Source organism: Pseudomonas sp. GM60, assembly GCF_000282415.1.
Classification (GTDB): Bacteria; Pseudomonadota; Gammaproteobacteria; order Pseudomonadales; family Pseudomonadaceae; genus Aquipseudomonas; species Aquipseudomonas migulae.
The window spans coordinates 1-57671 of record NZ_AKJI01000070.1 but is presented as its reverse complement, the minus strand read 5'-3'; the positions used below and the strand labels follow the sequence as shown (position 1 = coordinate 57671).

The following is a 57671-nucleotide window of genomic DNA, read 5'->3' as shown; positions in this document are numbered from 1 at the left end:
GTCATCGGCCTCGAAGCGCAGCACCAGCACCGGTGTGGTGTTGGAGGCGCGCACCAGGCCCCAGCCTTTGGCATAGTCGACTCGCACGCCGTCGATGGTGGTCAGGTCAGCGCCTTCGCCCCACTTCGCGTCGTGCAATGCATCAATGATGCTGAATTTGCTCTCTTCGGTCACATGGATATTGATTTCCGGCGTAGAAATATCATTCGGGAAGGTCGCAAACAGCTCTTCCGCGGTGGATTTTTCCTTGCTGAGGATTTCCAGCAGCCGTGCGGCGCTGTAAATGCCATCGTCGAAACCGAACCAGCGTTCCTTGAAGAAAATGTGCCCACTCATTTCGCCGGCCAACAGGGCGCCGGTTTGTTTCATTTTCTTTTTGATCAACGAGTGACCGGTCTTCCACATTAGCGGACGACCGCCGTATTCCTTGATCAGCGGCGTCAGGCGGCGGGTGCATTTGACGTCGAAGATGATTTCCGCGTCCGGATTGCGCGCCACAACGTCGCGGGCGAACAGCATCAGCAGGCGGTCCGGGTAGACGATGCTGCCGGTGTTGGTCACCACGCCAACGCGGTCGCCGTCGCCGTCGAAGGCCAGGCCGATGTCGGCGTTGGTTTCCTTGACCTTGGCGATCAGGTCGACAAGGTTTTCAGGCTTGCCCGGGTCCGGGTGGTGGTTCGGGAAGTTGCCGTCCACTTCGCAGAACAGCGGGATGACTTCGCAGTTCAGCGCTTCGATCAGTTGCGGGGCGATCACGCCGGCCGCGCCGTTGCCGCAATCGACCACGACTTTGAGGCGGCGGGACAGTTTGATGTCCTGGACGATTTCGGTGTTGTAGCGATCGAGGATTTCGACCTTGGTGATGCTGCCCTTGCCGCTGCTCAGGTTGTTGGTCTTGAGGCGGTCGTGCAGGGCCTGGATCTGTTCGTTGGCCAAGGTGTCACCAGCGATGACGATCTTGAAGCCGTTGTAGTTCGACGGGTTGTGGCTGCCGGTGAGCATTACGCCGGATTTGCCGGCCAGTACGTTGGCGGCGTAGTACAGCGCCGGAGTTGGCACCAGGCCGACGTCACTGACGTGGCAACCGGCCTCGGCCAGGCCTTTGATCAGTTGCTCGACCAGTTCCGGGCCGGACAGGCGACCGTCGCGCCCCACAGACACGTTCGGTTCGTCCTGGGCCAGGCTTTGGGCGCCAATGGCGCGACCGAGCCAGTAAGCGGTTTCAGCGTTCAGGAATTCCGGGACGGTGCCGCGAATGTCGTACGCGCGGAAAATGCTGTCGGGGAACTTGGGTGCGACTTGGGCTGGGGTGCTCATCTGTGGGAATGCTCCATCTCGAAAGTGGCTGGACCTGCGCGCGAAGAACGCTTCGGCGGGTTCGAACTGAAGGGTATGACGGCGTTTTTCGCAGAGAGTTCGTGGTGCGAAAAGGCCATGCCACCAACGCCAACCAGGATTTGGCCAGCCAATGCCTTGTTTTCCAGTGTTAAACCTTCCAGATGACGGCTATGCAATTTTCATTCTGAAAATGCAGAGCACCCTTCAGGCCGGGCAGGGCGCCCAGCCTGAAAACCAGAAATCAATGCTTGCCGGAATGCCCGAAACCGCCCGCACCGCGCTCGGTTTCAACGAACTCTTCGACCATCTCGAAGTGCGCTTGAACCACCGGCACCAGAACCAGCTGGGCCAAACGCTCGCCGACCACCATGTTGAAATCGGTCTGGCCACGGTTCCAGCACGAAACCATCAACGGACCCTGGTAATCGGAGTCGATCAGGCCGACCAGGTTGCCCAGCACGATGCCGTGTTTATGGCCCAGGCCGGAGCGCGGCAGAATCAGCGCCGCCAGGCCAGGATCGCCAATGTAGACGGACAGGCCGGTCGGAATCAGCACGGTTTCACCCGGTTTGATCACGATGTCTTTTTCCAGCATTGCGCGCAGGTCGAGGCCGGCGGAGCCTGGGGTGGCGTATTGCGGCAGCGGGAATTCGGTACCGATGCGTGGGTCGAGGATCTTGGCTTGCAAAGCGTGCATGTAAATTAAACCTGGTTCAGACGTTCGGCGATAAAAGTGATCAGCTGGCGAGCAATCTTGCTCTTGCTGGTCTGGGCGAAAAGTGTGGCGTGGAGCTCACGGTCGATCACGCTGCAGGCGTTTTCTTCGCTGTTGAAGCCAATGCTCGGGTTGGCGACGTCGTTGGCGACGATCAAATCGAGGTTCTTGTCTTTCAACTTGCGCGCAGCGTAATCGAGCAGGTGTTCGGTTTCAGCGGCGAAACCGACGCTGAATGGGCGGTCGGGGCGCGTGGCAATGGTGGCCAGAATGTCTGGGTTGCGGACCATTTGTAGTAGCAAGCCGTCGCCGTTCGTAGGGTCTTTCTTGAGTTTCTGTGGGGCGACGACTTCCGGGCGGTAGTCCGCGACTGCTGCCGAGGCGATGAACAGGTCGCAAGGGATCGCGGCTTCGCAAGCGGCGAGCATGTCGCGGGCGCTGACCACGTCGATGCGGGTGACTCTATCCGGCGTCGGCAGGTGCACCGGGCCGGTGATTAGGGTCACGCGGGCGCCTGCTTCAACGGCAGCTTCGGCCAGGGCAAAGCCCATTTTTCCGGAGCTGTGGTTGGTGATGTAGCGCACCGGGTCGATGTTTTCCTGGGTCGGGCCGGCGGTGATCAGCACGTGTTTGCCGGTCAGCGCCTGGCGCTGGAAGCAGTCCGCCGCGCATTGGGCGAGTTCGACGGCTTCGAGCATGCGGCCCAGGCCCACATCGCCACAGGCCTGGCTGCCCGAGGCCGGGCCGAAGGCCTTGATGCTGCGGCTTTCGAGGGTTTGCAGGTTGGCCTGGGTCGCCGGGTCGCGCCACATGGCCTGGTTCATCGCCGGGGCGACGGCGACCACAGCGTCGGTGGCCAGCACCAGCGTGGTCAGCAGGTCGTCGGCGATGCCTTGGGCCAGGCGGGCGATCAGGTCCGCGGTCGCCGGAGCGATCAGCACCATGTCGGCCCACTTGGCGAGTTCGATGTGGCCCATCGCCGCTTCGGCCGCCGGGTCCAGCAGGTCCAGGTGGACCGGGTGCCCGGACAGGGCCTGCATGGTCAGCGGAGTGATGAACTCGGCGCCGCCACGGGTCATGACCACGCGCACTTCGGCGCCCTGATCGATCAGGCGGCGAACCAGATCGGCGCTCTTGTAGGCAGCAATACCGCCGCCGACGCCCAGAACGATGCGTTTCCGATACAGCCGCTGCATAGGTCTGCCTTTCATTTCGTTGATGACTGCGTAGCGATACCCCCTCCCCAGGAGTGAAATCGCCCGCAAAAAAGATGGGCTACGATATCACAGCGACCGCTACGGAACAGCGGCGCCCACAGACCAGGGAGGTGCTATGAGTATTCGCGATTGGCCAGCGGCCGAGCGGCCGCGGGAGAGGTTACTGGAGTTGGGTTCGGCGAGCCTTTCGGACGCAGAGCTGTTGGCGATTTTTTTACGGACCGGCGTGTCGGGTAAAAGCGCGGTGGATCTGGCGCGACATTTGTTGAGTCAATTTGGCAGCCTGCGCGCCTTGCTGGAGGCCGATCTAAAGGCATTCAGCGGACAGTTGGGGCTCGGGCCGGCAAAGTTTGCGCAGTTGCAGGCAGTGTTGGAAATGGCCCGTCGGCATCTGGCTGAGCGCTTGCGCCACAGCTCCGTGTTGGAGAATCCGCTGATGGTGCGTGATTACCTCAAGTCGATGCTGCGACATGAGCCTCATGAAGTATTTGGTTGTCTGTTTCTCGATTCGAAACATCGAGTGCTGGCGTTTGAATCACTGTTTCGCGGCTCTATCGACTGCACCAGCGTTTATCCGCGTCAGGTGGTCAAGCGCGCTTTGGCTCACAACGCCGCAGCTTTGATCCTTTGCCACAACCATCCCTCAGGCAATCCCGACCCTAGTCATGCCGACCGAAAGCTGACCAAGCGCCTGCAAGAGGCGCTGGACTTGATCGATGTGCGGATACTCGACCATTTCATCATCGGCGACGGCGATCCGCTGTCGATGGCGGAGTATGGGTGGATGTGATGCAGGGCAAAGCGCGAACCCTGTAGGAGCCAGCTTGCTGGCGATGAGGCCAGTAAATTCAGCTTGGGTGTTGAATGTGCTGACGCCATCGCCAGCAAGCTGGCTCCTACAAGGTTTTGCGTGTGGCTGTTATTTGAGGTTGACCTTGGAGTAATCCTGACGGCCAAACGGGCTCACCGAATAACCCTCGACTTCCTTGCGCATCAGCGCGAAGGCCGTCGGGTGGGCCAGCGGCAGCCACAGCGCCTGCTGCTGGATCTGCGCCTGAGCCTGCTCATAGAGCTTGGTGCGTACACCTTGCTCGGAGGTGGTCTTGCCGGCACTGATCAGCTTGTCCAGGTCCTGGTTGCAGTAACGGGCGAAGTTGGTGCCGGACTTGACCGCCGCGCAGGAGAACTGCGGCGTCAGGAAGTTATCCGGGTCGCCGTTGTCGCCAGCCCAGCCCATGAACAGCAAGTCATGCTCGCCAGCCTTGGCGCGGCGGATCACTTCGCCCCATTCGATCACGCGAATCTCGGCCTGAATGCCGATTTCCGCCAGGTCCGACTGGAGTAACTGCGCGCCGAGGCTTGGGTTGGGGTTCAGCAGGCTTCCGGACGGGCGGGTCCAGATCGTCGTCTGGAAACCGTCTTTCAGGCCGGCCTTGGCCATCAGTGCCTTGGCTTTTTCAGCGTCATGCGCGTAGCCCGGCAAGCCTTTGGCGTAGCTCCAGGTATTCGGTGGATACGGGCCGTTGGCGGCTTCGGCGGTGTCTTCGAACACGGCTTTGACGTAGTTGGCCTTGTCGAACGCGAGGTTGATCGCCTGGCGCACTTCAGGCTTGTCCAGCGGCGGATGCTGGCTGTTGATGGCAACGAACGCGGTCATGAACGCGTCAGTCTTTTCGACTTTCAGTGTCGGCTCTTTCAGCGCGGCTTGTACGTCCAGTGGTTTGGGCGAGAGGGCGATCTGGCACTCGTTACGACGCAGTTTCTGCAACCGCACGTTGGCGTCCGGGGTGATGGCGAAGATCAGCGGGTCCACCGAAGGCTTGCCACGGAAGTAGTCCGGGTTGGCTTTGTAGCGGATCGTGGCGTCCTTCTGAAAACGCGTGAACACGAACGGGCCGCTACCGATCGGCTGGCTGTTGAGCTTCTCCGGGGTGCCGGCTTTCAGCAACTGGTCGGCGTATTCGGCGGAGTAGATCGAGGCGAAGCCCATGCTCAGGGTCGGCAGGAACGTCGATTCCGGATGATCGAGGGTGAAGCGCACGGTCAGCGGATCCAGCGCGTCGATCTTCTTGATCAGCGCCGGCAATTGCATCGATTGCGCGTGCGGGAAGCCGCTCTGCGCCACTTTGTGCCACGGATTTGCAGGGTCGAGCATGCGCTCGAAGCTGAATTTCACGTCTTCGGCGGTCAGTTCGCGGGTCGGACTGAAGTATTCGGTGCGGTGGAATTTCACCTGCGGATGCAGCTTGAACACGTAGGTCAGGCCATCCGGGCTGACTTCCCAGCTGTCCGCGAGGCCTGCGACCACTTTGCCGCTGGCGGTATCGAAGTCCACCAAGCGGTTCATCAGCACGTCGGCCGAGGCGTTGGTGGTGGTCAGCGAGTTGTATTGCACCACGTCGAACCCTTCCGGGCTGGCCTCGGTGCAGACGCTCAGGGCGGCGGCGTGGGCCAGCGGGCTCAGTAGAAGCGGGGCGAGCAACAGCGGTAGGGCAGCGAGGCGCATGGTCGGATTCCTTTACAGATCGAAGGCCCATCTGCAAGTGCAGTCTGGAAAAGGCTTACCCTAGAGGGCTCTTTTGTAAATGACTATCCCCTTTTTCATTTTAAGGGGACTATGTGCGGTCGTTTTCGGTGAATGCCGGCCGAGAAAACCCCTGGATTGGCCGGTTGGCCGATTTTCTGCGACGAGCGGTCTTTATCGACGATAGCCTTTACCCAAGGCGCTCGCAGCCTGAAAAATGGGGTTTTTATCAAGTCGGTGCGCACGGAATGTTGTTGCACCTCAGTCTTTCTGGTATAAAGCAGCGCTCTTTTCTAGGGGCCCGGTTCCTTCACTGTAGGTGTAGCCGGTAAGACCTCTAAAGAAACGCGGCGCCTGGCGCCAAATGACTGAGAGATTAAGCGGCCAACCCATGCCGGGTTGGGCATGTGGTTTTAGAGGGCTGAGGCATGTCGAGAGTATGTCAAGTTACCGGTAAGGGTCCGGTGACTGGGAATAACATTTCCCACGCAAACAACAAAACCCGTCGTCGTTTCCTGCCGAACCTGCAGCATCACCGCTTCTGGGTTGAAGAAGAGAAACGTTTCGTGCGTCTGCGCGTATCTGCCAAAGGCATGCGTATCATCGACAAGCGTGGCATCACTGTCGTGCTGGCCGAAATCCGCGCCGCTGGCAAGATCTAAGGGAGCTAATCATGCGTGAATTGATTCGTTTGATTTCGAGCGCCGGTACTGGTCACTTCTACACTACCGACAAGAACAAGCGCACTACTCCGGACAAAATCGAGATCAAGAAATTTGATCCGGTTGTTCGCAAGCACGTGATCTACAAAGAAGGCAAAATCAAGTAATTGATTTTTCTCTCTTACGAAAAAGGCCCGTATCGCGAGATACGGGCCTTTTTTGTTGCCTGAGGGTTTTGCGTTGGTTGTCAGGGCCTCATCGCGAGCAGGCTCGCTCCCACAGGTTTTGTGATCGACATAGATCCCTGTGGGAGCGAGCCTGCTCGCGATGAGGCCGGCCCGAACAACGCAAGTCGTCAGGCCTTCTGTTCAAACGCCACATAAATCTTGCGGCACGGCTCCAGCACTTCCCAGGTGCCACGAAAGCCTGCCGGGATCACGAAGCGATCACCCACGCGCAGTGTCTTGGCATTGCCGTCGAGGTCTCGCAGCACTGAAACACCCTGAACGATTTCGCAGTATTCATGCTCGGTGAAGTTCACCGTCCACTGACCGACAGCGCCTTCCCACACACCGGCGTTCAACTGGCCGCACGGGCTGTTGTAGTGGTTGTAAACCACTTGCTCGGGGTCGCCCTTCAAGATTTTCGCCGGGTCCGGCCTGTAACGCTCGGGCTCGGTAGTGGCTTGGCTAAAATCGACGATATTCTGGATGCTCATTATTGTTATCCCCCGTGATTGCGGCGCGAGTGGCTGGAAAGATGGCTGGAAAGCCCCAAGTCTATGTTTATTAAAATGAACACCGCAAGGCCGTTTACCGACCTTATGTCAAATATATTGAAACAACCCCGGCCACTGGTTTAGGGTGACGGTTGCCTTCGGCCGAATTGCAGGCTGGCTGGGCAGAATTCCTGGGGACGTCCGCGAAGAACGCGGGGCGCTCGTATTCAATAAGAGGAGGACACTCGAATGACCACCCTGACTCGTGCCGATTGGGAACAACGGGCTCGCGATCTGAAGATCGAAGGCCGCGCCTACATCAATGGCGAATACACCGATGCCGTCTCCAGCGAGACCTTCGAGTGCATCAGTCCGGTCGATGGCCGTCTGCTGGGCAAGATTGCCAGCTGTGACGCCGCCGACGCCCAGCGCGCTGTTGAAAACGCTCGCGCCACGTTCAATTCCGGTGCCTGGTCGCGTTTGGCCCCGACCAAACGCAAAGCCACCATGATCCGTTTTGCCGGCCTGCTGAAACAGCACGCCGAAGAGCTGGCCCTGCTTGAAACCCTCGATATGGGCAAACCAATCAGCGATTCGCTGTACATCGACGTTCCCGGCGCGGCGCAAGCCCTGAGCTGGAGCGGTGAGGCTATCGACAAGATCTACGACGAAGTCGCCGCGACCCCGCACGATCAGTTGGGTCTGGTCACTCGCGAGCCGGTCGGCGTTGTCGGCGCCATCGTGCCGTGGAACTTCCCGCTGATGATGGCCTGCTGGAAACTCGGCCCGGCGCTGTCCACCGGTAACTCGGTGATCCTCAAGCCATCCGAAAAATCACCGCTGACCGCCATCCGCATCGCGGCGCTGGCCGTTGAAGCCGGCATCCCGAAAGGCGTGCTGAACGTGCTGCCGGGCTACGGTCACACTGTCGGCAAGGCCCTGGCCCTGCACAACGATGTCGACACGCTGGTGTTCACCGGTTCGACCAAGATCGCCAAGCAACTGCTGATCTACTCGGGTGAATCGAACATGAAGCGCGTCTGGCTCGAAGCCGGCGGCAAGAGCCCGAACATCGTGTTCGCCGATGCCCCGAACCTGCAGGAAGCTGCGGAAGCGGCTGCGGGCGCCATCGCCTTCAACCAGGGCGAAGTCTGCACCGCCGGTTCGCGTCTGCTGGTCGAGCGTTCGATCAAGGACCAGTTCCTGCCGTTGGTGATCGAGGCCTTGAAGGCCTGGAAGCCGGGCAACCCGCTGGACCCGGCGACCAACGTCGGCGCGCTGGTGGACACCCAGCAGATGAACACCGTGCTGTCCTACATCGAATCCGGCCACACCGACGGCGCCAAACTGGTTGCTGGCGGCAAGCGCACGCTGCAGGAAACCGGTGGCACCTACGTTGAGCCAACGATTTTCGACGGCGTCAGCAACGCGATGAAAATCGCCCAGGAAGAAATCTTTGGCCCGGTGTTGTCGGTCATCGCTTTCGATACCGCCGAAGAAGCCATCGCGATTGCCAACGATACGCCTTACGGCCTGGCTGCTGCGGTGTGGACCAAGGACATCTCGAAGGCTCACCTGACTGCCCGGGCCTTGCGTGCCGGTAGCGTGTGGGTCAACCAGTACGATGGTGGCGACATGACCGCACCGTTTGGTGGCTTCAAGCAGTCGGGCAACGGTCGTGACAAATCGCTGCATGCGTTCGACAAGTACACCGAGCTGAAGGCGACCTGGATCAAGTTGTAAGCCAGTGAAGGAGTCCGATAGCCAATCGGGCTCCTGAGCGACGCAGATCCCTTGTGGGAGCGGGCTTGCTCGCGAAGGCGCCGTAACAGCCAACGATGATGTTGGATGTGATGGCCTCTTCGCGAGCAAGCCCGCTCCCACATTTGTTTTGTGTTGTCTGCGAAAAATAATATCCACAGGAGCGTGGAACATGCGTTGGGCGACTTATTTCGCCGTGTTGGCGTCTGTCTTGAGTGTCGGCCTGGCCCTGGGTGTCAGCATGCCGCTGGTATCGTTTCGCCTGGAAGGCTGGGGTTACGGTTCGTTCGCCATCGGCGTAATGGCCGCGATGCCGGCGATTGGCGTATTGCTGGGGGCGAAGATCTCCAGCCATCTGGCGGCGCGGCTCGGCACGGCCAATCTGATGCGCTTGTGCCTGTGGGCCGGGGCGGCCTCCATCGGTTTGCTGGCGCTGTTGCCGAGTTATCCGGTGTGGCTGGTGCTGCGGCTGATGATCGGGGTGATCCTGACCCTCGTCTTTATCTTGGGTGAAAGCTGGATCAACCAGTTGGTGGTCGAGCAATGGCGCGGTCGGCTGGTGGCGCTGTATGGCAGCAGCTATGCGCTGAGTCAGCTGGCCGGGCCTTTGTTGTTGGGTGTTCTGGGGACTGAGCTCGATTATGGATTCTGGGTCGGGGTCGGTTTGCTGACGGCGGCACCGTTCCTGTTGCTCGGCCGCAGCGGTGCGCCGACCAGCGAAGCCTGCAGCGTGACTTTCAGCGACTTGTGGGGCTTCTGCCGAGGCCTGCCGGCGATTGCCTGGGGCGTGGCGCTGTTCGCGGCGTTCGAGGCGATGATCCTGACCTTGTTGCCGGTCTATTGCCTGCGCCAGGGCTTTACCACGGAAATCGCCTTGGCGATGGTCAGCACTGTGGTGGTGGGCGATGCCTTGCTGCAATTGCCGATTGGCGCACTGGCGGATCGCTTGTCGCGACGTACGTTGTTCACCGGTTGCGCTGTGGTGCTGATGCTCTCGAGCCTGGCGATTCCATTGCTCATCGACACGTTGCTGATCTGGCCATTGTGGGTGTTGTTCGGCGCCAGTGCCGGGGGCTTGTTCACCTTGTCGCTGATCCTGATCGGCGAGCGTTATCGCGACGATGCGCTGGTGCGGGCCAATGCGCATATTGCGCAGCTATGGGGCATTGGTTGCCTGGTCGGACCATTGGCGGCTGGTGCCGGTAGTCAGTGGATTAGCGGTCATGCGTTGCCGCTGTTGATGGCGGCGGGTGCGTTAGGACTGGTGATTTTGTTGTCGCGCCAAGGTGCGTTCGGCACGGTGGCCGAGCCTGCCTGAAACCGAAATGTAGGAGCGAGCCTGCTCGCGATGGTGTGTCAGCCAAACCTGTGTGGCTGACACACCATCGCGAGCAGGCTCGCTCCTACAGGGGTTTTTTATTGTGGGTTAGAGCATTTTCTCCAGTCCCACGGCGGTGCTCATCCATGCATTGAAATGGCGCCACCAGCTTCCCGGTTCATCGGTCAATGTGTGCATTTTGCCGTCGTCTTCAGTCACCCAGACGATCCGCTCGTCTTCCAGTTTCACCTCATAACTCAGAGGCGGCGCCATACCTTCCAGCGCCGCCTTGCGCACATAGACAGCGAGTTCGGGGCTGTCTACCAGCACCCCGACCTCGGTGTTCCACAGTAGCGAGCGCGGGTCGAAGTTGAACGAGCCGATGAAGGATTTCTGCTGGTCGAAGATCATCGCTTTGCTGTGCAGACTCGAATCGGAACCCCGGTATGGCTTGCTGTAGAAAATATGCGGCCCGCTGCCGCCGCCTTCGCCGGGCTGGCGACGCAATTCGTACAACTTCACGCCATGTTCCAGCAATGCCCGGCGATAGGGCGCATAACCGCCGTGCACCGCCGGTACATCGGTGGCTTCCAGCGAGTTGGTCAGCAGGCTGACAGAGACCCCGGCATCGGCGCGGCCAGTCAGGTAAACCAGCCCTGGCTGGCCCGGTACGAAGTAAGCCGAGATCATGATCAGCTCTTTGCTGACCCCGTTCAGCTGAGGCGCCAACTGCGTGGTCAGCAGCAATTGCGGGTCGGGTTCGCCGTCTGCCAAAACCTTGCTCGGTGCGTCCCACAACGCCTGGTTCCAGGCCCAGATCAGCTCCCGGCGCCAGATGTCCATGCGGGGGTTTGTGGTGTAAGTCATCAATTGTTGATACAGCGCGTGATTCTGTTTGCGCGTCTCTTCCAGTGATTCTTCCAGGCGCGTGCGGGTGTTTTGCAGGTCCTTTTGCGTCGGTCGGCTCGACAGGAATTCATCGATCGGCTTGCTCAGCGCACTGTTCCAATACTGATCAAAGCTGTGGCCCAACTGCTCGGCGACCGGCCCGACGCCGAGCATGTCGATGTCGGTGAAATTCAGGTTGGGCTCGGCATCGAAATACTCGTCCCCCAGGTTACGCCCGCCAACGATGGCGGCGCTGTTGTCCGCCAGCCACAGTTTGTTGTGCATGCGCCGGTGTTGCAGCGACAGGTTGAACAGCCGGCCCATGGTCCGCGTTACGCCGGTGCTACGGCCCAGGTGCAGCGGGTTGAACAGGCGGATCTGGATCTGCGGGTGCGCCGCCAGCGTGGCGATGATCCAGTCGAGGCCATCGCTGGTGGTGTCGTCGAGCAGGATTCTCACGCGTACGCCACGGTCGGCAGCCTTGAGCAATTCGTCCACCAGCATCCGTGTGCTAATGCCGTCATGGACGATGTAGTACTGCAAGTCGAGGCTGCTTTGGGCGTTGCGGATCAGCTCGGCACGGGCCATGAACGCTTCGCCGCTATTGGACAGCAGCCGAAAGCCGGACTTGCCCTCGTGGGGCGCGGCCTGGGCCTGGATTGATCGACCGAATGCCGAGTCGCTGGCGGGCAGCGCCTGGCTCGGTTCGCGTTGAACATCGAGACTGGCGCAACCGCCCAGGAGCGAGGCGAGTAGCAGCAGAGCGAGTAGGGGCTGTCTGACTCTCACGTGGGATCGGTCCGATTGGCGGCAGTTGTCGACATATGGACGCTGGATCTCGGCTAAAGGTCAGTCGGTGAAGTTCTCATTTTCCGCCAGCAGTTTGATTGCCGCCGCGCCGACCTTGCGCACTGCGTCTTCGATCTGTGGTGTTGGCTTGGCAGCGTAGTTCATCCGCAGGCAATTGCGGTATTTGCCCGAGGGCGAAAAGATGCTGCCGACGGCAATCTGTACGCCTTGGTCATGCAGGGCGCGGTTCAGTTTCAGGGTGTCGAAGCCATCGGGCAGTTCGACCCAGAGCATGAAACTGCCTTGCGGCCGACTGGCGCGGGTGCCGGCGGGAAAATAGCGGCTGACCCAATCGATCATGATGTCGCGATTGCGCTGGTATTGTGTGCGCACCCGCCGCAAATGAGGCTCGAAGTGACCGGCCTTGAGGAATTCGGCGATGGCGATCTGCGGTTGCGGCGCTGTGCTGCCGGTGCTGATGTATTTCATGTGCAGCACCCGCTCCAGATAGCGGCCCGGTGCAACCCAGCCGATGCGCAGGCCTGGAGCGAGGGTCTTGGAGAAGGAACTGCAGAGCAGGACGCGGCCGTCTTCGTCGAAGGATTTGATCGTGCGCGGTCGCGGGTAGTTGTAGGCCAGTTCGCCATACACATCGTCCTCGATGATCGCCACGTCGAACCGCTGTGCAAGCGTCAACAACGCGCGTTTGCGCGATTCCGGCATGATGTAGCCCAACGGGTTGTTGCAGTTGGGGGTCAACTGTATGGCCTTGATCGGCCATTGCTCCAGGGCCAGTTCCAGTGCATCGAGGCTGATCCCGGTCAGCGGGTCGGTGGGGATTTCCAGGGCTTTCATGTTCAAGCCCTTGAGCGTCTGCATGGCGCCGTGAAAGCTCGGCGAATCCACCGCGACGATGTCGCCCGGTTCACAGATGGAGCGAATGCTGGTGGACAGCGCTTCGTGGCAGCCGGTGGTGATCACCAGGTCGTTGGCCGTCAGTTGGCAGCCGGAGTCGAGCATCAGGCGGGCGATTTGCTCACGCAGTTCGAGGGTGCCATGGATGTTGTCGTAATACAGGCCGGGCATGTCCTGCCGTCGACTGATGCGCGCGAGGTTGCGCAGCAACGGTTTCATGGTTGGCGTGGTGATGTCCGGCATGCCGCGACCCAGTTGCACCACGTCTTTGCGCGGCACCGCGCGGATCAGTTCCAGCACCTGGTCCCACTGCGAGATATCCACAGGACGTTGCGCCGGACGGCCAATCGCCGGCAGTTCCGGCAAGTCGCGGCTGACCGGGACGAAATAGCCGGACTTGGGTTTCGGCATCGCCAGTCCGCTGTCTTCCAGCACCCGATAGGCCTGTTGCACCGTGCTCAGGCTGACCCCGTGTTCGACGCTTAATGCCCGCACCGACGGCAGCCGGTCGCCGGGGCGATAGAAGCCCTGTTCGATCCGCGTGCCGAGCAATTCGGCGAGGTTGACGTAAAGGGTCATGGCGCAGTCTCGGTGTGGGTGATTCGGTTAACCAGTACAGATCAGGCAAAAAATTGTAATTCAGAGGCTAAAACGTCAAATCTGTATGGAATTAATACAGGTTGGTTGAATCTGTAATGCTTTTCGCCGTCCGCGCATCATGAAAGCTCTGGCTACCCAAGTAAACAGGAGCAATCAAAATGAACGGCTTGAGCGATGTGCGGCTGACGTTACGCAGTCAGGAACTGGCGGCAGGGCAAATCAACGGTACGCGCGAGGCGTTGATGCGCAACGCACCGTCGGGCCTGAATCGCTGGGGTCTGTTCTGGCATCGTCTGCACACGCGCAAGGCGTTGCTGGAACTGACGCCGGAGCAATTGCGGGATGTCGGGTTGAGCCGGGAACAGGCGCGGGAGGAGGGGCTTAAGCCTTTCTGGCGGATCTGAGGTTTGTGGTGTTCATTAGATCCATTCGCGGGCAAGCCTCGCTCCTACAAGGGATACGCGTCCAACTGTAGGAGCGAGGCTTGCCCGCGAAGGCGTCATCACTGACGCCACAAATCCCTCAGACCAACTCTTTAAGCCGATGCCACAACATCCCCAACGCCAACAGCGGCGAACGCAAATGCTTCCCGCCGGGGAAAGTAATGTGCGGCACCTTGGCAAACAGATCGAACCCGCCACCCTGCTGTCCACTAATCGCCTCGGCCAGCAGCTTGCCCGCCAGATGCGTGGCATTCACGCCGTGACCTGAATAAGCCTGGGCGTAATACACGTTAGGCTGGTCCTTGAGCCGGCCAATCTGCGGCAATCGATTAGCGCCAATGCCGATCATCCCGCCCCACTGATAATCAATCTTCGCGCCGGCCAGTTGCGGGAAAACCTCAAGCATCTTCGGCCGCATATACGCGGCGATGTCCTTCGGGTCGCGACCTGAATAATGGCACGCACCGCCAAACAGCAAGCGACGATCCGCCGAGAGTCGGTAGTAATCCAGCGCCACCCTTTGATCACACACCGCCATGTTCTGCGGCAGCAGTTCATGTGCCTGTTCTTCGCTCAAGGGTTCGGTGGCGATGATGTAGCTGCCGGCGGGCAACACCTTGCCGCTGAGTTCGGGGTTGAGTTGGTTGAGGTAGGCGTTGCAGCCCAGCACCAGGGTTTTTGCACGAACCGAACCTTGAGCCGTATGGACCCTCACCTCCGGGCCGTAATCAATGCGGGTCACTGCCGATTGCTCAAACAGTCTGGCGCCCAGTTGCTGCGCAGCGGCGGCTTCGCCCAATGCCAGATTCAGTGGGTGCAAATGGCCCGAACCCATGTCGATCAGGCCGCCGACGTAGCGGTCAGAACCCACCACGCTGTGCATTTCATGGGCTTGCAGCAATCGGGTTTCGTAGCGGTAACCAAGGCTGCGCAGTTCCTCGGCGTCTTCGGCGAAACCTTCCAGGTCGCGGGGTTTGTTGGCGAGATCGCAGTAACCCCAGGTCAGGTCGCAAGGGATCTGAAAACGCTCGACGCGCTGTCGGACGATTTCCACCGCTTCCAGGCCCATGAGTTTCATCTGACGCACGCCGTCCGTGCCGATCACGTTGGCGAACTGATCGAGCCCATGACCGACGCCACGAATCAGTTGCCCACCATTACGGCCGCTGGCGCCCCAGCCAATCTTGTGCGCTTCGAGCAGCACCACGCTCAGGCCGCGTTCCGCCAGCTCAAGCGCGGTGTTCAGCCCGGAAAACCCGCCGCCGACCACGCACACATCGGCTACCAGCTCGCCTTTCAACACCGGGTGATCGGGCTGCGGCAGGCTGCTGGCGGCGTAATAAGAGGCGGTGTGCTGAGCACGGGCATTCATGCGCATCATCCTGATTTTTGTGTTTAGTAAATTTGACGGAGCATAAGCCGGACCTTCCGGCGCGGGTAACACTGGTCGGTTGTGGCTGTCTGGATCGGCGCGTTTGCGTCAGAATCGCGCTCCAGTCCGCTTTGGGTCACCGTTTCGATGAGCTGCAACAGTCAGAAAATCCGCACGTTGCGACAGCAGATTCCCTCGTTCGAGTGCGTGCCCGGCTGCCATGACTGCTGCGGACCGGTGACCACCTCGCCGGAAGAAATGTCGCGCCTGCCGCGCAAGACCCGCGCCGAGCAGGATGCGGCGATGGATGAACTCAACTGTGTGCACTTGGGGCCCAACGGCTGCACGGTGTATGACGAGCGACCGCTGATTTGCCGGTTGTTCGGCACCACCAAGACCTTGCCGTGCCCGAATGGGCGGGGGCCGGTGGAGTTGATTCATCCACGGGTGGAGAAGCAGATTCATGAGTACATGGCTTCTACCCGGCAGGTGCTCGTCTAAGTCGAGACCGAGTCGCCTCAATCGCGAGCAGGCTCACTCCCACATTGGAATGCATTTCAACTGTAGGAGTGAGCCTGCTCGCGATGGGGCCCGATCAGACACCGCAAAACTTTCAATCCGGAATCGGCAGACTCAGACTCTCCTTCACCTCTTCCATCACGATATAGCTCTTCGATTCCCGCACATGCGGCAGCTTGAGCAGGATGTCGCCCAGCAGCTTGCGATAAGAAGCCATCTCCGAGATCCGCGCCTTCACCAGGTAGTCGAAATCCCCTGACACCAAATGGCATTCCAGCACATGGGGCAGTTTCAGCACCGCGCGTCGGAACTCTTCGAAAGTATCGCCGGATTTGTAGTCGAGGCTGATCTCGACGAACACCAGCAGACTACCCTTGAGGTGCTGCGGGTTCAGCCGGGCGTTGTAGCCCATGATGATCCCTTCGCGCTCCAAGCGCCGGACCCGCTCGGTGCAGGGCGTGGTCGAGAGCCCGACCTTTTCCCCAAGCTCCGTGAAGGAGATACGCCCGTCCGCTTGCAGGATCCGCAGGATGTTGCGGTCGATCTTGTCCAGCTCACGTTTGGTCTGAGTGTTGGTACGCATAGGGGATGCGCCTCCGTGAAAAGCGTTTTTGCCGAGAATTGTCGCCAAATATAGGTGCTTATATAGTGAAATGCACTGGCTAATCTTTTTTAAACTGCCCACATCTACGGTCTGTTCTACAAACGTCAGCGGCACGCCGCGATGAGGGATATGAAAATGCGCGTTATGGTCTTGGGTAGCGGCGTCATCGGTACCACCAGTGCTTATTATCTGGCGCGTGCCGGGTTCGAAGTGGTGGTGGTGGACCGTCAGCCGGCTGCGGCCATGGAGACCAGTTTCGCCAACGCCGGGCAGGTTTCGCCGGGTTATGCCTCGCCGTGGGCCGCACCGGGTGTGCCGCTCAAGGCCATCAAGTGGCTGTTGCAGCGCCACGCACCGCTGGCGATCAAGGCCACTGCCGACATCGACCAATACCTGTGGATGGCGCAGATGCTGCGCAACTGTACCGCCAGCCGTTATGCGGTGAACAAGGAGCGCATGGTCCGTCTGTCCGAATACAGCCGTGACTGCCTCGACGAACTGCGCGCCGAAACCGGCATTGCCTACGAAGGCCGCAGCCTCGGTACTACTCAATTGTTCCGCACCCAGGCTCAACTCGACGGCGCCGCGAAAGACATCGCCGTACTGAAAGAGTCCGGCGTGCCGTTCGAACTGCTCGACCGTGCCGGCATTGCTCGCGTTGAGCCGGCGCTGGCCAGCGTGACCGATATCCTTGCCGGTGCCCTGCGCCTGCCGAACGACCAGACCGGCGATTGCCAGATGTTCACCAGTCGCCTGGCCGAAATGGCTGTGAAACTGGGTGTGGAATTCCGCTTCGGCCAAGACATTCAGAAGCTCGACTACGCCGGTGATCGCATCAACGGTGTGTGGATCGACGGCAAGCTGGAAACCGCTGACCGCTACGTATTGGCACTCGGCAGCTACTCGCCGCAACTGCTCAAGCCGCTGGGCATCAAGGCACCGGTTTACCCGCTCAAGGGTTACTCCCTGACCGTGCCGATCACCAACCCGGCGATGGCCCCGACGTCGACCATTCTCGACGAGACCTATAAGGTCGCGATCACCCGTTTCGACAACCGCATCCGCGTAGGCGGCATGGCTGAAATTGCCGGTTTTGACCTGTCGCTGAACCCGCGTCGGCGCGAAACCCTGGAGATGATCGTCAACGACCTTTATCCTCAGGGCGGCGATCTGGCCCAGGCAAGTTTCTGGACCGGTCTGCGTCCGACCACGCCGGACGGCACGCCGATTGTGGGTGCAACGCCGTTCAGCAACCTGTTCCTGAACACCGGTCACGGCACCCTCGGCTGGACCATGGCGTGCGGCTCCGGTCGCTTGCTGGCCGACCTGATGGCGAAGAAAACGCCACAGATCAGTGCAGAAGGCCTCGATATTTCCCGTTATGGCAGCAAAGTCCAGGAGCCCGCAAAACATGGCAATCCAGCGCCAGCTCACCAATGAGCGCATGAGTCAGATCGTCGCTCACAACGGTACGGTGTATTTGGCAGGGCAGGTCGGCGACGACATGAACGCCGGGATTGAACAGCAGACTCGCGAAACCCTCGCCAATATCGAGCGTTTGCTGGATATGGCGGGTACCGACAAGCACCATTTGCTGTCGGTGACGATTTACCTGAAAGACATCGACGCGCACTTCGAAGGCATGAACGCGGTGTGGGACAAGTGGCTGCCAAAAGGCGTCGCCCCGGCCCGTGCAACGGTTGAGTCGAAGCTGTGCGAACCGGAAATCCTGATCGAGCTGTCGGTTGTAGCCGCTCTACCGTAAGCCTGTCAGAAAGATCCCTCTCCCGGTGCTGTTGGCGGTTCACGCTGTCAGCCAGCGCCGGTTTTTATTCCCATGACCGCCTAGAAGCCCTGCCGCCATGCGTCCAGCCCGTGCCCTGATCGACCTTCAAGCCCTGCGTCACAACTTTCAGATCGCCCGTGAACTCACCGGGGCCAAGGCCCTCGCGGTGATCAAGGCGGATGCCTACGGCCATGGCGCAGTGCGTTGCGCCCAGGCGCTGGAGGCCGAGGCGGACGGGTTTGCCGTGGCCTGTATCGAAGAAGCGTTGGAACTGCGCGCTGCCGGCATTCGCGCGCCGGTGTTGTTGCTGGAAGGTTTTTTCGAGGCCGACGAGCTGGCGCTGATCGTCGAGCATGATTTCTGGTGCGTGGTGCATTCGCTGTGGCAGCTTGAAGCCATCGAAAAAGCCGCGCTGAGCAAGCCGATCACGGTCTGGCTCAAACTCGATTCGGGCATGCACCGGGTCGGTCTGCAACCAAAGGATTACCAGGCGGGCTATCAACGGCTGCTGGCCAGCGGCAAGGTCGCGAAAGTGGTGCTGATGAGCCACTTCGCCCGCGCCGATGAGCTGCACAGTCAAGCCAGTGCCGAGCAGGTGGCGGTGTTTGAAGCGGCCCGTCAGGGTTTGTCCGCCGAGGTCAGCCTGCGCAACTCGCCGGCAGTGCTCGGTTGGCCGCAGATCCCGAGTGACTGGGTGCGTCCGGGCATCATGCTCTACGGCGCCACACCTTTCGAAGAAGCCAATGCCGTGGCATCGCGCCTGCAACCGGTGATGACCCTGGAATCGAAAGTGATTTGCGTGCAGGAGCTGCCGGCCGGCGAGCCGATCGGTTACGGCGCCAGGTTCATCACCCAGAAGCCGATGCGCGTTGGCGTGGTGGCGATGGGTTATGCCGATGGCTATCCGCGTCATGCACCGACCGGTACGCCGGTGATGGTCGCCGGGCAGCTCAGCCAGTTGATCGGCCGGGTGTCGATGGACATGCTGTGCATCGATCTGACCGATGTACCGCAAGCCGGCCTCGGTTCGACCGTCGAGTTGTGGGGCAAAAACGTGCTGGCCAGCACCGTGGCGGAAGCCGCGGACACGATTCCCTATCAGATCTTCTGCAACCTGCGCCGGGTTCCGCTGCTCTATTCCGGGGCTTGACCCGAACCGCGCGGACCGGAAGTCGCTTCGCTGAACAGGATTCAGGCCAAAGTGTTGTAAATACTGAACGCTGTCGCCATGATAACGCTCAATATTCCTACAACCTGAATCCTGGAGGCGCAAGCTTGGACGTCGGTGAACGACTGCAATCCATCCGTAAGCTCAAAGGTCTTTCGCAGCGTGAACTCGCCAAACGCGCGGGCGTCACCAACAGCACCATTTCGATGATCGAGAAGAACAGCGTCAGTCCCTCGATCAGTTCGCTGCGCAAGGTTCTGGGCGGGATTCCCATGTCGATGGTCGAGTTCTTTTCCGAAGAGATCCTGCAGGAAAAACCGACTCAGATCGTCTACAAGGCTAACGAACTGATCGATATTTCCGATGGCGCAGTGACCATGAAACTGGTCGGCCGGGCTCACCCGAGCCGCGCCATTGCCTTCCTCAATGAAATCTACCCGCCAGGCGCCGACACCGGTGACGAGATGCTCACCCATGAGGGCGAGGAAACCGGGATTCTGGTGGAAGGGCGTCTGGAGCTGGTGGTCGGGCTGGAAACTTTTGTGCTCGAAGCCGGTGATAGCTACTACTTTGAAAGTACCAAGCCGCACCGTTTCCGTAATCCGTTCGACGCGCCGGCGCGACTAATCAGCGCAGCCACGCCAGCGAATTTTTAAGAGAAGAGGCGCCCTGCCAGCACGGCAGCGGCACCCAAAGGGTTTTTCCGCGGCGCAACAAGACCCCTTCGACTTTGGGGTTGTTTCAGTGCGGCGGGCTTACCGCTATACTTGCGCCCGCCTGCGAACCGTGGCCGTAGGCGTGACTAGCCACCATTGAGGGTGAACGCGTGAACCTAATTATGAAAATGCTGGCTGCACCAGCAACCGTTTTGGCCCTTTGGGCTGTCAGCGCTCAAGCTGCGACGAATGACGATATTGCAAAACGCCTTGATCCAGTTGGCCAAGTTTGTGTTCAGGGTCAAGAGTGCAAGGGGATGGAAGTCGCTGCTGCTTCTGGCGGCGGTGGCGGTGCCAAGGCACCTAAAGACGTGATTGCAAAACATTGCAACGCTTGCCACGGCACCGGCCTTTTGGGCGCGCCGAAAATCGGCGACAAGGCTGCCTGGAAAGAACGCGCCGATCACCAGGGCGGTCTCGACGGCATCCTGGCCAAAGCCATTACCGGTATCAATGCGATGCCGCCTAAAGGCACCTGCGCCGACTGCTCCGACGACGAGCTGAAGGGCGCCATCAAAGAGATGTCCGGCCTGTAACACGCCCGCATCGTTAGCGAAAAAGCCGCCTCCGGGCGGCTTTTTTGTGCCCGTTGTTCACGGACCTGTAGGAGCCGGCTTGCTGGCGATCCAGACGCCGCGGTTAACCAGGTAAACCGTGTGATCGTTCATCGCCAGCAAGCCGGCTCCTACAGGTGGTGGGCATAAAGCGATTTACCGCCCGAGGCTGTTCATTGCAGCAAAGACCCGGCAAGCTCGGTCCAACCCCAATTCATGGAATGTAAGGGAGGATCAGATGGTGCAGCTGTGTTCTATCGAGCAAGCGGTCGATGAGGTGCTGGCGCGGTTGCCGGCGCATATCCACATGGGCCTGCCCCTCGGTCTGGGCAAACCCAACCACTTCGTCAACGCGCTGTATCAACGCGTTGCGCAATTGCCCGAGCGCAAGCTGACGATCTACACCGCGCTGTGCCTGGGCCGTCCTGCATTGGGCGACGGCTTGCAGAAGCGCTTCCTCGAACCCTTCATCGAACGGGTATTCGGCGATTATCCGGAGCTGGATTTCCTCGCGGGCCTGCGCAAGGACAGCCTGCCGCCCAACATCCATATTCAACAGTTTTTCATGCAGCCCGGCAGCCTGCTTCATAGCGAATCCGCCCAGCAGGACTACGTGAGCAGCAACTACAGCCACGCCGCACGGGATATCAACGCGGCCGGTTTGAACCTGGTCGCGCAACTGGTGGCCAGCCACTCCGAACACCCGGATCGCCTGAGCCTGAGTTGCAATCCGGATATCACCCTCGACCTGTTTCCGATGATCGCCAAGCGCAGGGCGGCGGGGGAGACGGTCCTGCTCGTGGGCCAGGTACACAACGACTTGCCGTACATGCCCGGTGATGCGGAAATCGGCATCGACACTTTCGACCTGCTGGTCGACGAGAAAGACAACACCACGCTGTTCTCGACGCCGAACATGCCGGTGGGTTTCCAGGACCATTTCATCGGTCTGCACGCCAGCGCGCTGGTCCGCGATGGCGGCACCTTGCAGATCGGCATCGGCGCCATGGGCGACGCGCTGACGGCGGCGTTGTTGGCGCGGCAGGCGGATAACGCCGGTTACCAGGCACTGCTGGCGGATGTGAATCTGAGCCAGTGGGCGCAGTTGATCGGCCGCGAAGGCGGCGTCGAACCGTTTGCCAAAGGCCTTTATGGTTGCAGCGAAATGTTCGTCAACGGCCTGCTGGTGCTGGTCGACGCCGGCATCGTGCGGCGCAAGGTCTACCCCGATGTGCCAACCCAACAACAGGCGAATGCCGGCACGCTGGATGAAGCGGCGCAAACCGACGGCATTTCGGTGCACGGCGGATTCTTCCTCGGGCCGCGCAGTTTCTACGAGCGTCTTCGAGAGCTGCCCCAGAGCAAGCGACTCGAATTCAACATGACCCGTATCAGCTACATCAACGAGCTGTACGGTCAGGAGGAACTCAAACGCTTGCAACGCCTGGATGCGCGCTTCATCAACACCGTATTCACCATGACGTTGCTCGGGGCCGGCGTGGCCGATCAGCTTGAAGACGGTCGTGTCCTCAGCGGCGTCGGTGGGCAATACAACTTCGTCGCCCAGGGCCATGCGCTGGAAGGCGCGCGTTCGATTCTGCTGCTGCGAAGCTGGCGCGAGGCGGGCGGGGAGGTCAGTTCCAACATCGTCTGGCAATACGGCCATTGCACAATCCCGCGGCATCTGCGGGACATCGTGGTCACTGAATACGGTATCGCCGATTTGCGTGGCAAGACCGATGCGGCAGTGATCGAGGCGTTGCTGAACATCAGCGATTCACGGTTCCAGCCCGGCTTGATCGAGCAGGCGCAGAGTGCCGGGAAACTGCCGAAGAGTTTTCGTCTCGATCCGCGTTTTGCCGACAACCGACCAGAACGTTTACAGGCGATTCAGGCGCGGCATCCGCAGTTGTTTCCGGAGTATCCGCTGGGGAGTGATTTCACCGCGCATGAGCGGGATTTGTTGCGGGCGCTGAACTGGTTGAAGAGCAAGTTCAAGCTGACGGAGATTCTGGAGTTGGGCAAGGCGGCGCTGGATGCGCCCGAACCGGCAGCGTTTCCCGAGCATCTGGAGCGCATGCAGCTGACCAACCCGGAAGGGTTGAAAGAGGACCTGTTTCAGCGGCTGCTGCTCACCGGCCTGAAAGCCACCGCGCAGTAACCGCCAACCCAAAACAACTGTAGGAGCCGGCTTGCCGGCGATAGCGGCGTAACAGTCAACGTAGATGTTGGATGTTAGGGCCTCATCGCCGGCAAGCCGGCTCCTACAGGGTTTGCGGCGTAATCCAATAATAGGGATAACGCGGCAAATGGCGTGGCGTTATTCGATGAAGGTCACGACACCGCCAGCCAGCGACTTAACGCGAGCCAACGATTCAACGCGATAACCCTGCGCATCCAGTTCCGCACGTCCACCCTGGAACGACTTCTCGATCACGATACCCAGACCGGCCACGGTCGCGCCGGCCTGTTTGATGATCGAGATCAGCGCCTGGGACGCCTTACCGTTGGCCAAAAAGTCATCGATGATCAGCACGCGGTCGCTGCTGGTCAGGTGGCGCGGGGAGATCGCCACGGTGCTTTCGGTCTGCTTGGTGAACGAGTAAACGGTCGCCGACAGCAGGTTTTCGGTCAGGGTCAGGGACTGATGCTTGCGCGCGAAAATCACCGGTACGCCCAGGTTCAGGCCGGTCATGATCGCCGGAGCGATGCCCGAGGCTTCGATGGTGACGATCTTGGTGATGCCCGAGTCCTTGAACAGCGCAGCGAACTCGTCGCCGATCAGTTTCATCAGCGCCGGGTCGATCTGGTGGTTCAAAAAGGCGTCGACCTTCAGGACCTGATCGGAAAGCACGATGCCTTGTTCGCGAATTTTCTGGTGCAGTGCTTCCATGAAGCGTTCCTCTACTGGCGCCATGTGCGCCTAGTTTGTGAAAAAGTGTCGGTTAAAAAGTGCTCAATTCTAGCGCTTTAACATCGCCCGTATATCGGCCAATGCGGTATTGCCGCGAACGGCTTTGACTTCTACCGGCGTGTCGTCGGTGCCTTCCCAGGCCAGGTCGTCCGGCGGCAGTTCATCGAGGAAGCGGCTGGGCGCGCAGTCGATGATCTCGCCGTACTGCTTGCGCTTGGCCGCGAAGGTGAAGGCCAGGGTCTGGCGTGCGCGGGTAATGCCAACGTAGGCCAGGCGGCGTTCTTCTTCGATGGTGTCGGCTTCGATGCTGGAGCGGTGCGGGAGGATTTCCTCTTCCATGCCCATGATGAACACGTAAGGGAACTCCAGCCCTTTGGAGGCGTGCAAGGTCATCATCTGCACGCCTTCGGCGCCGTCTTCCTCTTCCTGCTGACGTTCCAGCATGTCGCGCAGGACGAGTTTGCCGATGGCGTCCTCGACGGTCATCTCGCCTTCTTCGTCTTTCTCCAGGGTGTTTTTCAACGCCTCGATCAGGAACCAGACGTTACCCATGCGGTAGTCGGCGGCCTTGTCGCTGGAGCTGTTGGTGCGCAGCCAGTTCTCGTAGTCGATGTCCATGACCATGCTGCGCAGCGCCGAAATCGGGTCTTCGCCGGCGCACTGCTCGCGCACCTTGTCCATGAAACGCTTGAAGCGCGACAGGCGATCGGTGAAGCGCGCATCCAGATGCTCGCCCAGGCCGATTTCGTCGGTGGCGGCGTACATCGAGATTTTGCGTTCGGTGGCGTAGTTGCCGAGCTTCTCAAGCGTCGTCGAACCGATTTCCCGGCGCGGGACGTTGATCACCCGCAGGAAGGCGTTGTCGTCGTCCGGGTTCACGATCAGGCGGAAGTAGGCCATCAGGTCTTTCACTTCCTGGCGTCCGAAAAAGCTGTTGCCGCCGGACAACCGATACGGAATCTGGTGGTGCTGCAACTTCAGCTCGATCAGCTTGGCCTGATAGTTACCGCGATACAGGATCGCGAAATCGCTGTAGGGCCGGTCGGTGCGCAAGTGCAGGGTCAGCAGTTCCACGGCCACGCGCTCGGCTTCGGCGTCTTCGTTGCGGCAGCGGATCACGCGGATCTCGTCGCCGTGACCCATCTCGCTCCACAGCTGCTTTTCGAATTCGTGCGGGTTGTTCGAGATCAGCACGTTGGCGCAGCGCAGGATGCGGCTGGTGGAGCGATAGTTTTGCTCCAGCATCACCACTTTCAGGGACGGGTAGTCGTCCTTGAGCAGCATCAGGTTTTCCGGGCGGGCGCCGCGCCAGGCGTAGATCGACTGGTCGTCGTCGCCCACCACGGTGAACTGGTTGCGCGTGCCGATCAGCAACTTCACCAGCAAATACTGGCTGGCGTTGGTGTCCTGGTATTCGTCCACCAGCAAGTAGCGGACTTTGTTCTGCCACTTTTCGAGGATGTCGGCGTGTTCCTGGAACAGTTTCACCGGCAGCAGGATCAGGTCGTCGAAGTCCACCGCGTTGAACGCCTTGAGCGTGCGTTGGTAGTGGGTGTAGACGATGGCGGCGGTCTGTTCCTTGGGATTGCGCGAGTTTTCCAGGGCTTCGGCGGGCAGGATCAGGTCGTTTTTCCACGAGCCGATCATGTTCTTGATCTCATCGACGCCGTCGTCGCCCGCGTATTCCTTCTGCATGATGTCGGTCATCAGGGCTTTGACGTCGGTCTCGTCGAAGATCGAGAAGCCCGGTTTGTAGCCCAGCCGCACGTGTTCCTTGCGGATGATGTTGAGGCCCAGGTTGTGGAAGGTACACACCGTCAGGCCACGGCCTTCGCCGCCCTTGAGCAGGGTGCCGACCCGTTCCTTCATCTCGCGCGCGGCCTTGTTGGTAAAGGTCATGGCGACGATGTACTGGGCGCGGATGCCGCAGTTCTGGATCAAGTGCGCGATTTTGCGCGTGATCACGCTGGTCTTGCCGGAGCCTGCACCGGCGAGCACCAAAAGAGGGCCGCCGACGTAGCTCACGGCTTCTTGCTGCCGGGGATTGAGTCGGGACATACGTAAATTCAGGAGTCAGTACGAAATGGGCCGGCATTTTAACAGGCTCAGCGAATTGTGCTGCTCTCTCCGACTTGTGACGTAACACGCTATCTATATTTGCCGGTTTTGTTACTTTCACGCAGGATGCGCAACGAATTTGCGACTAATGTTCGTAATTCCGGATACAAAGGCCTCGTTTGATAACTGATGTCGTTGGTCATTGGTTATCGGCACGGCATAATGCCCGCCGCCTACATCATTGCAGAGTCTAGGGAGCTAGCTTGTCTACGCCTGTCGAACCCTTGCGTTTGCTGCTATTGGCCGAAGAGCCAGCGTGGGCAGCGTTGTTGCGCGAGTGTCTGGCTCCAATGGGGAGCTCGGCCGTGCTCATCAGCGCTCCGCGCTGGGAGTCGGTCAGCGCTCTGTTTGATGACAACCGCAGCGCGGTGTTGTTGACGATCCCGGCCCTTCAGCCGGCGCCCGGCCGTTGCAGTTTGCCAACGGTGTTGCTGCTCGAACAGGAGCCGCTGTTGCCGCCCGATGGCGTGAGCGACTGGCTGGTGCGCGATCATCTCGACCCTGGCATGTTGCGCCGTTGCCTGCGCCATGTGCGCGAGCGCGGCGTGCTGGAAAACACCCTGCAACGCCTGGCCGAGCAAGACCCGCTGACCGGCATCGCCAACCGCCAGGGTTTCCAGACCTTGCTGGCCGCGCGACTGGCGGAAAACGACGGCCGTGGCCTGGCCCTCGGACACCTTGACCTCGACAACTTCCGCCACGCCAACGACGCCCTCGGCCATCAGGCCGGCGACCGCTTGATCCTGCAAGTGGTCGCGCGCCTGAAAAGCCAGCTCGAGGCCGGCGATCAACTGGCGCGGCTGGGCAGCGATGAATTCGCCCTGCTGATCGACACCCGCCGCGCGCCGCAACGCGCCGAATGGATGGCCGAACGCATCACCGAAGCGTTGGCCGAGCCCTATTGGGTCGACGGCGAAAGCCTGTTGATCGGTTCCAGCCTGGGCATCGCCCACGCCCGCGCCCAGGCCGGCGCCGATCCGTTGATGTGGCACGCGCACATCGCCATGCAGCAGGCCAAGAGCACTCAAGGCTGCACCTTTCACATCTTCAACGAACGCATCAACCGCAATGCCCGCAGCATGGCCGACCTCGAAAGCGAGCTGCGCCGGGCGTTGCGTCGCGATGAGCTGGAACTGCATTACCAGCCACGCCTGAACCTTGAGGACGGGCAGATCGTGGGCCTCGAAGCCCTGGTGCGCTGGCGCCATGCCGAGCGTGGGTTGCTGCCGCCGAGCGAGTTCGTGCCACTGGCCGAGCAAAGCGGCTTGATCGTGCCACTCGGTTACTGGGTGATTTCCCGCGCGTTGCGCGACATGCAGGCGTTGCGCGAGCTCGGTCTGCCGGCGCTGCACATGGCGATCAACCTGTCGTTCCGCCAGTTTCAGGACAGCCAATTGTTGTCGACCCTGAGCCGGCTGATTGCCGAGCGTGGCGTCGAAGCGCAGTGGCTGGAATTCGAACTGACCGAAACGGCGGTCATGCGCCGCAGCGATCTGGTGAAACAGACCATGGATGCCCTCGGGCGCCTGGGCGTGCGGTTCTCGCTCGACGACTTCGGCACCGGGTTCTCGTCCTTCGTGCACCTCAACAGCCTGCCGATTGCCTTGCTGAAGGTCGACAAGAGTTTCGTCGGCGGAATGGAAGGGCGCGAAGAGAATCGCAAACTGGTGCACGCGATGATCAACCTGGCGCACAACCTCAATCTTGAAGTGGTCGCCGAGGGCGTGGAAACGCCGGAGCAGCTGGATCTGTTGCGCGGGTTTGGTTGCGATCAGGTGCAGGGTTATCTGATCAGCAAGCCGTTGCCATTGACGGAGCTGATTGAGTATTTGAGTTTTGGCAGCAGTCAGCAGCCGATGCTAGAGATCGTGAGCTGACACGAATCCCTGTAGGAGCGAGCCTGCTCGCGATGGTGTGTCAGCTAAGAAAGTGTCGGCTGACACACCATCGCGAGCAGGCTCGCTCCTACAAGGGATTTCAGTCGGGCTGGGCGACTTCGAAACGCTGCGATGTCGGCTCCCGCCGAATCATCCGCTTCATCTTCCACTCGAACGCCAGCGTCAGGCTCACCGCCGCGCACGCCAGGCCCAGCGCCAAGCCCCACCAGACACCCGTCGGCCCCCAGTGCAAATGGAACGCCATCCACCACGCGGCGGGCGCGCCGATCAGCCAATAGCAACCCAACCCGACCAGGAACGTGGTCTTGGCGTCCTTGAGCCCGCGAATGCAGCCCATGGCGATGGTTTGCGTACCGTCGAACAGCTCGAACCAAGCCGCCACCGCCAGCAGGCTCACCGCCAGGTTGATGACGTCGCGGAACGCGGGGTCGTTGTGATCGAGAAACAGGCCGATCAACTGATTCGGCAACAGCCAGAAGACCATCGCGAAACCGAGCATCGCCGCTGCGCCAAAGGCGATCCCGACCCGCCCGGCAAGCCGCGCGTCCAGCAGCTGCCCGGCGCCGTAATGCTGGCCGATGCGCATGGTGATCGCATAAGAAAGCCCCGCCGGAATCATGAACGCCACCGAGACGATCTGCAGCGCGATCTGATGCGCGCCCAGTTGCGTACTGCCCATGGTGCCCATGCACAGCGCGGCGAAGGCAAACAGCCCGACTTCCACTGCGTAGGTGCCGCCAATCGGCAGACCCAGGCGCCACAACTCCTTCAGGTACTGCCGGTTTGGCCGCGACAAGCCCTGGCGCAATGGATACGCGTCGTACGCCGGGTGCCGCCGAATGTGCAGCGCCAACGCCACGGCCATCAGGTTGGCAACAATTGCCGTGACCAGACCGATACCCACCAGGCCCATTTTCGGCAGGCCGAACATCCCGGTGATCAACGCATAATTGAGCACGAAGTTGGCCACCGTGCCGCCGAGGCTGATGACCATCACCGGTGTCGCCCGGCCAATCGCGCTGGTGAAACCGCGCAGGGCCATGAAGCTCAGGTAGCCGGGCAAGGCGAACGGCAAAATCAACAGGAACTGCCCGGCTGACTGGACGTTGGTTTCGGTCTGGCCAAACATCAGCAACACCGGTTTGAGGTTCCACAGCAGCAGCCCGGCGACGAGGGCCATCAACCACGCCAGCCACAACCCGGCCTGGGTCAGCCGCGCCGCGCCAACGATATCGCCCGCGCCCTGACGGATCGCCACCAACGTGCCGACCGCTGCAATCACGCCGATGCAAAAGATCGACACAAACGAATAGGTCGCCGCGCCGAGTCCGCCGCCAGCCAATGCCTCGGGGCTCAGGCGCGCCATCATCAATGTGTCGGTGAGGACCATCAGCATGTGCGCCAACTGCGAGGCAATCAACGGCCCCGCCAGCCGCAGGATGGCCCAGAGTTCAATACGTGCTGGATGCTGCATGGTCATCACGCCCGATTATCAAAGAGAACAGGAAAGCGTCGATTCTCGGCGCTCTGCGGGGTTTGCACAAAGGGATAAAAAGGATGGGTGGCATGATTAAAACTCATCCTGGTGAGTTTCTGATAAGTTGACGAAATTACGCTATAGGAGCTTTCCGTATGTCCCGTCGTCTTCCTCCCTTGTATGCCCTTCGTGCATTTGAAGCGGCGGCGCGGCATAGCTCGTTTACCCGTGCCGCTGAAGAGTTGTCGATTACGCAGAGTGCGGTCAGTCGGCATATTCGTACGCTTGAAGAGCATTTTGCCTGTCGGCTGTTTCATCGCAGCGGGCGCAATTTGCAACTGACCGAGTCGGCGCGGCTGATCCTGCCGGGCATTCGCGAAGGCTTCACCGCCCTTGAGCGGGCCTGCAATACCTTGCGCGCTGAAGATGACATCCTGCGCATGAAAGCGCCGTCGACCCTGACCATGCGCTGGCTGCTGGCGCGGCTCAGCCGTTTCCGCCACCTGCAACCGGGCAACGAAGTGCAACTGACCAGCGCCTGGATGGACGTCGATTCAGTGGACTTCAACCATGAGCCGTTCGACTGCGCCGTGATCCTCAGCAATGGGCATTTTCCGCCGGACTGGGAGGCGAGCCTCCTGTTCCCGGAGGAGCTGATTCCGGTCGGTGCACCGAATCTTCTGAAGGACCAACCGTGGGACGTCGCGCGCCTGGCCCATGCCGAACTGCTGCACCCGACGCCGGACCGGCGTGACTGGCGCAACTGGCTGGAGCGCATGGGGCTGACGGATCAGGTGTCGCTCAAGGGCGGGCAGGTGTTCGATACGCTGGAGTTGGGAATGATCGCCGCCGCCCGGGGTTATGGCGTGTCGATGGGCGATCTGTTGATGGTGGCCGAAGATGTGGCGCAGGGCCGTCTGAGTTTGCCGTGGCCGACCGCCGTCGCCAGTGGTGAGAATTATTACCTCGTCTGGCCGAAAACCCGCCCGGGAGGTGAACGTTTGCGCCGCCTCAGTGATTTCCTGCAAGGCGAGGTGCGGGCGATGAAATTGCCGGACGTCGAACACTTGTGCTGAATCGATAGAGCCCTTGAAATAGCGGCCTTGAGCCATATCCCGGCTATTTACTCAAGTATTCAGGTTTGCCGCCGAAAATCTGCAGATGGAACCTTCGTGCAGGTTCGACGTAATTCCCCATTATTAGAAATTATGCTGAGTAGCCGATCAAGGAGGATCAGATCGCTCGGCCAGGAGCTGTCATGTCTCAACCTCGTGCCCGGATTGCCTCACAGCTTGGCCTTGCGCTCGCCATTATCCTGGCGATTGTCATCAGCGGCAGTACCCTGTTTGCCCTGCGTTCACTGGACACGGCCAACCTCGCCACCCGCGAAGAGCACCTGGCCAGTGAGGCGCGGTTGCTGGCCGACCAGTTGAGTACGTTTCACGGCACGTTGCGTGAAAGTACCCTGCGCCTTGCGGGGTTGTTCGAAAAGCGTTTCAGTGGCGGGCTGAGCGTGCACCCGGATGCGCCGGTGAACGTGGCGGGCACCCAGACTCCGGGCCTGCAACTGGGCGGCGAAGTGCTCAATAACAACTTCAAGGAAGTGGACGAGTTCAAGCAGATGACCGCCGGCGTGGCCACGGTGTTCGTGCGCAGCGGCGAGGACTTCATTCGGGTCAGTACCAACGTCACCAAACAGGATGGCAGTCGTGCCATTGGCACTGTTCTCGATCATGCGAACCCGGCTTATGCCCGTTTGATGGCGGGGCAGAGTTTCGTCGGACGGTCTTTGCTTTTTGAACGCTACTACATGTCGCAGTACACCCCGGTACGCGACAGCGGCGGCAAGGTCATTGCCGTGCTGTATGTCGGTTTCGACTACACCGACGCGCAGAAAGCCCAGTTCGAAAACCTCAAGCGATTCCGCATCGGCAAGACCGGTTCCCTGGCGTTGCTCGACGAGCAGAACAAATGGCTGGTACCGATCGCCGGCGTGGAAGCGCTGGATAAAGCCGTTCCAGCCATCACCGCCCTGGCGAAAACCCCGAGCGAGGGCGGTTTCTGGAGCGACACGTCCGAAGACTTCTACAGTGTTTCCGTGCCGTTCCAGGACGGTCCGTGGTCGGTCGTGGCGAGCATGCCGCAAGACGAAATCAGCGCGGTGACCTGGAGCGTCGGCATTCAATTGGCGATCGGCAGCCTGCTGGCAATGTTGATCGCGGTCGGCTCGGCAGTCTGGCTGCTGCGCAGCAAACTCGCGCCGCTGGGTGATCTGGTGCGTCAGGCCGAAGCCCTGGGGGCCGGCGACCTGAGCGTGCGTCTAGACGTGTCGAGCAACGACGAAATCGGTCAGCTGGCCCGTGCCTTCAATCAGATGAGCCAAGCGCTGTCGACGATGGTCGAGCACATCCGCCGGGCCTCGCAAGAGGTCAACAGCCGTGCCCAGGCCTTGTCCGGTTTGTCTGGCGGTGCCTATGAAGGCATGGAGCAGCAGTCCGGCGAAATCACCAGCATGGCTGGTGCCGTGGAAGAATTCAGCGCCACCTCGTTGAACATTGCCGACAACATGGGCAGCACTCAGCGTCTGGCGCAGGAAAACGCACAGCAAACCCAGATCGGTCGTACATCGATGGGTGAAGCGTCCTCGTCCCTGGAGCAAATCGCTGGCGCGCTGAACAGCACGGCCACGGTGATCAACACCTTGGGTCAGCGTTCTCAGGAAATCGGCGGCATTGTCGGGGTGATCACCTCGATTGCCGAGCAAACCAACCTGCTGGCGCTCAACGCGGCCATCGAAGCGGCGCGTGCCGGTGAGCAGGGCCGTGGTTTTGCGGTGGTGGCCGATGAAGTGCGCAACCTGGCTTCACGCACTCGCCAGGCCACCGACGAAATTTCCGGGATGATTCAGAGCATCCAGCAGGAAACCGGCAATGCCATTAGCACCATGGAGCAGGGCAAAGTCTTGATGCAGGAAGGCTTGTCGCGTAACGCCAATGTCGCCTCGGCACTGGCGCGGATCGATGAGCAAAGCCGTTCCGCCGGTGAGCAGTTCGCCGCGATCACCACCGCGACCCAGGAGCAGAGCAGCACCGCGACCCTGCTCAGCAGCAACCTGCAAAGCATTGCGCTGGCGAACAGCGAGCAGCGGGAAGTGGTGTCGAACCTGGCGGTGACCGCCAAAGAGCTGGAGAGCCTGGCGGCGGAACTGCGCCAAGAGGTTGACCGGTTTCGTTGAGTCTCCTTTGAAATCGCCTTCGCGGGCAAGCCTTGCTCCTACAGGACGAGCGGCGTCTCACTGATTTGTGAACGACGCTGGACCTGTAGGAGCGAGCGGTGCGGCGATCCGACTTGCCCGCGAAGGGGTCACCGCAAATTACGGATCAGCCAATCAATCACACTTGGCGTTGCTCGACACTTCCTTGGTTGCGAGTTTCAACTGCTTGGCCAGTTCCGCCGCGTTGGTGCTGTTGTAAACCCGGCCACCGGTGTTTTCAGCAATGCAGCGTGACGGGCCACCGGCACCGATTTTCACCACGTTGACCCGCAGGCGTGGTTGTTCCCTGGCGATTTGGCGGGACACCGCGCAAGCGTCTTTCTGGCAACCGTCCTCACCGTCGACGAACATCACGATCACGGCATCGTTATTACGCCCGTCAACGGTGCTTGCCGCGTAAGCCAGGCTGTCGGCCAGCGGTGTGCCGTCGTTGGGAACCAGCCCTCGAATCCCGTTGATCAGCCGTGGCCGGTCGCCAAACTTGAACACGCCCTGGTCCGGTGTGCGTTCGCAGCCGGCGAAGGTAATGAGGCGCGTGTCGATTTTCGGGTCCAGTCCGTTGATCATGCCGGCCAGCGAGTCCTTGGCGACGTCCATGCGGCTGGGTTTGGCGAAGATCTGCATGGTGCGGTTCGGGTCCAGATACTTGTTCATCTCATTGCCGAAGAACCAGTCCTCGTCGGCTTTTACCGACCTGATGTTCAAATCCATTGAACCCGAGGTGTCGAGCACCACCACGAATTGCGGGATCTCCGCGTTTGGCGCTTTTTTGCGGCACGCGAAGTTGTCCAGCGTCGGTGCTGGGGGCGGCGGTGGCGGCGGTGGCGGGGCGGCCACCACAGGTTTTGGCGGCGGGACCGGTTTGGGGGCGGGCACCGGCACCGGTTCTGGCTCGGGAACCGGTACGGGTTTCGGTTCCACTACAGGCTCCGGCTCTACTACCGGCTCGGGAACAGGCTCAACCGGTTTCTCGATCGGTGTCACCACCGGGGCGACCGGTTCGACCGGGACAACCTTTTCCCGGTGCATAAACCACCAGTAAGCCCAGAGCGCCAGGAGCAACAACAGCAGTGCCAGCAATGCCGCGGCGATCCACCATCCACGGCGCGAAGGCGCCACGGCGGCCACCGGAGCCAGCGGAACCACCGGCGGCACGACCGGTTTTGGCGGACGCTGGTTCCAGCGCACCACCAACGGCTCACCGTTGAGGCTGTAGAGTTTGTCCAGCTCGGGCGCGCCGAGCAGGCTGCGCAGGTCATCCGCTTCCGTGGGCTGACCGCGTTTTTGCAGTTCGTCCGCCAACTGTCCAAGGGACGTCTGACGCACTTCATAGGTTTCCAGTAATCGCCGTTGAGCGTCCTCGTTGAGGTCGGCATAGGGCGTAGGTTGGCCACCCAGTTCGGTCCACCATTCCAGCACCTCGCCGCTGCCCATTCGCGGGATGGCGAAGAGGCTGGAGACGGTCGGCGGAAAGTGTTTCTGGATGAGGGCGACTTTGGCTTGCAGCGCACTCATCCCCTCTGGTGTGGCTTGCGCATCCCTGATGACCCGCTGCATGACGTCGATTCCTGAAAAGGCTGCAGGCCTCCGGCGGGAGGCCTGCGGGTGAAAAGTTACTCTTCGTAACCGAGGCTGAATTGCAGTTGATTGACCTTTTTCTGCAGCGCCTTCAGTTGTTCCTGCTTGGCGGCCAGGGCCGCCTTTGAAGGCTTGGCCACCGGTGCAGTCTGCGAGTCCTTGAGCTGCTGTTCGAGCCCGGCGATCTGCTTTTGCACCTGGCTTTCGTTGCCATGGCGCGCCTTCAGTGAGGTCAGCAACTTGCCAAGCGACTGGTTCAGTTCAGCCTGGGATTTCTGCTGGCTGGCCAAATCGGTTTTGGTGCTGAGCTGCTGGGCCTGAATGTTCTCGTACACCTGACGGAACATCGCGTTTTGCTGGCGGGACTCGGCCAGGGCCTGTTCCTTTTGTTTGACCTGATCGCTGTAACCACCAGAGTAGTCGCAGTTCATCTTGGTCAGCATGCTGCTGTCGCGATTGGTCGCATCGCATTCGCCCGGCTGGGTCGCGCAACCGCTCAAGGCGAGGACGGCGGTGAGGACCGCCAGTTGTCGTAGCGTCATGTGCTTAACCCAGAGTGATTGCGGAACGCTGGCTGTAGAGACCGTCGACTTCCTTCTGCAAGGCAGCGACTTTCTCGTTCATTTTCAGAATGCTCACATCCACCTGCTTCATCTCGGCGCTGGAGCCTTGGGCGCGTTCGGCATCGGCCACTTTGCTGTACTCGGTGACTTTTTTGCGCATGTTGCTGAGGTCTTTGCGCAAGATTGCGATGTTGTTGTCGATCTCGGCGATTTGCGTCTGGGCTTTGGTCTTGTCGACCTTTTTGCTGGCGATGTCCTGTTTGATCTTGGCGATACGCGCCTGGTCATCCTTGATTACTTGCTGAGCAGTCTCGGTACGGGCAATCACATTGCGCGTGTCTTGCTCGACTTCGCTGTTCATCTTCGCCAGACGGGTGGAGGTGTCGGCGTATTCGCTGCGACGTTGATCCAGATAATAGTTCGCGCCCATGGCCACGCCACACGCGGTAATACCGGCGGCGATGGCGCAGACGGCCTTGTTGCTGCTGTTGGACAGCGCGCAACCGAGGATGCCGACACCGGCGCCGACGGCGCAGGCCTGGTAACCGGACTTGCTGAAGAACTCCGCGTCATTGCCCTGGGTCAGGCGCGGGTCTGCGCCTTCGCTGCCGCCGAGCATCGAACTGCCGGTGTTGGCGCAACCAGTCAGCAACAGGCTGCCGGCAACGACGAATGCGATCTGTAGTTTGAAGCGAGTCCAAAGGCTGCGCGACATGGTGAAACTCCTCGATGACGGTGTTGACGTGTTGTTATTGAGTGACGGTCTTGCAGCTGGTCAGCCAGGCCTCAGTGTCGATCTTCTGTTTTTGCAGGAAGGTCTTCTGATTCGCCCAGTGCGTGCGCAAGTAGGGTTTGAGGTCCTGAAGCTGTTTGTTTCGGGTGATGATTTCTTCCATCACCGGAACCTGTGCCTCGAGCAGCGGCTGACCGTACAACGTCGCCGACTCCACCAGGCTGCTGGCGTAGTAACGGCTGAGTTTGTGCAGGCGATCCTTCTGCTCGTCGAGCTTGCCCTTGCGCATGTCGCAACTGGCGTCTTTTTCGGCGGCTTCGCAATTGAGCTTGTAGTTTTTCTGCAGGAAATCCACGTACTGGCCGTCGTCGAGCATCTTGGTGCACAGGAACGCACCGAGATTGAGGCTGGCGCGAATCGCCTGGTCGCGGGTTTCTTCCTGCTGCTGGTTGCTGGCGCGCAGCTGGTTTTCCAGGGCCTGGAGCTTTTCCTTGAGCGCTTTGTCTTCAACGCCCGAGGCCAGCGTATTCAGCGACTGAACCGTGCCTTTGTCGGCGGATTCGGTTTCCTTGCTGCCGGTGCCGAGTTTCTTCCAGCTGTTTTCGATGCTGGCCACGCGTTCGCGAGAGGTCAGGGTCGGCGAGACCAATACCAGGCGCAGGCCGGTGGTTTTGTTTTTTACCTGGCCTTCGGCGTTGTAGTACGGCTCTTCCTTGCGCAACGCGGTGCGCAGGTCGGCCTGGGCGGTCAGGTAATTGCCGCCGCGCACCACGTAACCACCGGCCTGGCCATGCTGGCGGTCGAGTTTGTTCAGGCGAAACGGCTCGAACATCATTTCGTCGACGTTGCCGAGCATGTCGTGAAGGCCCAGCGGATTGGGCTTTTGCAGGCCGGACAACTGCAGTTTGCCGTTGGACGATTGCGCCCCGGCGAACCACTCGTAAGCGTTGATGCCGTCGGGCATCGGGTAGCGTGTATCGCGGAATTCCGCCGCACCGACTTCCAGGCCACCGCGCGCGGCGAACTCCCACTCGACTTCCGTCGGCAAACGCAGGAAGCCCAGGGCGCCGTCTTCTTTCGGCAGCTTGCCGGCGGCGTTCTTGCGCAGCCACAGGTTGTACTTGTCAGCCGCTTCGACGGCTTGCACCCAGCTCACGGCCACTTGCGGCAGGCGCATCTTGGTCGCGGCGGTGGGGCAGGTTTCGTCGGTCAGGGCGGCGTACTGCAACTGACTCATCTCGTACTTGGCCATCAGGTAGTAGCGGGATTTGTCGTTCTTGGCGCCGGTGAAACTGCCAGCGATAAACGTCGGTCGAGTCTGTTCGACATAGCCGTATTCCGCGCCGTCCTGACCGATGTTGATCGGGTAGTCGTCGAGCGGTCCGGTGACGGGAATGAACACCTTGCGAAACACCATCGAGCCTTCGCACGGCATCGGCAAAACGACGTCGCTGGCTTCGGGCATCGGGTTGTAATACTTCTCTTCCCAGCCCGCCGCCGAAGCGTCGAGCAAGTAGCCCAGGCTCAGGGGCAACAGCAAGCCAAAACGTTTATAGCTCACGCAGACTCTCCGCAGGTTGGATGCTGATGGCGCGCACGGCGCCGATCACGGCCACCAGTGTAGCGACCAGAAAGGTCAGAAGCAGGGCGGCGAGGCCATGCCAGAGTGTGATGTGGCAGACAAAGGTGCCGGTGGCCTGGCTGCTGCCGAGCAAGTAGTCGAACAGATGACTGCCGACAGCGTAAAACCCCAATCCGCCGAGGTAGCCGGCCAGGCTCAGCAACAGCGCTTGCACGACCACGAAACCGGCGACCGCCGTGCGTTTGAACCCCAGCAGGCGCAGGACCGCGAGGCTTTTGCGCTTGCGGTCGATGTTGGCCAGGAACGCGCCGACCATCGACGCCACACAGCCAATCAATGCCGCCAGGGCAATAACACCGAAGATCAGCCCCAGCACATGGTTGATGGCTTTGACGTTGTCGATGTCGGCCAGTCGGCTCGACGTTTCGATGTGTTGTTCGTTGAGCCAGCGCTCCAGCGGCGCCACTTGGTCGATGTCGTGTGCATACACGCGAGCGCGGGCATACAGCGGTTGCAGATCACCCAGAGGCTTGCCGGTGGTGATGCCGAACGCACTGACCTGATAGCCATCGCGAAAGCGCTCCAGGTCCAGCAGCAACGGCGGGGCGACAAACCCGGCGGCGCGGCCGAAACGGGCGCCATCGAGAATCGCCAGCACGCTCAGCGACATTTCGCCGCGCTCATTCACGCCTTCCAGACGACGCAGCACGCGCAGTTGCACGCGATCGCCGACCTTGGCCTGCAAGCGTTGCGCGGCGCGGGCACTGAGGATCACTTGATCTCCGGTGGGGTTGAGTTCCGGCAGGTTCAGTTGCGGGTCGCCGGGTTCGGTGGCGATGATTTCCGCGCCTTCGACGAAGCGTTGCATGCCGATCAGCAAGTCCGCCTGGGTGTTCAGCGAACGGGTCTGGCCGAGGGCAAACCCGGTCTCGGGACGCTGGCGCAGACGCTCGATCCAGGCACTGTCGTAGTTGCCGTTGCTGAGCATCTTCACTTCGAGGTTACGCGGGTCGCGCAGCAGTTCGTCCTGCAACTGGCTGACCACCCCGTGCTTGAGGCCGAACAGCAGCAACAACGGCGCGATCACCGCCACCAATGACGCGGCGATGCACAGCGACACCTTGCGGTCGTGCCACAGGTCTTGCAGGGCCAGGGTGCCCAGCAGGCGCAGTCGGTCAGTCCATCGGTTCAAACAGAGTCTCTCCCTGACGGCTGATAGCGCCGAGTCGCGGCAAGCCGAAATCCTTTAACAAGGCCCAGTCATGGGATACCACGAGCGCACTCAGGCCCATGCTCGACACCAGGCTCAGCAGCAATTCAAACAGGCGCCGGGCGCTGTGCGGGTCGAGCGCGGCGGTCGGTTCGTCAGCCAACAGCAGCAGCGGTTCATGGGCAATGGCGCGAACGCAGGCCACGCGCTGGCGTTCGCCGATCGACAGCGCCTGCGGTTTTTTATCCAGCAGTCCTTGCAGGCGCAATACCTCAACCGCGTGGTCGATGTGCGCGCTGTGTGCCGACATGCCGAGCAAACGGCGCGGCAGGCTGATGTTGTCGCGCACGCTCAGAAACGGCAGCAGGCCGCCACTTTGCAAAATGAACCCCAGATGCCGCGAACGCACCGCCGCCAAAGCCGGTTGATCATCCGTGGCCAGCAATCGGGCGATGTCCTGATCCTGCGTTGCGCCCAGGCGAAAGCGCTCAAGCTCGACCGGTGCCAGCAGCAGGCCGATGGCCTCAAGCAATGTGCTTTTGCCGCTGCCGCTCTCGCCGGTGATGGCGAGGATTTCCCCGCCGCCGATCTGCAAGTGCGGCAGGCGCACGTGATGGGCCAGCGCGCCTTCACCACGGCGCACCAGCAGGTTCCTGATATCGAGCATGGGCGTCTCGTTAAGGCATCATTTCCAGAGGCACCGGGTACACGTTGTCCCGCGCATCGCTGTCCTTGGCTAACGCCACCCAACGGTCGACGTCAGCGTTGTAACGCTGGTAGTGCCGCAGTTTGGTGTTGAGCGTACGGATGAATTTCTCCTGCGCCAGACCGTCCCAGCTCTTCCAGGTCTCTTCATCCAGGTTCAGCACTTCGCTCTGGTACGGCAGGTCTTCGATGTACTCGCCGAGCACGCCCATGTCCGCCAGTTTGGCGTTGTTGTTCTGCTTGAGCTGGTTCGGATCGGCGCCCATGGTCGCGGCCACCGAGCGCAGGCGGTCGAACATTTCCGTCGGCGAAATCAGGCCTTCGTTGGCGGCGTCGAGAATCTTCTTCATCACGTCGCTCAAATCGCTGAGCTGGGACTTGGTCAGCAACACCCGCACGTCGGTGGTGGGGATGTTCTGCTTGATCAGGTCACGGTCGGTGATCCACGCCTTGAACACCGGCGGGGACTTGCTGTTGTTCTTCTCGCCCAGATAGGCCAGTTGCATGGCGTGGCCGATCAGTGCGGCGTCCTCGAGCATTTTCTTCTCGGCCGGGTCCTGCTTGGCGTTCGCCGCACTACCGATGGCGTCTTCGCCCATGTAGGCGGCTTTCACCTGTGTAGTGATCGCGGTGGCCAGTGCGTCGACCTTGCGCCCGAACTCCTGCACATCACCCGCATTCACCGGGTAGTACAGCGAGGTGTTGGTGCCCGGGTAAGTCGACAGGTTCTGGTACTGCGCCTCGGCCTTGGCGTGATCCTTGACCCCGGCCGGGGTTTTCAAGTGCAAGGTGTAAATCGCTACGCCCGGGTTGGCAGCCTCAATACGCACCTGTGCAGCGCTCAAACCGGTTTTCGACAGTTTGTCGTCACCTTCGATGGCGCCCGCGTCGGTGATCAACACCACGTAGCGCGCACCGAATTGGCTCCAGTCGACCTTGTCGATGCTCTCCATGACGCCGGCAAAGGCATCCTCATCGAAGCTGCTGCTCGACACTTTGGCCTGTTTGAGGTCGGCGATCTTGGCGAAAAAGTCGGCGCTGTCTTTCACCTTGGTAGGGTCGGCGTACATCTTGGTGGTGTATTCCAGGCCCGGCACCGCCTGGGTATTGGAACGGAAAGCCACCATGCCGAACTTGACCTGCTTGCCGAGGTTCTGCGATTCGATCTGCTGATAAACCTTGCGGATCGCTTCGCGGGTACGGTCGATGTATGGGTCCATCGAAATCGTCGAATCGATGACAAACACCACCGCCGCGCTGAATTCCTTCAGTTGGCTGGCGGCCTTGTCTTCGGCCTCTTTGCCACCGGGCGCATTTTTGCCAGCCGCGCCCTTGGTGTCTTTTTCGTCGGGCTTGCTGACCGATGCGACATTGAGCAGGCGCGTGCGAAAGCCCGCTTCGGTCATGACTTCTTCGCCGCTGAGCACGGGCAGCAGGTAGAACTGCTTTTGCAGGTCGACGAAGTATTCAGGTTCTTCGGCCAGCACGCCGGGTGCTTGCTTGCCCTTTTTCAGCGTGGCGCGCAGCGGGGCGACTTTGCTCACCGGGTCCGGCGCATCAAGAATGCCTTCGACCGTGGCGCGTTCCTTGAAGAACAGCAGCCGGTCGCGGTTGGCCGGGTTGGTGAAGGCCAGGGTCAGCTGCATTTTCCAGTCGGTGGTGCAGCTTGCAGGCAGCCAGCCAATGGTTTTGCCATAACTGTCGGGGCCGACTTTCAGCCACTCGGCGTTTGCCGCCTGGGCGCGTTCGTACACGTAGAAACGGCTGAACACCGGTTGCTCCTCGCCTGCCGCACCGCCCGCCGTCGGGCTGATCTTGCAGCCCGGGGTGGTCAGCACGCGTTGGAACAAGGTCTTTTTACCGGCCTGGATCAGCGGTTTTTCATCAGCCTGGGACAACGGGCTGATGCACAGCGCCAACAGAGCGGCGCTGCTCAGCAGGAAACGACTCACGGGTGAACGCATCACTTCTGCAACTCCTCGAAACGCTGCTTGGCTTCGGCGTTGTTCGGGTCCTGGGTGAGGATCGTTTCGTACCAGTAGGCCGCGGTGGCGTTATCCGCTACCGGGAAGCACTCGCTGGCCTTCAGGTATTTCGGGTCGTATTCGCGGGCATAGGCGTTGGCGATCAGCGCGTCACCGGCCTGGGCACGGTTGGCGTACAGGCGCTGGGCGACACCGCAGTGTTTGCCGGCCTTGGCTTCGTTGATGATTTCCAGCAGCTTGGCGCTGTCAGGTGCCGCCTTGATGCAGGTCTGGACGAAGGTCAGCTCGGGCAGGCTGTTCATGCTTTCCAGCGTGCAGGCTTGTGCGTCGGCACCGGCCGGTGCGGCGGCCGCGACCGTCGGGGCAGGCGCCGGCGTGCGTTTGTAGAACCAGAACCCGGCCGCTGCCGCCAGCAGCAATACAAGCACAAGCGCGAGGCCGAGCAGGCCTTTGTTGCTCTTCTTCACCGGTGGCGGAGCAGGCGTGTATTCGCGTTCGTTGGGCACCGACTCCAGTTCGATTTCTGGCTCGGCGGTGGGCAAGATCAATTCCGGCAGTTCCGGGATTTCCGGAATCTCAGGTGCCGGTGCAGCTGGCGCGGTCAAATCTGCGCCGCCATACGTCGAGCGCGTCTGACCACCCGCCGTGGACGGCAACAGCCCGACGCCTGGCCGGACCACGCCTTTGTCGGCATGCCCCAGGCTCTGCTCGCGCAGTTCGATCTGGAATTGCGAGTTGGCGCTGCCTTCCAGCAGCGGGTTGACCACTTCCGGGCCAACCTGGGCTTCAAGAGCATCGCCACTGGCGGCGACAGTGAAGCGCGAAACCTTGAACCAGAACGGGTTGTTGCTCCAGGCCTGTTGGTCCTGGAGGTAGAAACCATCCTGGTTACGCTGAATGGAGAATTCCAGCTGTTCTTCGCCACCCTGCCATTTCTTCACAGTAAGGCAGGCCCGGCCAGGCACATTGGGCTCTAAGGCGAGCAGGTCGACACGAATTGGCATTGCTTATCTCGCTGCGAAGGCTGTGAGCACTTGGCCCAGCCGTTCGTTCTGTTCAGGGGTGATTTCGCGACCGGCACCATGGCCGGCGTTGTCCTGCGTGATACAGGCCAGGCCCGAAAGCCAGTCGCCGAGATACCGTTGCGCCTGGTTCGCCGGTTGCGGCGGCAACTCCGGCACTTGTCCCGGACCGATGTCGGTATAGAACGAGAACAAGGGCGCTTTGGCACCAGTCCGGCTAGGTGGGCGCTCGCTCACGGGTTTCTGGAGGTAGCCGAACCAGGACACGAAATCGCGCAACACGCGTTGTACTTCCAGTACCTGGCGCTCGACCAGTTGATCGCGACGCGCACCGCTCTGGGCACGCTTGAGGACGGCGCGGCTCAGTTGCCCCGGCAAATCCTGGCGATAGCCGGCAGTGATCAGCTCGTCGACCACCGCTTCGAGCAAGGCCTTTTCAAGCCCCAGCAGGTTGAGCAGGCTTTGCCGGGTGGTCAGTTCGCGCAAGTGCGCGACCCAGGCCTTGAAGGCCGCTTTGGCAAAACGGTGTTCGTTGCTTTGCAGTTCCGGGACCGGCGTGTGGGGCTTGCTGCTGGCCGGTGTGCTGTCGGGGCTGGCGTCATCGCCGAAATCGAAATCGAAACCGGCGTCGTTACCGTACAGGCTCTGGCTCGGTGTCAGGGCGACCGGTTCATCGCTGACCGCTGGCTCGTCATCGGTTTCGTACACGCCGCTGAGGTACAGGTCGCGCACCTCTTCGCTCGGCATGTCGAGTTGATCGATGAGTTCGCCCAGCACCGCCGGACGACGGCCCAGGGTCGACAGAATCATCTGCGCCTGGGCTTTCTTGGCAGCGGCGGCGCCGTCACCGTCGGCGTGATACCAGGTGCTCAGACCATGCGTGGTCAGGCCTTCAAGGCATTCGTCCAGCTGCTCGCGGATGCGCTGCAGTTTGAATTCGATATTGGCCACGCCCTTGAAACTGCCGCTGAAGTGACTGATGCCACCGTCATCGTTGCGCAGCATTTCTTTCCAGGTATTGGCGGGATTGCTGACGTGTTTGCACACCAGCGCGTTGCTCGCAAAGCTTTCGCCCAGCGCATCGACGCGTTCCTGGTAACTGGCGTTGATCCCGGTTTCGGCGCCGCTGGCGTCCTGGACGATGAATGCCGCGTCCATGCGCGGTTTACGCACCAGGAAGGTGTTCTGGAATGGCATGCCGGCCCAGTCGTTCATCCAGCTCAGGCTGCCGAAGCGCTCCAGCATGGTCAGCTTGACCATGCCGTTCCAGCTCTCGTCGTACTGATCGGGCGTCAGGCTCAGGGAGTTGGTGATGCGCAGGTCGAGCATGGTCAATGCCCAGATCAGACCGGTGTCGCGTTTGCTGCGAGCGGCCGCGTCGGCGCCCTGGGTCTTTTCGATCCAGCGCGTCAGCACCGGGCCAACGTCGTTGACGTCGCTTTGTTTGGTCGAGCCGGTGCACACCACCAGCGCGTTCATTTCCTGGTTGTCGGTGTAGCGCTCAAACAGGTACGCGACCTTGCCGCGCAGAATCAGCTGCGAGACGGAGTTGTCCTTGGTGGCGGATTCCGGGTCGTTGGAGTTGGCGATTTCGTGCAGCTTCTTGCGTCCGCGATAGCCGGGGAAGTCGAGCAGATCGACCTGGTTGACGATGTCATCGGCCGGGGCTTCGATCAGGCAGAACGTCATTTCCGCCGTAAGTGCCGCCAGTTGCGCGACGGGAATGCCCTGGCTGTTTTGCAGGCGACCGTCGATGCGTGGCCGCACGTCGATCGGCAAGTCCCGCGGGCTGCCGAAGCGCTCGAGGATGTCGACGTTCATGATGCTGTCGCGCTGGCTGTAAGTGTCGTTTTCGAAACTCACCAAGGCCTTCAACGGCGCGAATACCGTCTCGGGCAGGCCCAGCTTGTGCAGCGCGCCGGCCAGTTGCTGATACACGCGTGTCAGCTCGCTTTGCTCACCCCAAAGAATGGCGAACAGCTCGGCACGTTCCTGGAAATTCAGGCGTGGCGCGAGCTGCAAGGCTTTCGGCCAATACAGGTGCTCGAGTTTTTTCACCGAGTTACGGAAATTGTCCCGCAGGTAATCCCACAACGACACCAGATCGTCGGCGCTGACACCCGGCTGCATCGGCCCGGTCTCGCGGCCTTCGAACGGCTTGAGGACTCGCTGGATGCGTTCTTCGTCAATCTCGTAGGAAATCCGTTCAAGGTCGAAATCCTTGAACCAGGAGTTGGCGAGAATCTTCGCCAGCTCGATTTCCTTGAACAGCGTCAGCTCCACCGGGAAATCCGGGTCCTGGCTCGGTGTGGCCCGCCGGCTGAAGCGCGTCACCAGGCCGGTGGCTTCCTTGCCGCCACCCACCGGGTTGATGTGCTTGATGAAGTCCAGGCGCTGGCCGCCGAAATCGGTTTCCAGTTTGCCGTTCTGCCCGGCCGCGAGGGCCGAGATCAGGTAGGACTTGCCCGCCTGGGACAGACCGAAAAAGCCGATGGTCATCGGCGTGCAGGCCACGCGACCGAGGCTGTGGGCCAGGTTGCGGGCGCGATGCAGGCGGATGTTCAGGTTGTCGGCTTCGCTGTCCAAACGTGGCGCGTTGACACGGGTCTGGCCAATCCATTCCAGCGCCTGACCGGCACCTTCATAAACAGCGGCCCAGCGGGTAGAGAGCTGATGTTGATCGGGGGTCAGGTCATTCATTTGCGTTTCACACTTCCACTGTCGAGCCAGTACTTGGTCTCGCTCAGGCCGGCGTCGAGCATGGTGTTGAGTTCCAGCTCGAGGTCGCTGCGCGGGTTGAAGTTGACGTTGCTGCAGTTGGATTCGATGTTGCGTACCGAGAGGCGGTCGCTGACCAGATCCTGCTTGCGTGTGTACTTGTCCGCCGGTTTGACCTCGAAGCGCACCTTGAGCAGCGGCGCGCTGCCGTTTTCACCGATCGCACGGGAGAACTTCTCCCGACCGGCCTTGGTGAAGCGCAAGGTGTACAGCGGCGAAGCGGCCCAGCGGTCGGCGGCCAGCTGACGGAAACCGAGGCGCAGATCGCCGCGCATTTCCAGCTGAGGCGTGTCGGCGGCGTCGCCCGTGCCGATTTCCGGCAGCTTGATTTTGTAGTCTTCGGACTGAATGTCGCGGTACAGCACGTCGGCATCCTTGATCACGTTGTTCAGGTCGATAACGCCGATGTTTTTGACCGTCGAATACGGTTTGAGTGCCGAAGCGCGGAAGTAGAAGTTCGGCACACTGTGGTTGGCGCACAACAGGCACAGCATCGCGCCGACCGAAGCGGTGCTTTTCGGATCGTCGATGAGGCCGTTCTTGTGGAACGGGTACCAGCCGCCGGTGCGGTAGTTCTGCAACGCCAGGATGCGCCCCGGTGGCAGCGGCAACACCTTGCGGATGAACGCCTGAATGCCGGGCAGGCGCGAAGGGCGGCCGGTCAGCAGCAGGACGTCGCACGGGTAATGCGCGACCACTTCACACAGCGCACCGAGGATCTTGGTGATGTTGATCTGATCGTTGAGGAATGCGGCATGGAGCTTTTGCAGGTCGAAGCTGATCAACGATTCGTAGAGGTCAAAGGCGCTTTGGCTGCCGACATCACGACGCACGGCGGCATTGACGTAATCGAGCACGGTCTGGCTGATTGCGTTGTCGCCCAGCAATTGGCGGTACGTCTGGGTGCTCACTTCCTGCTGGTCTTGCGGGTCGTAATGCTCGTAGGCCTTGAGCAGCGCCAGGCCCAGCGGGGCGAATACCTGCAGGTTCAGTTGCTGGCGCAGGATCATGTCCTGGGCGCTGACCGATTCGTCGCCACACAGCCGCGACATCAGCGAAACGGGCGATTTTACGCCTGAGATCTGCAAGGCTTTTTCGAAGCTCGGCAGGACGAAGTCCTGAATCACGTCCAGCAGAATGTCGTCGCCGGCCACTTTGAAGCCATCGCGAAAACGCTGTTCGGGCACGATGTGCACGTTGCTGCCGCTGCCGGTGTTGCCGGCGCGGTCGAGGCGATAGTCGGTGATCACCAGGTCGGTGGTGCCACCGCCGATGTCGATGGTCGCCAGGGTGATGCGTTCACGGTCGGTTTTGTCCGGCCGGGCGAGGGTGTCGAAAAACTCTTCCGGGTGACCGGCGAAGTTCTCGTTGACCTCGGTGTACAGGTACACCAACTGGCCGCAGGAGGCTTCGTCCCATTCGACGCGGATGCTCGGGATCGGCGTGCGCGGGCTGACGGCCTGGTCCTGATGCGGGTCTTCCTCGCCGGCATGCCAGCCGAGGCTTTTCCACACCAGGCCGATGGCCTGCTGCATGCGTTCGTTGAGGATGCTGCGCTCGGCCTGCGGCATGCCCGGCGGCACGGTCAGGGTGATGCTGTTGAGCTGGCGCGGCACACGGGTGTGACCCTGGCGCGAGCGCTGGGCCGGGCTGTTGATTTGCGACAGCGCCTGGGCCAGGACCTCGGCGAGCATGAACGTCATCAGCGAGCTGCGCGAATAACGCGGCATGAACACCGGCAGACGATCGTCTTCTTCGAGGCTGTAAAGCGCTTCGCCGGTTTCATTGATCAGGTGCGAGAACGGCGCGGCAGTGGCGTACGGCTCGCTGTCGGTCTTGATGTACGAGCAGTTGAAGCGCCAGCCGTGGCCGTAGGCGTTTTCGTCCCACAGGTAGCGTTTCGGGCTGGACAGCCCGGTCGAGCCTTCGGTGCCGCGACGACGGCTGGCCAGACGGCTGGCCTCGTTGCCGACACGGGCAATCGTCGCCCACTGGAACGCATCATGCCGACCGCTTTTGACCGAACAGTGGTCCTTGCCGAAATACGCCTGGGCGAATTCCACACGGCTTTCGAACGGCAGGTTGTAAGTGTGTTCGGGGGTGATCAGGTCGCGCAGTTCCAGCACGTAATTCTGCTTCAGCCCCGAGCCGGCCTGACCGTGGTTTTCGATCAGGATGCCGCAGGTGCGCGAGTTGCCGACGTCCAGCACCAGGTCCACCGGAATCGGTTTGACCAGGCCATTGCTGTCGTTGGCAACCACCTTCAATTCAGGGATTTCAACTTTCGGCCGGGCAGTCGACTGCTCCGCCGCCGATGGCTTGCTCAGAAGACTCAGCAAGTTGAGGTAGTGCGCCAAGTGATAGTTGGCGCGGATGTCGGTGTCCAGCTCTGCGCGCGAGCGGTGGGCATTGCCCTCGTTGAACACTTCGAGCAGCCATTCGTTGACCCACGGCTGGGCCAGGAACCAGCGGGTTTCGCTGGCCTTGGTCGCCAATTTGAAGGACACGCCGGAGCTGATGTCTTCTTCGTTCGGCGCCAGGTAAGCAGTGCCGTCACGCTTGGGCATCACGCGGCTGTCGAACGCCATCGTCAGGCGGTGGGTGTTGCCGTCGATGTCGGGCGTCGCCAGTTTGACCAGGCGCATGCGCGACCAGTTGGTCGGGCCTTCGTCGAAGCGGTGCGGCGGCATGAAGCGGAAAAACGGGGTCGGCAGCCAGACACCGTCGAGCAGCTCGAGGCTGCTTTTCATGTCAACGCTGAACGCAGGTTTGGCTTTTTCGACCTTTTCCGGCTCCGGCTCGTAGAAAAAGAAGTCTTTCTCTTCGTTGTATGACAGGCGGCAGATCAACCCGCTGATCATCGGCGCGAACTCGCCCGCCGGTTCTTTGCGAGGGTCCAGGCGCAGGGCGAAATCCATGAACTGGATGCCGGTGTCGCTGACCAGCGTGACGGTGTCTTCGAATTGGGTGACTTCAGGCAACATGTCGGGTTATTCCGTTTTTATTCGGCCACGTGCCGCATGGACATGGGGAATTGTTCTTTGCCGTAACCGCCGGTGCAGTCTGCGACTGTGGTCGCCCCTTTGCGGCAGTTGACCTTGGGCATGTCGTAAGTGCTGCCATCGCCACACACGGCCTGGCCCTGACTGTCGATGGCCAAGCTGCCACCCTTCATAGTAGCGCTCACCGGCCCGGTGCATTTCGTGCCGTCGGCCTGGTGTACGGTGACTTCGCCCTTACCGTCCTTGAGCTGGTATTCCAGACGCAGCGGTTTGCCGGTCCGGCGGTCCTGAATACCGGCGCCAGCGCGGAACTGACCGTCGAGGAACTTGGCGGCACCGTCGGCGGCGTCCGGTGGAATGCTCAGGGGAGGGCCGGGTTTTGCGGCGGCGGATTTTTCGGCCTCGGGCGATGTGATATCCGGCGGCGCGGTTTTGTTTTCGGGCGGGGTGGCGGGCGATTCGGCTGCCGGGTCTTTCGCTGGGTCTTTGGCCAGGTCGGCCGGCGCTGCATCTGCCTCGTTGCCCTCGACCGCCGGCGCTTCCACTCCTTGGGTTTCGGTCACGGCGGTACCGGTGCCGGTTCCAGTGGTAGAGCCTACAACGGTGCCCGTCACCGGAACGCCGTTCAGCGTCGTGGCATTGCCGGTCAGTTGCGGTTCTTCCAGCTGTTTTTCCACCGGCACGATGCCCTCAGGCAGCAGGTCTACCGCCACCAACGGAATCGGCACGCAACCACGCAGACCAAGCAACAGCCACAAAAGCAGTAGCAGGAACGGCAGCAGCAACAGCCACCACCAGCGACGCCACCACGGACGAGCAACCACCGGCACGACGGGCGCAACGACAGGCGCGGCTTCGACCACCGGGGGCAGCGTAAACGCGGGCGGAACCTGATAGAGGCAGTGCAGGGGATCGCGATTGCCGGTACCGGCATGCTCGAAACCCCAAAAGGTCAGCACCGGCTTGCCTTGCACCAGGTAGACGAAATTCTCATCGGGGAAATGAATCACGCGCTTGAGCAGCTTGCCGAACACGGCTTTGTCGCCTTGCTGCTGTTCGCCGGATTCAGTGCCCAGGAAACGCTGGCTCAATTCCTCGAGCGCGGTTTTCAGCGCTTCAAGTTGGCGACGGGCAGGGACGCGTTCTTCTTCGGTCGCACTGCTCCACGGGATCACATCGCCGTCGAGGCCGCTGTACCAATCGATCTGGTTACCGAGCTCATCGCTTTGAGGGATGGCCAGATGATCGACCATTTCGGGGTTCTTGCGGCGAATGGCTTCGCGCAATTGCAGGGCCGCCCGGTATACCGGTTGACCTGTTTCGCCCAAGGCTGTGAATGACCCGCTCTTACCGCTGCGTAATAGTGCCCCGCGCATTCAAACTCCATATGTTCTGTTGCGCAAAAATGACAGACAAAGGTGTCTGTCCTTGCTCCTGCAATTAGCTGGCGACCTTAATGTCATAATGATGTCGCCGTCAATCATCCGGAGGTCCAAAACCGTATGAGACTAGCGTAAGCGTGCGGAGGTTGCATGGGGTCAATTTAAATTGGCTTGGGAAGGCTTGGGTATAAGCTTTTGAAGCTTGCTGAATCGTTTCATCAGCGCTATAAAAAATGCACAACTCCAAGAAAGGCTTCCCCATGACTCCGCTCAAATTCGTCGTTGCCTTTGGCGCTCTGTCCGCCTCCCACGCCATGGCTTGGGATTACGTCCTGCTCGACAGCGACAAGGCTGCTCAAAACTGGCAGATCACCAGCCAGCAACTCGGTGTGAAAACCGACAAACCCTTCTCCGTGACCCTTCGTAACTTGCACGGCGGTCGGCAGGAGGGCGTCAGCATCGTCGACATCGATAACGGCACGATGAAACTCTCGGTGGTGCCGACCCGTGGCATGAACGTTTTGCAGGCATCGGTCGGCAATGTGCGCATGGGCTGGGATTCGCCGGTCAAGGACGTGGTCAATCCGTCCTTCATTGAGCTCAACGGTCGCGGCGGACTCGGCTGGCTCGAAGGTTTCAACGAACTGGTCGCCCGTTGCGGCTACGAATGGGTCGGCCACCCCGGCGTCGACAACGGCGAACTCCTGACCCTGCATGGCCGTGCTGCCAACATTCCGGCCAGCACCGTCACGCTGCACATCGACGAAAAACCGCCTTATGCCATCCGCCTGCGCGGCGAACTGAAAGAACAGGCCTTCAAGAAAGTCGACTTCTCGGTGATCACCGAACTGGTCACCGTGCCCGGCAGCGCAGCGTTCGCTCTCAACGATACCCTGACCAACAACGGCGACTATCCGAAGGAATATCAGGCGCTGTACCACAGTAACTTCAGCACGCCATTCCTGGAGCAGGGCGCGCGTTTCGTTGCGCCGGTCAAACAGGTGTCGCCGTTCAACGACAAGGCCAAAGGCGATCTGCCGGACTGGCAGACTTACCGCGCGCCGACCAAGGACTACGACGAAACGGTTTACAACGTGGTGCCGTATGGCGACGCCAAGGGTGACACGTTGACGGTGTTGCATAACAAGGCAGGTAGCCTGGGCGTTTCGGTCGGCTTTAACACTAAAACGCTGCCCGTGTTTTCGCTGTGGAAAAACACTGATACCCAAGGCCAGGGCTATGTCACCGGTCTCGAGCCGGGGACCAGCTTTTCCTATAACCGGCGCTATCAGCGGCCGCTGGGGCTGGTGCCGACGATTGCGCCGAAGGAGCACAAGCAGTTTCAGATCAGTTACAGCTTGTTGGCGGACAAGGGCGCTGTGGACCAGGCGCTGAAGCGGGTGAGTGACATTCAGGACGGGCGGGAAACCGAGGTTCGGCAGACGCCGTTGGTGGATCTGACGAAGGAGTGATTCCATCAGCTGGAGGTTGGCCGGTATTGCAGCGCTTCAGCCAGATGACCACGGGTGATGCCATCGACCTGCTCAAGGTCCGCGAGGGTTCGAGCGACCTTGAGCAATCGATGCGCAGACCTCAGCGACAGGGTCAGTCGTTCGCACGCTGTTTCCAGCCAGGTTTCGTCGATTGTGGATAACGTGCAGTGTTTGCGCAGGCCCGGCAGATCAAGAAAAGCGTTCGCGCAGCCCTGGCGTTTGTGTTGCCGCTCTCTGGCGTCGGCGACCAGCAGTGCGGCGGTGGCGGTGTCATCGCCGGGTTTGAGTGCAGGATTCAGCGCCGTGGCTTCCCGGGCGACGGTCAGGTGCAGGTCGATACGGTCCAGCAATGGTCCTGACAGTTTGTTGCGGTAGCGCTGGACCATGTCCGGTGTACAACTGCATTTGCCGCTGGGTTCGCCAAGATATCCACAGGGACACGGGTTCATAGCGGCCACCAATTGAAAGCGCGCCGGAAACCTCACGCGATCCTTGGCGCGGGAAATCACGATATGGCCGGATTCCAGCGGCTCTCGCAAAACCTCCAGCACCTTGCGATCGAATTCCGGCAGTTCGTCGAGGAATAGAACGCCATGGTGGGCGAGGGTGATTTCGCCGGGTTGTGGCTTCGAGCTGCCGCCCACCAGCGCCGGGCCGGAGGCGGAGTGATGGGGTTGGCGGAAGGGCCTTTGCGGCCAGTGGCTCAAGGGCACGCAACTGGTGACGGATTGAATGGCGGCGACTTCCAGCGCTTCATGTTCGGCCAGGGGTGGAAGCAGTCCTGGCAAACGACTCGCCAGAAGGGTTTTTCCGGTGCCAGGTGGTCCGCTGAACAGCAGGTTATGAGCGCCCGCCGCCGCGATCAGCAATGCGCGCTTGGCTGAAAGTTGGCCCTGTACTTCGTTCAAGTCTGGATAGGGTTTGCTGGCATAGAGCAAACCGTTGGAAACGTAAGGCTCGACCGGTGTGTGCCCATTGAAGTGCGCAACCGCTTCCAGCAAATGATCCACCGCGATCACCTTCAACCCCGACGCCAGGCACGCCTCCTCGGCATTAGCTCGCGGCACCATCAGCGAGCGCCCGGCCTTGCGTGCAGCCAGTGCGGCCGGCAACACGCCTCGCACGGCACGTACCGCGCCTGATAGCGCCAGTTCTCCCAGACACTCCACATCATCCAGTGTCAGCGTTGGCACCTGCACGCTGGCTGACAGAATCCCCAGGGCAATCGCCAGATCGAATCGTCCGCCGTCCTTCGGCAAATCAGCGGGGGCGAGATTCAGCGTGATGCGCCGCGCCGGGAATTGCAGGCCTGAGTTGATGATCGCACTGCGCACCCGATCCTTGCTTTCCTTCACCGCCGCTTCGGGTAAACCGACCATGGTCAGGGACGGCAAGCCGTTGGCCAGATGGACTTCGACGGTGACGGCGGGCGCATCCACGCCGATTTGGGCGCGGCTGTGGACGATGGAGAGGGACATGGTCGTTCCTTGAGCTTTACGGGGGCCGCTTCCTGCGGGTTTTTTAAGGTTAGTCGGGAGGGCGTGATTTCGCGTGGCAGGTCGGACGGTGAATTATCGCAGGGTGTTGCAAAGCATCAGCGGACGGGCTGGCAGACAAAAAAACCGCCATTCAGGCGGTTTCTTTGGTAGACAGATTCAGGCTCTTTTTCCGGCAAGCAGGCCCGGAGGCTCAAGTTCTTTGCCGTGAGTCGCAGCGACGTCAAGGAATCGTTGTTGATTAGCTGAAATATTGCCAGCTAGCCGAAGCGCTTCCGCATGATATTGAACAATGAGCAACAGCCTGGCTTTTCGCTTTTTGTGGATCATGGACACCTCCAGTGCCTGGTGGCTTAGCTCGATACTATTAATCGTCCAAGTAAATGACAAGGCGATTGGCCTGGTCGAATCTGAATCCAAGATTCTGGTAGTAGGGGACGACATTCGGGTCAGGGTCCTGAATCTCTATTTCGTTGTATCCAAGCATTCGTGCATAGGTATCTGTAGCCAGCAGCGCTATTGGTGCGATCAAGCCACGAAGAGGATGAAACCTGTCTGGGTGGCCCTGCAAAAGAACGATCTTTATGCAAATGGTGCTTTTACGCGGAGTGGCGTAACACAGACCACATAGTTTTTGTTCGTACCAGATGGCTAAATCCAGTCCCTTTGCATCTTTGCACTTCCAATCTGGCACGCTTTCCCAGGGGTAGAGCGCCGCTTCCATCCACGGGTGACAGGCAACAATCGCAGTCGGGGTGATTGGGTCGAACCGGACCGCCTCGGTGTTGAGTCTCATCGCCCGTGATTTACAGTCTTTGACGAAGATTTTATAGGCGAGCTTTCGTGCTTCGGATTTGTAAGTTTGGTTCCGAAGGTCGGTGCCTTTCCCTTTTCTTCTCATTGTAAGTGTCTTTTGAAGATCAGAGCAGAAAGCCTAAAAGGAGTTGGGGCACTGATAAATCAGGCGATGGAGCTGCTTTTTGTAGGACCGTGCCTAGATAGGTGAAGGACGTCAGTGAAAGCTCTCGGATGGTCTTGCCAGATGAAGGTTGCTGCTTATGATCACGGATAAATGAAGCCATAGGAGGCGTAAATGAACCGGATTGGAATGCGGCCGATTCATCCAGGTGAAGTTCTCAGCGAGGAGTTTCTGAAGCCGCTGGGCATTACAAGCGCGGCTTTAGCTCGCTCGTTGGGCGAGCCGGAGGCTGAATTGATCGACGTAGTAAAGCAGCAGAGCGATGTCAGTGCGGGTCTGGCAAAGAAGCTTTCCATGCTGTTGAACACCACGCCCGAATTTTGGCTGAATCTGCAATCGACCTACGATCTGCGAAACTCCGAAATCGAGCGTGGATAAGCGCTTACGGAAAATGAAGCGCTCGCGAAGCTTTTTTCCACCAAGGCACGTTGACCGGGCGCTGCGTCTGCTTGCCGCTCGGCAACATTTGCGGAACATCCTGCAACCGAATCCACGGCTGGTTATTCCAGTGCAGCAAGCTCAGCGACATTTCCGGCCAGTTCAGCAGGCTCAGGATCGGGCGTTCGGTTGAGGTGGGTTGTTCTGCGTCTCTCAGGGCTGGCACTACGTCGTGGGTTAGCCATTCGCGCAGGGCTCGGTATTCGGGGCAGTAGTGGTAGATCAGTAAGGCGTAGACGCCGGATTCGCTGATCAGCAGGGCATCTTCGATGCTGCCGTGGATGAGCATTTGTGCGGACTGGTGTTGGTCGGGGTCGAGTTTTCGGACGGCGCGGTCGTCGAGGTAGAGGCGCAGGAAGCGGCCGAGGTCGCGGGCGCTGAACCAGGGTTGGTTTTGGAGGAGGAGGGCGTGGAGGTGGAGTTTGTGGCGGGTGAAGACGTGGGGGATCAGATAAGCATCATCGCTATTCATTGATACAGCTCCTCTTGCTAAAAGGGCTGCCCGCAATCGTCGCCAAACAATTGGGTGGCAGTTGTACGCGGGTTGGCGAACCGGAGCAAAAGGAACCCGGCAGACCCGAAGGCCTCCCACGCACAACCGCCATGACTTGTGTCGATGGTCGTCATGCTCCTTAAGCTTCCAGGTCGCCAAACCCAGTGCTGAACATTCAGCATTGGGCGAGCTTAGAAACCGGGGCTTTGCGGCGCAATCGGACGGCGGTGGTTTTGTTGTAGGACGTTGCCGGGATTTTTGCAGGGCTGAAGATCAAATGATCGCAGCCTGCGGCAGCTCCTACAGATGAATCTGAAGGTCGTGCCGACCTTCAATCGCGAGCAGGCTCGCTCCCACAGGGGATTGGGTTTCTACCGTGGGTTTTGCGTGTTACTCGGTTGGGGGATTGAGCTTTGCTTCCAGCTCGGCAACCTTCGCTTCCAGGCTTTCCAATCTTGCCCGCGTGCGTGCCAGCACAACCATCTGGCTATCGAATTCTTCCCGGCTCACCAGGTCCAGTTTGCTGAAGCCGCTCTGCAGCAACGCCTTGAACTGGCTTTCGATTTCGCTTTTCGGCAATGGGGTGTCGCCGCTGAAGAGGCGGGAGGCGGTGCCGGTCAAGGCGTCGAGGAAATCTTTGGGCGCGAGCATGGGAAAGGTCCTGGAAACAATGGCGGGCAGTGTATCACGCAGTGTCTATAGTCAATCCCGACCGCAGGGATGCACGCTTTTCGCGCATGCGGACGGACGGTGCCGCACCGTTGTTGTGCGTAACGCGTCCGGTGTTGCAGCGATGTGGTGGGTATCTACGGCCAAGAGCTTGAAAACTGAGGGTTTTGTGGAGATGGCAAGCTTTCTGCTTAGACGGTAGTGACCCATGCACTGATGCAGTCGATGTGACGAATGCAGTGCGCCAAGCGAAACGGGGGAAGAGTTTCGTGCGGAGCGGTTAGCTGGCGTCGGACGGGCAGGTAAGGCCGACGATGCGTTACAAAGCCAGGCACTGCGCTTAGACTTGAGCCGGGTTTGTTTTCCTGGGGCAAGTCCACCAATTCGGGAGAGAGTTTTCATGAAGCTAGTCACTGCCATCATCAAGCCGTTCAAGTTGGACGACGTGCGCGAATCGCTGTCCGAGATCGGCGTGCAGGGCATTACCGTTACCGAAGTCAAAGGCTTCGGACGGCAGAAGGGTCACACCGAGCTGTATCGCGGCGCGGAATACGTGGTCGATTTCCTGCCCAAGGTGAAGATCGATGTCGCCATTGACGACAAGGATCTTGATCGGGTTATCGAGGCGATAACCAAGGCAGCCAACACCGGCAAGATCGGTGACGGCAAGATCTTCGTGGTCAATCTGGAACAGGCGATTCGCATCCGTACCGGCGAAACCGATACCGACGCGATTTAAGCCGCCACAAACCCCAACGCCCCAGGAGAAAACAATATGACTCTGCGTAAATTCGCAGGGCTAGGAGCCCTGTTGTCCCTCGTAATGCCCAGCCTGGCCATGGCGGCAGACGAAGTGGCGGCCCCAGTCCTCAATTCCGGCGATACCGCCTGGATGCTGACCTCGACAGCCCTCGTGCTGTTCATGACCATTCCCGGCCTCGCGCTGTTCTACGGCGGCATGGTTCGCTCCAAAAACATTCTTTCCGTGATGATGCAGTGCTTCGCCATTACCGGTCTGATCAGCGTCCTGTGGGTCATTTATGGCTACAGCATCGCGTTCGACACCACCGGCATGGAACAGGGCGTCGTCAACTTCAATTCCTTCTTCGGCGGCATGGGCAAGGCTTTCCTCGCCGGTGTCACCCCCGCCAGCCTGACGGGTCCTGCGGCGTTGTTCCCTGAGGCGGTGTTCATCACCTTCCAGATGACGTTCGCCATCATCACCCCTGCGCTGATCGTCGGTGCCTTCGCTGAGCGGATGAAGTTCTCCGCGATGCTGATCTTCATGGGCATCTGGTTCACTCTGGTTTATGCACCGATCGCGCACATGGTCTGGTCCGGCAATGGCGGCCTGATGTGGGACTGGGGCGTGCTCGATTTCGCTGGCGGCACCGTGGTGCACATCAACGCCGGTGTGGCCGGTCTGGTGGCGTGCATCGTGCTCGGGAAGCGCAAAGGCTTCCCGACCACCCCGATGGCACCGCACAACCTCGGTTACACCCTGATGGGCGCAGCCATGCTGTGGGTTGGCTGGTTCGGCTTCAACGCCGGTTCCGCCGCAGCGGCCAACGGCACTGCCGGCATGGCGATGCTGGTTACCCAGATCGCAACCGCCGCCGCCGCACTGGGCTGGATGTTTGCCGAGTGGGTCACCCACGGCAAGCCAAGTGCACTGGGTATCGCCTCTGGTGTGGTCGCCGGTCTGGTTGCAATCACCCCGGCCGCTGGCACCGTGGGCCCGATGGGCGCGCTGGTGATCGGTCTGGCAGCGGGCGTGGTGTGCTTCTTCTGCGCCACCACCCTGAAACGCAAACTCGGTTATGACGATTCCCTGGACGCCTTCGGTGTGCACGGTATCGGCGGTATCCTCGGCGCGATCCTGACCGGTGTGTTCGCCGCACCGTCGCTGGGTGGCTTCGGCACCGTCACCGACATCGCCGCACAAGTCTGGATTCAGTGCAAAGGCGTGGGCTTCACGGTGATCTACACCGCAATCGTCACTTACATCATTCTCAAGGTGCTGGACGCTGTCATGGGTCTGCGTATCACCGAAGAAGAAGAGGCTGTCGGCATCGATCTGGCGCTTCACAACGAACGCGGCTACAACTTGTAAGACGCGCATAAAAAACTTGCCCGGCTTGCCGGGCATTTTTTTGTCTGGAGTTTGTCAGTGTGAGGACTGCTGAAAGGTTTTTTCGTACACGTTTAGTGGTGTTTACGGCGGGCGTTTTTCTGCGGCCAATGGCTTACATGATTGAAGGAATATTAGGGCCTTTGTTTTTTCCCAGAGCGCGCTAGAATGCGCCCCGAACGTGCGGAGAACTGTATGTGGCAACAGACTCTGATTACCCTGCGGGCGAGGCCCCGGGGCTTTCATCTGGTAACGGACGAGTTACTCGCCGGCCTGCCTGAACTCAAGGCGTGTCGGGTCGGTCTGTTGCATTTGTGGCTGCAGCATACCTCGGCGTCGTTGACCATCAACGAGAACGCCGATCCGGCGGTACGTCGCGACTTCGAACGATTTTTCAATCGTCTGATCCCACAAGGAACAGACGGCTATGAGCATAACGACGAAGGCCTGGACGACCTCCCGGCGCACTTCAAGGCCAGCGTGCTTGGCTGTCAGCTCAGTTTGCCGATTTCGGCGGGCCGACTGGCGTTAGGGACCTGGCAAGGCGTTTATCTGGGCGAGCACCGTGATTTTGGCGGTGCCCGTAAAGTCCTCGCCACCGTGCACGGTGAAGAGGCATGAACCGCTGGTCACCAGCGGTTATTGAATTTTTCCGGCAGCCTTCGACAGAGGGCAAAGCTGGGCTATAACTAATCTGCTTTTCGCAAGTCATGAGGTAGAACATGAGCGACGATGATCTGGAAAACGACGACCTCGAAGTAGGCGACGACGACGAAACCGAAGAAGGTCTGGAAGCAGCGGCGGAAGACGTCGCTGAAGACGACGGCGGTGATGCGCCCGTTCCGACCGCCAAAGGCAAAGCCAAGGCAGCGGTATCGGTCGATGAGCTGCCGAGCGTCGAAGCAAAAAACAAGGAACGCGATGCCTTGGCCAAGGCCATGGAAGAGTTCCTGGCCAAGGGCGGCAAGGTGCAGGAAGTGGAGGCCAATGTGGTCGCCGATCCTCCCAAGAAGCCTGACAACAAGTACGGCAGCCGGCCTATCTAAGCGTCTGCCCTTGCTTGCTGAAAAAGCCCGCCGTCGCTGCGGGCTTTTTCATGGGCGATAGATAGGTGGACTGCGTTATCGTTCTTCGCGGGCAAGCC

General features: G+C 60.4%; 49 protein-coding genes and 1 pseudogene (1 of these 50 running past the window's edge). 22 read left to right on the top strand and 28 right to left on the bottom strand.

Annotated elements, in window-relative coordinates; translation table 11 throughout:
* From PMI32_RS11970 to coaBC, 3 genes and pseudogenes are all read right to left on the bottom strand, one after another.
* A pseudogene (locus PMI32_RS11970) lies at positions 1-1323 on the bottom strand (phosphomannomutase/phosphoglucomutase); its annotated part reaches 81 nt to the left of the window's first position; the annotation flags it as partial.
* A 256-nt stretch (positions 1324-1579) separates the two neighbouring features.
* The gene (gene dut, locus PMI32_RS11975) at positions 1580-2035 is read right to left on the bottom strand and encodes a dUTP diphosphatase (RefSeq protein ID WP_008030580.1); all 456 of its coding nucleotides are present in this window, start codon (positions 2033-2035) and stop codon (positions 1580-1582) included.
* A 5-nt stretch (positions 2036-2040) separates the two neighbouring features.
* On the bottom strand, positions 2041-3249 hold the full coding sequence (gene coaBC / locus PMI32_RS11980; protein WP_008030577.1) for a bifunctional phosphopantothenoylcysteine decarboxylase/phosphopantothenate--cysteine ligase CoaBC: 1209 nt from the start codon (positions 3247-3249) through the stop codon (positions 2041-2043).
* A gap of 136 nt (positions 3250-3385) precedes the next feature.
* Between coaBC and radC the strand changes: the two genes are divergently transcribed.
* A complete protein-coding gene (radC, locus tag PMI32_RS11985; protein WP_008030574.1) occupies positions 3386-4060 on the top strand; it encodes a RadC family protein in 675 nt (224 codons plus the stop codon).
* Positions 4061-4189: 129 nt separating this feature from the next.
* On the opposite strand, the gene PMI32_RS11990 is transcribed toward radC, so the two are convergent.
* The gene (locus PMI32_RS11990) at positions 4190-5776 is read right to left on the bottom strand and encodes an ABC transporter substrate-binding protein (protein ID WP_008030572.1); all 1587 of its coding nucleotides are present in this window, start codon (positions 5774-5776) and stop codon (positions 4190-4192) included.
* 446 nt (positions 5777-6222) lie between these two features.
* On the opposite strand from PMI32_RS11990, the gene rpmB reads away from it, so the two are divergent.
* Positions 6223-6456, top strand: coding sequence for a 50S ribosomal protein L28 (gene rpmB / locus PMI32_RS11995; RefSeq protein WP_003176907.1), 234 nt, complete (start codon positions 6223-6225; stop codon positions 6454-6456).
* Positions 6457-6467: 11 nt separating this feature from the next.
* Complete coding sequence (gene rpmG, locus PMI32_RS12000; protein WP_007894709.1) at positions 6468-6623, top strand: 50S ribosomal protein L33; 156 nt, start codon at positions 6468-6470, stop codon at positions 6621-6623.
* A gap of 188 nt (positions 6624-6811) precedes the next feature.
* Here the strand turns inward: rpmG and PMI32_RS12005 are convergent, their stop codons facing one another.
* Positions 6812-7174: a cupin domain-containing protein gene (locus tag PMI32_RS12005; RefSeq protein WP_008030568.1), complete on the bottom strand. Its 363-nt coding sequence runs from the start codon at positions 7172-7174 to the stop codon at positions 6812-6814.
* A 249-nt stretch (positions 7175-7423) separates the two neighbouring features.
* Between PMI32_RS12005 and PMI32_RS12010 the strand changes: the two genes are divergently transcribed.
* Positions 7424-8917, top strand: a complete 1494-nt coding sequence (locus PMI32_RS12010; protein WP_008030565.1) for an aldehyde dehydrogenase — start codon at positions 7424-7426, stop codon at positions 8915-8917.
* A gap of 190 nt (positions 8918-9107) precedes the next feature.
* Complete coding sequence (locus tag PMI32_RS12015; RefSeq protein ID WP_008030563.1) at positions 9108-10253, top strand: MFS transporter; 1146 nt, start codon at positions 9108-9110, stop codon at positions 10251-10253.
* Positions 10254-10361: 108 nt separating this feature from the next.
* Here PMI32_RS12015 and PMI32_RS12020 read toward each other — a convergent pair whose 3' ends face one another.
* Positions 10362-11930 (bottom strand): phospholipase D family protein, encoded by a 1569-nt coding sequence (locus PMI32_RS12020; RefSeq protein ID WP_008030562.1) that lies wholly within the window; start codon positions 11928-11930, stop codon positions 10362-10364.
* 60 nt (positions 11931-11990) lie between these two features.
* The gene (locus PMI32_RS12025) at positions 11991-13424 is read right to left on the bottom strand and encodes an aminotransferase-like domain-containing protein (protein WP_008030561.1); all 1434 of its coding nucleotides are present in this window, start codon (positions 13422-13424) and stop codon (positions 11991-11993) included.
* A gap of 179 nt (positions 13425-13603) precedes the next feature.
* On the opposite strand from PMI32_RS12025, the gene PMI32_RS12030 reads away from it, so the two are divergent.
* Complete coding sequence (locus PMI32_RS12030) at positions 13604-13849, top strand: DUF1127 domain-containing protein (RefSeq protein WP_008030560.1); 246 nt, start codon at positions 13604-13606, stop codon at positions 13847-13849.
* 118 nt (positions 13850-13967) lie between these two features.
* Here PMI32_RS12030 and PMI32_RS12035 read toward each other — a convergent pair whose 3' ends face one another.
* Complete coding sequence (locus tag PMI32_RS12035) at positions 13968-15260, bottom strand: NAD(P)/FAD-dependent oxidoreductase (RefSeq protein ID WP_008030558.1); 1293 nt, start codon at positions 15258-15260, stop codon at positions 13968-13970.
* Between the two features lie 147 nt (positions 15261-15407).
* Between PMI32_RS12035 and PMI32_RS12040 the strand changes: the two genes are divergently transcribed.
* Complete coding sequence (locus tag PMI32_RS12040) at positions 15408-15761, top strand: YkgJ family cysteine cluster protein (RefSeq protein WP_007947437.1); 354 nt, start codon at positions 15408-15410, stop codon at positions 15759-15761.
* A 112-nt stretch (positions 15762-15873) separates the two neighbouring features.
* Here PMI32_RS12040 and PMI32_RS12045 read toward each other — a convergent pair whose 3' ends face one another.
* Positions 15874-16362 carry an Lrp/AsnC ligand binding domain-containing protein gene (locus tag PMI32_RS12045; RefSeq protein ID WP_003177284.1) on the bottom strand — a complete coding sequence of 163 codons (489 nt, stop codon included), beginning with the start codon at positions 16360-16362 and terminating at the stop codon, positions 15874-15876.
* A 156-nt stretch (positions 16363-16518) separates the two neighbouring features.
* Here PMI32_RS12045 and dadA point away from each other — a divergent pair, with 156 nt between their 5' ends.
* The 6 genes from dadA (at position 16519) to PMI32_RS12070 (ending at position 22768) form a co-directional block, all read left to right on the top strand.
* Positions 16519-17823, top strand: coding sequence for a D-amino acid dehydrogenase (gene dadA, locus PMI32_RS12050; RefSeq protein ID WP_008030556.1), 1305 nt, complete (start codon positions 16519-16521; stop codon positions 17821-17823).
* On the top strand, positions 17795-18148 hold the full coding sequence (locus tag PMI32_RS12055) for a RidA family protein (protein WP_008030554.1): 354 nt from the start codon (positions 17795-17797) through the stop codon (positions 18146-18148). Before dadA ends, PMI32_RS12055 begins: the two co-directional genes overlap by 29 nt.
* A 97-nt stretch (positions 18149-18245) precedes the next feature.
* Positions 18246-19319 (top strand): alanine racemase, encoded by a 1074-nt coding sequence (alr, locus tag PMI32_RS12060; RefSeq protein WP_008030552.1) that lies wholly within the window; start codon positions 18246-18248, stop codon positions 19317-19319.
* A 125-nt stretch (positions 19320-19444) separates the two neighbouring features.
* The gene (locus PMI32_RS12065; RefSeq protein WP_007947433.1) at positions 19445-19993 is read left to right on the top strand and encodes a cupin domain-containing protein; all 549 of its coding nucleotides are present in this window, start codon (positions 19445-19447) and stop codon (positions 19991-19993) included.
* Positions 19994-20175: 182 nt separating this feature from the next.
* Positions 20176-20589 carry a c-type cytochrome gene (locus PMI32_RS0128900; protein WP_032828815.1) on the top strand — a complete coding sequence of 138 codons (414 nt, stop codon included), beginning with the start codon at positions 20176-20178 and terminating at the stop codon, positions 20587-20589.
* Positions 20590-20845: 256 nt separating this feature from the next.
* Entirely contained in the window at positions 20846-22768 is a 1923-nt protein-coding gene (locus PMI32_RS12070; RefSeq protein ID WP_008030549.1) for an acetyl-CoA hydrolase/transferase C-terminal domain-containing protein, read from the top strand.
* Between the two features lie 159 nt (positions 22769-22927).
* Here the strand turns inward: PMI32_RS12070 and PMI32_RS12075 are convergent, their stop codons facing one another.
* Positions 22928-23500 (bottom strand): xanthine phosphoribosyltransferase, encoded by a 573-nt coding sequence (locus tag PMI32_RS12075; RefSeq protein WP_008030547.1) that lies wholly within the window; start codon positions 23498-23500, stop codon positions 22928-22930.
* A gap of 69 nt (positions 23501-23569) precedes the next feature.
* A complete protein-coding gene (rep, locus tag PMI32_RS12080) occupies positions 23570-25579 on the bottom strand; it encodes a DNA helicase Rep (RefSeq protein WP_008030544.1) in 2010 nt (669 codons plus the stop codon).
* Positions 25580-25842: 263 nt separating this feature from the next.
* Between rep and PMI32_RS12085 the strand changes: the two genes are divergently transcribed.
* Positions 25843-27516, top strand: coding sequence for a putative bifunctional diguanylate cyclase/phosphodiesterase (locus PMI32_RS12085; RefSeq protein ID WP_008030543.1), 1674 nt, complete (start codon positions 25843-25845; stop codon positions 27514-27516).
* A 100-nt stretch (positions 27517-27616) separates the two neighbouring features.
* Here the strand turns inward: PMI32_RS12085 and PMI32_RS12090 are convergent, their stop codons facing one another.
* Positions 27617-29011: a NorM family multidrug efflux MATE transporter gene (locus PMI32_RS12090; protein ID WP_008030540.1), complete on the bottom strand. Its 1395-nt coding sequence runs from the start codon at positions 29009-29011 to the stop codon at positions 27617-27619.
* Between the two features lie 158 nt (positions 29012-29169).
* Between PMI32_RS12090 and PMI32_RS12095 the strand changes: the two genes are divergently transcribed.
* Together PMI32_RS12095 and PMI32_RS12100 are read left to right on the top strand one after the other, a co-directional pair.
* Positions 29170-30090, top strand: coding sequence for a LysR substrate-binding domain-containing protein (locus PMI32_RS12095; RefSeq protein WP_008030538.1), 921 nt, complete (start codon positions 29170-29172; stop codon positions 30088-30090).
* A gap of 182 nt (positions 30091-30272) precedes the next feature.
* Entirely contained in the window at positions 30273-32249 is a 1977-nt protein-coding gene (locus PMI32_RS12100; protein WP_008030537.1) for a methyl-accepting chemotaxis protein, read from the top strand.
* 153 nt (positions 32250-32402) lie between these two features.
* Here the strand turns inward: PMI32_RS12100 and PMI32_RS12105 are convergent, their stop codons facing one another.
* From PMI32_RS12105 to PMI32_RS12155, 11 genes are read right to left on the bottom strand one after another with little or no spacing between them, the layout of a single operon-like run.
* The gene (locus PMI32_RS12105; RefSeq protein WP_008030535.1) at positions 32403-33845 is read right to left on the bottom strand and encodes a vWA domain-containing protein; all 1443 of its coding nucleotides are present in this window, start codon (positions 33843-33845) and stop codon (positions 32403-32405) included.
* Between the two features lie 56 nt (positions 33846-33901).
* Entirely contained in the window at positions 33902-34408 is a 507-nt protein-coding gene (locus PMI32_RS12110; RefSeq protein ID WP_008030533.1) for a hypothetical protein, read from the bottom strand.
* A gap of 4 nt (positions 34409-34412) precedes the next feature.
* Positions 34413-35144 (bottom strand): hypothetical protein, encoded by a 732-nt coding sequence (locus PMI32_RS12115; RefSeq protein ID WP_008030532.1) that lies wholly within the window; start codon positions 35142-35144, stop codon positions 34413-34415.
* Between the two features lie 34 nt (positions 35145-35178).
* On the bottom strand, positions 35179-36723 hold the full coding sequence (locus PMI32_RS12120) for an SUMF1/EgtB/PvdO family nonheme iron enzyme (RefSeq protein ID WP_008030530.1): 1545 nt from the start codon (positions 36721-36723) through the stop codon (positions 35179-35181).
* Positions 36713-37936, bottom strand: coding sequence for an ABC transporter permease (locus PMI32_RS12125; RefSeq protein WP_008030528.1), 1224 nt, complete (start codon positions 37934-37936; stop codon positions 36713-36715). The genes PMI32_RS12120 and PMI32_RS12125 overlap by 11 nt, the downstream gene beginning before the upstream one ends.
* Positions 37920-38621, bottom strand: coding sequence for an ABC transporter ATP-binding protein (locus tag PMI32_RS12130; protein ID WP_008030527.1), 702 nt, complete (start codon positions 38619-38621; stop codon positions 37920-37922). The genes PMI32_RS12125 and PMI32_RS12130 overlap by 17 nt, the downstream gene beginning before the upstream one ends.
* 10 nt (positions 38622-38631) lie before the next feature.
* Complete coding sequence (locus PMI32_RS12135; protein WP_008030525.1) at positions 38632-40623, bottom strand: vWA domain-containing protein; 1992 nt, start codon at positions 40621-40623, stop codon at positions 38632-38634.
* Positions 40623-41648: a hypothetical protein gene (locus tag PMI32_RS12140; RefSeq protein ID WP_008030523.1), complete on the bottom strand. Its 1026-nt coding sequence runs from the start codon at positions 41646-41648 to the stop codon at positions 40623-40625. The genes PMI32_RS12135 and PMI32_RS12140 overlap by 1 nt, the downstream gene beginning before the upstream one ends.
* A gap of 3 nt (positions 41649-41651) precedes the next feature.
* Complete coding sequence (locus PMI32_RS12145) at positions 41652-44366, bottom strand: putative virulence factor (RefSeq protein WP_008030521.1); 2715 nt, start codon at positions 44364-44366, stop codon at positions 41652-41654.
* Entirely contained in the window at positions 44363-47428 is a 3066-nt protein-coding gene (locus tag PMI32_RS12150) for a virulence factor SrfB (protein ID WP_008030519.1), read from the bottom strand. The genes PMI32_RS12145 and PMI32_RS12150 overlap by 4 nt, the downstream gene beginning before the upstream one ends.
* 17 nt (positions 47429-47445) lie before the next feature.
* On the bottom strand, positions 47446-48822 hold the full coding sequence (locus PMI32_RS12155; RefSeq protein ID WP_008030518.1) for an SrfA family protein: 1377 nt from the start codon (positions 48820-48822) through the stop codon (positions 47446-47448).
* Positions 48823-49088: 266 nt separating this feature from the next.
* Here PMI32_RS12155 and PMI32_RS12160 point away from each other — a divergent pair, with 266 nt between their 5' ends.
* Positions 49089-50300 (top strand): aldose 1-epimerase family protein, encoded by a 1212-nt coding sequence (locus PMI32_RS12160; RefSeq protein ID WP_008030516.1) that lies wholly within the window; start codon positions 49089-49091, stop codon positions 50298-50300.
* 5 nt (positions 50301-50305) lie between these two features.
* On the opposite strand, the gene PMI32_RS12165 is transcribed toward PMI32_RS12160, so the two are convergent.
* The 3 genes from PMI32_RS12165 to PMI32_RS12170 form a co-directional block, all read right to left on the bottom strand.
* Entirely contained in the window at positions 50306-51799 is a 1494-nt protein-coding gene (locus PMI32_RS12165; RefSeq protein ID WP_008030513.1) for a YifB family Mg chelatase-like AAA ATPase, read from the bottom strand.
* A 177-nt stretch (positions 51800-51976) separates the two neighbouring features.
* On the bottom strand, positions 51977-52147 hold the full coding sequence (locus PMI32_RS30445) for a hypothetical protein (RefSeq protein ID WP_177318887.1): 171 nt from the start codon (positions 52145-52147) through the stop codon (positions 51977-51979).
* Positions 52148-52184: 37 nt separating this feature from the next.
* Positions 52185-52718, bottom strand: a complete 534-nt coding sequence (locus PMI32_RS12170; RefSeq protein ID WP_008030511.1) for a hypothetical protein — start codon at positions 52716-52718, stop codon at positions 52185-52187.
* 192 nt (positions 52719-52910) lie between these two features.
* Here PMI32_RS12170 and PMI32_RS12175 point away from each other — a divergent pair, with 192 nt between their 5' ends.
* Positions 52911-53174, top strand: coding sequence for a HigA family addiction module antitoxin (locus tag PMI32_RS12175; RefSeq protein WP_008030509.1), 264 nt, complete (start codon positions 52911-52913; stop codon positions 53172-53174).
* A gap of 4 nt (positions 53175-53178) precedes the next feature.
* Here the strand turns inward: PMI32_RS12175 and PMI32_RS12180 are convergent, their stop codons facing one another.
* Together PMI32_RS12180 and PMI32_RS12185 are read right to left on the bottom strand one after the other, a co-directional pair.
* The gene (locus PMI32_RS12180; protein ID WP_008030506.1) at positions 53179-53706 is read right to left on the bottom strand and encodes a BRO-N domain-containing protein; all 528 of its coding nucleotides are present in this window, start codon (positions 53704-53706) and stop codon (positions 53179-53181) included.
* Positions 53707-54117: 411 nt separating this feature from the next.
* Entirely contained in the window at positions 54118-54378 is a 261-nt protein-coding gene (locus PMI32_RS12185) for an accessory factor UbiK family protein (protein WP_008030504.1), read from the bottom strand.
* A 418-nt stretch (positions 54379-54796) separates the two neighbouring features.
* On the opposite strand from PMI32_RS12185, the gene glnK reads away from it, so the two are divergent.
* The 4 genes from glnK to sutA all read left to right on the top strand — a co-directional run bounded on the left by glnK (position 54797) and on the right by sutA (position 57573).
* Positions 54797-55135, top strand: a complete 339-nt coding sequence (gene glnK, locus PMI32_RS12190; RefSeq protein ID WP_002555808.1) for a P-II family nitrogen regulator — start codon at positions 54797-54799, stop codon at positions 55133-55135.
* A 36-nt stretch (positions 55136-55171) separates the two neighbouring features.
* Positions 55172-56509, top strand: a complete 1338-nt coding sequence (locus tag PMI32_RS12195) for an ammonium transporter (protein ID WP_008030500.1) — start codon at positions 55172-55174, stop codon at positions 56507-56509.
* A 213-nt stretch (positions 56510-56722) separates the two neighbouring features.
* On the top strand, positions 56723-57148 hold the full coding sequence (locus PMI32_RS12200; RefSeq protein WP_008030499.1) for a secondary thiamine-phosphate synthase enzyme YjbQ: 426 nt from the start codon (positions 56723-56725) through the stop codon (positions 57146-57148).
* Between the two features lie 101 nt (positions 57149-57249).
* Positions 57250-57573 carry a dormancy-specific transcriptional regulator SutA gene (gene sutA, locus PMI32_RS12205; RefSeq protein ID WP_008030496.1) on the top strand — a complete coding sequence of 108 codons (324 nt, stop codon included), beginning with the start codon at positions 57250-57252 and terminating at the stop codon, positions 57571-57573.
* Positions 57574-57671 lie beyond the last annotated feature (98 nt).

Coding starts and splice junctions, on each gene's coding strand:
- PMI32_RS12030 (WP_008030560.1), top strand. CDS start 13,604: ATGAACGGCTTGAGCGATGTGCGGCTGACGTTACGCAGTCAGGAACTG.
- PMI32_RS12145 (WP_008030521.1), bottom strand. CDS start 44,366: ATGAATGACCTGACCCCCGATCAACATCAGCTCTCTACCCGCTGGGCC.
- PMI32_RS12180 (WP_008030506.1), bottom strand. CDS start 53,706: ATGAATAGCGATGATGCTTATCTGATCCCCCACGTCTTCACCCGCCAC.
- PMI32_RS11990 (WP_008030572.1), bottom strand. CDS start 5,776: ATGCGCCTCGCTGCCCTACCGCTGTTGCTCGCCCCGCTTCTACTGAGC.
- PMI32_RS12195 (WP_008030500.1), top strand. CDS start 55,172: ATGACTCTGCGTAAATTCGCAGGGCTAGGAGCCCTGTTGTCCCTCGTA.
- PMI32_RS12045 (WP_003177284.1), bottom strand. CDS start 16,362: ATGCGTACCAACACTCAGACCAAACGTGAGCTGGACAAGATCGACCGC.
- PMI32_RS12155 (WP_008030518.1), bottom strand. CDS start 48,822: ATGCGCGGGGCACTATTACGCAGCGGTAAGAGCGGGTCATTCACAGCC.
- PMI32_RS12130 (WP_008030527.1), bottom strand. CDS start 38,621: ATGCTCGATATCAGGAACCTGCTGGTGCGCCGTGGTGAAGGCGCGCTG.
- PMI32_RS12055 (WP_008030554.1), top strand. CDS start 17,795: ATGGCAATCCAGCGCCAGCTCACCAATGAGCGCATGAGTCAGATCGTC.
- PMI32_RS12090 (WP_008030540.1), bottom strand. CDS start 29,011: ATGCAGCATCCAGCACGTATTGAACTCTGGGCCATCCTGCGGCTGGCG.
- PMI32_RS12150 (WP_008030519.1), bottom strand. CDS start 47,428: ATGTTGCCTGAAGTCACCCAATTCGAAGACACCGTCACGCTGGTCAGC.
- PMI32_RS12110 (WP_008030533.1), bottom strand. CDS start 34,408: ATGACGCTACGACAACTGGCGGTCCTCACCGCCGTCCTCGCCTTGAGC.
- PMI32_RS12025 (WP_008030561.1), bottom strand. CDS start 13,424: ATGACCCTTTACGTCAACCTCGCCGAATTGCTCGGCACGCGGATCGAA.
- dut (WP_008030580.1), bottom strand. CDS start 2,035: ATGCACGCTTTGCAAGCCAAGATCCTCGACCCACGCATCGGTACCGAA.
- rep (WP_008030544.1), bottom strand. CDS start 25,579: ATGTCCCGACTCAATCCCCGGCAGCAAGAAGCCGTGAGCTACGTCGGC.
- PMI32_RS12140 (WP_008030523.1), bottom strand. CDS start 41,648: ATGCCAATTCGTGTCGACCTGCTCGCCTTAGAGCCCAATGTGCCTGGC.
- PMI32_RS12185 (WP_008030504.1), bottom strand. CDS start 54,378: ATGCTCGCGCCCAAAGATTTCCTCGACGCCTTGACCGGCACCGCCTCC.
- PMI32_RS12075 (WP_008030547.1), bottom strand. CDS start 23,500: ATGGAAGCACTGCACCAGAAAATTCGCGAACAAGGCATCGTGCTTTCC.
- PMI32_RS12070 (WP_008030549.1), top strand. CDS start 20,846: ATGGTGCAGCTGTGTTCTATCGAGCAAGCGGTCGATGAGGTGCTGGCG.
- alr (WP_008030552.1), top strand. CDS start 18,246: ATGCGTCCAGCCCGTGCCCTGATCGACCTTCAAGCCCTGCGTCACAAC.
- PMI32_RS12035 (WP_008030558.1), bottom strand. CDS start 15,260: ATGAATGCCCGTGCTCAGCACACCGCCTCTTATTACGCCGCCAGCAGC.
- sutA (WP_008030496.1), top strand. CDS start 57,250: ATGAGCGACGATGATCTGGAAAACGACGACCTCGAAGTAGGCGACGAC.
- PMI32_RS12100 (WP_008030537.1), top strand. CDS start 30,273: ATGTCTCAACCTCGTGCCCGGATTGCCTCACAGCTTGGCCTTGCGCTC.
- radC (WP_008030574.1), top strand. CDS start 3,386: ATGAGTATTCGCGATTGGCCAGCGGCCGAGCGGCCGCGGGAGAGGTTA.
- PMI32_RS12160 (WP_008030516.1), top strand. CDS start 49,089: ATGACTCCGCTCAAATTCGTCGTTGCCTTTGGCGCTCTGTCCGCCTCC.
- rpmB (WP_003176907.1), top strand. CDS start 6,223: ATGTCGAGAGTATGTCAAGTTACCGGTAAGGGTCCGGTGACTGGGAAT.
- PMI32_RS12200 (WP_008030499.1), top strand. CDS start 56,723: ATGTGGCAACAGACTCTGATTACCCTGCGGGCGAGGCCCCGGGGCTTT.
- PMI32_RS12095 (WP_008030538.1), top strand. CDS start 29,170: ATGTCCCGTCGTCTTCCTCCCTTGTATGCCCTTCGTGCATTTGAAGCG.
- PMI32_RS12015 (WP_008030563.1), top strand. CDS start 9,108: ATGCGTTGGGCGACTTATTTCGCCGTGTTGGCGTCTGTCTTGAGTGTC.
- PMI32_RS12170 (WP_008030511.1), bottom strand. CDS start 52,718: ATGAGAAGAAAAGGGAAAGGCACCGACCTTCGGAACCAAACTTACAAA.
- PMI32_RS12175 (WP_008030509.1), top strand. CDS start 52,911: ATGAACCGGATTGGAATGCGGCCGATTCATCCAGGTGAAGTTCTCAGC.
- coaBC (WP_008030577.1), bottom strand. CDS start 3,249: ATGCAGCGGCTGTATCGGAAACGCATCGTTCTGGGCGTCGGCGGCGGT.
- PMI32_RS12010 (WP_008030565.1), top strand. CDS start 7,424: ATGACCACCCTGACTCGTGCCGATTGGGAACAACGGGCTCGCGATCTG.
- PMI32_RS12040 (WP_007947437.1), top strand. CDS start 15,408: ATGAGCTGCAACAGTCAGAAAATCCGCACGTTGCGACAGCAGATTCCC.
- PMI32_RS12135 (WP_008030525.1), bottom strand. CDS start 40,623: ATGCGTTCACCCGTGAGTCGTTTCCTGCTGAGCAGCGCCGCTCTGTTG.
- glnK (WP_002555808.1), top strand. CDS start 54,797: ATGAAGCTAGTCACTGCCATCATCAAGCCGTTCAAGTTGGACGACGTG.
- rpmG (WP_007894709.1), top strand. CDS start 6,468: ATGCGTGAATTGATTCGTTTGATTTCGAGCGCCGGTACTGGTCACTTC.
- PMI32_RS0128900 (WP_032828815.1), top strand. CDS start 20,176: ATGAAAATGCTGGCTGCACCAGCAACCGTTTTGGCCCTTTGGGCTGTC.
- PMI32_RS30445 (WP_177318887.1), bottom strand. CDS start 52,147: ATGATCCACAAAAAGCGAAAAGCCAGGCTGTTGCTCATTGTTCAATAT.
- dadA (WP_008030556.1), top strand. CDS start 16,519: ATGCGCGTTATGGTCTTGGGTAGCGGCGTCATCGGTACCACCAGTGCT.
- PMI32_RS12005 (WP_008030568.1), bottom strand. CDS start 7,174: ATGAGCATCCAGAATATCGTCGATTTTAGCCAAGCCACTACCGAGCCC.
- PMI32_RS12165 (WP_008030513.1), bottom strand. CDS start 51,799: ATGTCCCTCTCCATCGTCCACAGCCGCGCCCAAATCGGCGTGGATGCG.
- PMI32_RS12105 (WP_008030535.1), bottom strand. CDS start 33,845: ATGCAGCGGGTCATCAGGGATGCGCAAGCCACACCAGAGGGGATGAGT.
- PMI32_RS12115 (WP_008030532.1), bottom strand. CDS start 35,144: ATGTCGCGCAGCCTTTGGACTCGCTTCAAACTACAGATCGCATTCGTC.